The organism is Bacillus safensis FO-36b (assembly GCF_000691165.1).
GTDB classification, from domain to species: Bacteria; Bacillota; Bacilli; order Bacillales; family Bacillaceae; genus Bacillus; species Bacillus safensis.
In genome coordinates, this window is record NZ_ASJD01000006.1 from 1 (window position 1) to 57671 (window position 57671).

The window sequence follows — 57671 nt, forward strand, 5'->3', positions numbered from 1 at the left end:
CACCGGTGGCTCCGGTTGGACCAATTTCTCCCGTCGCTCCCGTGACGCCGGTGGCTCCGGTTGGACCAATTTCCCCCGTTGCTCCCGTGACGCCAGTAACTCCGGTTGGACCAATTTCCCCCGTTGCTCCAGTTGCACCCGTACCGGTAGCGCCTGTAACGCCAGTCGCGCCTGCGGCTGCTAATAACGTATAATCTGGTGATGTATCTGGTGTACCTGTTGGTGATGCTGTGTTCACAAGATATGTTCCGCCTTCATATGTCACCACTTGCCCCAATGGGTATCCTGGCGCTGCTGCAGCATCATACGGTACGACTCCCGTTAAACCCACGCCGGTGGCGCCTGTGGCTCCAGTTGGACCTGGATCTCCTGTGACACCTGTTGGCCCTGTACCTGTTTCCCCCGCTGCAGCTAATAATGTATAATCCGCCGACGTATCCGGCGTACCTAATGGCGGTGCTGAATTGACCACGTACGTACTGCCATCGTATGTCACCACTTGACCTACTGGGAAGGTTGGTGCTACTGCTGGATCAAATGCCAAGATGCCTGTTAAACCTACGCCCGTTGGACCGATTGGACCTGCTGGGCCTGCCGGACCCGCTGCACCAGCCGGACCGGCTGGGCCTCTTCTTCCCCTCCCGCCTGGCGGCCCCTGAATCACACAAACACAAGGATCTTTTCCGCAGCAAGGATTTTTCACTGGTTTCCTTGGCTTTTCTGATATCCCTTTCTTACAACTATCACATTCCCAGCCATCGTCCTTGTACGCATCATACCAGCTTCCTTTTTGGTAGTGGTCTGTCGAATGAGTTGGATATGTCTTACCACATTGCCTACATTTTTTCATGGAATCACCCCCATCCATCGTATTCATCATGACTGGGAATGGTGTATGTACACTTTTATTTTTTTAAAATAATCAAAAGACCTTGCACTTTCTTGCACAAGGTCTTTCTTTCATTAAAGTCTCATCGTCATTTTTAAATCTTTTCCTACCATACTATAATCCATATCTACCGGCCGGATGGCTTCTTTTAATGTTTTCGTACCTTCTCCTTCAAAGAAAGTAGGTGCATCTTTCCCTCCAATTAATAATGGTGCCATATAAATAATGACTTCGTTCACAAGGGACGCTTCTAAAAAGGATGCGCTCACACTGCCTCCCGCCTCTACAAGCACCGACATCACAGAGCGCCTTTTCAGCATACGTAACACCGCATGAAGATCTGTCCGATTTTCTCCGCTTGTGACAAATACTTGATGTCCTTTTTGCACCAGTTGATGGTATTTTTTTTGATCGTACTTGTTTGAGGTACAAATGATGGTTTCTGCCATATGATCATTTAAACATTTCGCATGAAGCGGAATCCTTAAGGTGGAATCTAAAATGACACGAATAGGCTGTGTCACGATTGAATCTTTCACAATAAGACCTGCATCATCTTGAATAATGGTTTCGACGCCTGTTATCACAGCATCTGCTTCTTGACGTAATTGCTGCACTTCATTCCTCGCTTCTGTCCCTGTAATCCATTTGCTTTCTTGATGAGCTGTTGCAATTTTCCCGTCTAATGAAATGGCTGTTTTTAATATGACATACGGAAGATCTGATTGTATCGAATGAAAAAAAGGAAGATTTAAGCTGTCCGCTTCCCGCTTACATACCCCTTCTTCTACTTCTATCCCTGCTTGTTTCAACATCGTGACCCCTTTACCTGCTACAAGTGGATTTGGGTCCCCAGTGGCAATGACCACACGTTTCACCCCGCTCTTTATAATGGCTTCTGAGCAAGGACCTGTTTTTCCATGATGCGAACAAGGTTCGAGCGTCACATATAGATGAGCTCCCTTCGCCTTTTCTCCTGCCATTTGCAGCGCAAGAATTTCAGCATGCGGTTCGCCCGCCTTCATGTGAGCACCAATTCCAACGATCTCACCTTTATTGACTACCACTGCTCCGACAAGCGGATTTGGCGAGGTTTGTCCTTTCATGGCCTTTGCGTTGGCAATCGCTAGCTTCATATAAAAAACATCGTCTTTCATGTAAATCTCCTTTCCTCTCTTTCAAGGGAAAGAACTCCTTCAGGGAATGAAGGAGTTCTATTCTCATGTGCTATATTTTTTCCATCCGTTTCTTTTCAGATCGATCATAGTAAGGCAAGGAATAAAAAAGTTTATAAGATGCTCGTTGTTTACAAAAACAGCATTTGCGACATTCATATTTATTAATGAGGAGCACATGCGGACAATTGAGTACAGACAGACCTTTTTTCATATGTTCCTTGCAAACACTTATCATGAGAATCCCCCGCTTACATTCTTTTTCTTAATGAGAGATTACTTCTTTCGGAAATTGTTCAAATAAGCGTAGTACTTCGGTATGCGTTCCATCTTCTCGAACATGATAAATCCCGCCGTCATATGAGCTTGCATATACATCATTGCCTAATTGTCTGATGGCACTAATCCCATTTTGGGCAATTCTAATTGGGCCGGTGTTGACATCCAGCTCTGGATTCCACACAACGATATAGCCCCAATAATCACCGCTTACAATATAGCCTGAGTCTGTGACTGTGACCGATTTAATCGAATACTGGTGTTCGTTATGCTGGCCTAAAATTCTTCCTGTATGCAAATCAAACAATCTCACATTCTTGTCGCGGCTGACAATGGCGATACGGTCTCGTTTACTATCAATAAAGACATCATTTAACAGCTCTGTCGCACCAATGTACTCCGCTTTTAAGGACAAACTCTTTTTATCTAAAAGACAAATGGTTCCTTCAACTGCTGCTGTGATGATAAGATCTCCTTCTACCTTTAATGCTTTAACTGCACAATCGTGTGCTTTGGAACGGCCGATTTCCTTTAAGTGTTCTGTCGAAATGACATGTACATAACCGCCGTAAGTTCCAATATAAAATTGACGATCCTCCTCGTGGAAATACACGCTGTTGACCGGACCTGTGTTAAGATCAAACGAAACCATTTGCTGTAATGACTCATGAACAATATGCACCTGACTTGCATGGTCTCCCCACGCATAATAGCTTCCATCCCGTGCAACAGCTACTCCATTTGTTAAAACGCCCGTCGATTTGGCAATTTCAATCCCATTTTTTCTGAATTTTCCATCATCGGATGCGGTAATAATATCACCTGCATCAGTCAGCGCAATATCATTGATAGATGGTGTCGCCATTTCGATCTCATCTGATACGACTTTGCCCTTTTCGATCGACCATTCACAATATGTTTTTCCAAAGCTGGCTCCTAGTATTGACTTCTCATCCTCTGTCCAGACAAGTGAGCGCTCCCACTGATATTTATGAGGTAGCAGTGTATCGACTAAATCACCTGTTTCATAATTCCACAGCTTAATTAAATGGTCGTAGCCTGCTGTCAGCAAGTAATTGCCGCTTGGAGAAAAATTCACGCGCTTGACGCCCTGTAAATGGGCTTTGATGATTTTCTTCTCCTGTAAAGTAGCCGCATCGTAAATAATAACGGTGCCATCATCTCTGCCAAGTGCGAATACTTCTTTTTGATTGCTGCCGCTGATCGTATCGAGCTCATAATCAAACGGGCCGATTTCCCCTACGATTTCTCCGGTTTCATACAGCCATACAAGGACATATCCATCATCACCTGTTGTATAAGCTTTATCACCATGTATCCATACAGCTAATACATCTTTGCTATGGCCATGGAATTCTCTTAAAATAGCGCCCGTTTCGATATCCCAGACTAAGCATCTTCTATCTCTGGACACGGATACAAGCAAAGTATCCTGCTTCGCAAAAGCGACGGCTTCTACATCATCTGCATGACCAAACAACGTGCGGATTCGGGTATTTGTGCCTGTATCATACAATTGAATCGTATAGTCTGACGATGCACTCGCTAAATACTTTCCGTTTTCAGAAAGAGATATAGAATTAATGATATGCTCGTGACTGCCAATAAACGTTCCTTCTCCCCTCGCCCGGTTCCACTGATAAATACAGCGGTCATAGCCGCCAGTGTAAACAATTTGGTCGTGCTGAGTTGATAAAACAGATGTAATTGGTCCTCTATGCATGGTTTTACACTCCCACCTTTATATGTTGTTTTTGACGAGTCACTAAACGAAAACCAGTAAATCGAAAAACGGGATCTGGGTGCTTCCCGTGTCTTCTTGCGACTCTGCATAAATCTCCGCCTCTTGCGAAGGAGCCGCCCTTTAAAATGTAGTAATCATTTCCGAGTGTTTCCGTTAAATCATCGACGACCTCGATGCCGCCTTCATATACGTGATATTTGGTATTGACCCATTCCTCGACGTTGCCCCCCATATCATAAAGACCAAATAAGGATCGGCCCTTTTCGTAATGACGGACAGGCGTCGTTTTTTCAATATTTGATTCGTGCGTATTGCAGTAAGAAGGATCAAACTCATCTCCCCACGGGTATTGATTTCTCGTGTTTCCCCGGGCAGCATACTCCCATTCTTCTTCAGTAGGAATCGAAACATCAATCCCAAGTTTCCCGCTCAGCCACTGACAGAACGAGAAGGCTTCCTCAATGTCCATGCCCCAAGCTGGATGATCTTTTCCCCCGCCAAGCTCTTCGTTCGTTAAACTCTCTGGGTATGTCTGGCCTGTTTCATCACAATAGCTTTGATACAATTCATTGCTGACGACCGTATCTGAGATAAAAAATTCGTTGATATACGGCTGATAGGATGGAAATTCTTTGTACAGCCACTTTTGAAATTTTTTCTCACGGCCGTAGGTTGGATTGAGCAGCTTGTCCTTCCAGAATTCTGCTGCCTTTTTCATATCTTCTTCATTACTTCCAATCGTTGCATAGCCGCTTGGGATTTGAATCCAATTGATATCAGGTTTCACGCTTTTCTCCCGCCTTCTTTCAATAAACTCGTCTATTGATTAATTAATTTCTTCTCATCGACCATATGCCCTGAGGCTGCTTTTGCCTTTAAATAGGCTTCATTGTAGAGAGAGGCTTCGACCGTATGATCAAACCGCAAAACAGGAAGACCGTAAGCTGCAATAGAATCGACTTTATCTGGATTGTTTGTTAGTAAATGCAATGGTTTCCCTTTGTTTAAATAGTGCAAAACAGCTGCTGCTTCCTCGTAATGCCGATCATCATCCCCGCAGCCGATCAGGCGGTTGGCTTCAAAAGTATCCAGCTGCATCTCCTGTAATTTATACGTCAACGCTTTTGCCATCAGCCCAATAGACCGACCTTCTTGATTGGCCATATACACAAGCATGCCTTTTCCGTAATCGGTGATTTTCTTCAGCGATAATGCAAGCTGTGGACCACAATCACATTTCAGTGACCCAAACACATCCCCTGTTTGGCAGACACTATGGATTCGCACAAGCGGCGGCCGTTCATTTTCAAAGTCGCCAAATAAGAGACAAGAGGAAAAGGTTTGCTGCGCGGTACTCATTTGGACAATAGATTCGATCGTTGGTTTTGTATCCCGTTCAACAGGCGCGAAGGCATACCACTTAAATGGCACTTCTTCATGTTGAATGGAAATTGGCAGATTCACAGGCCCCACGAGCAAATAGTGTTTTTCTTGAAAGGTAAAATGATGAATCATTGATTGTAATTCATCTACAAACTTGTTCATTTGTCTCCCCCCTATTCATCACTGCACCCAAATCGACTCCCATAGCGCAGTGATGGAGTGATGAATATGTGTACGCACTCCCTCAGCTTGTGTGCTCCCGCAGAAAGAAATGGATGTGCAGTGTCTCTCATCGCTTTAGACCTTGTCCTTTTCCAGTACAAAGGAGCAGAAATCTTGGTTCATATGCTTTATTTTCTGTCAGAGCAGCAAACGCCCTTGATTGATAGACGCTCTTTCTTCCCATGAACACCTCTGCTAGCTTTGAATCACTCACCTTTGTACTAGATTTTGACGGCAATGACATGATGCTGGCTTATTCCGGCCTTCGCTTGTAACGGTGATATGGATACAAGCTCAAGACCTGATGTACAAATTTTTTCGCCAAGCTGAGAATCTGAAAATGAAAAATGGAAACGGCCATCTTCTCCGATTAATCCTGTTTTCCACTGTTCTCCCCAGACAACAAGTGAAAAGACACCGCCTTCATGAAGTAAAGAAGAGACCTGTTTTAAATAACGTTCATGATCATCAGGATGTTGATGATGAAAGCAGCCATGATCTAAAATTAAATCAAACTGCATCCCGCGTCCCTGATCCATGGACCATGACATAAAATCTTGATGAACAAAATGGACAGGAACTGTTTCTCTTTTCTGTAACCCTTCCCACTCCTCATGCTCATACAGGTCGATACCGACATATCCGGAAAGCCCGCTTAAATGTTCTAGTGCACGGCCGTTGCCGCACCCGATATCCAGCACAGAAGCAAGTGCATTCTTTTCCCTTGAACGCCATGCCTTTAATGACATCACTGCTGCGTCTGTTAAGGATGGATCAGTAGACCACATATCTGTTCTTTGCTCATAATGCTCTTGGAATGCCATGCGCATCTTTTCTAAATACAATCCACTGTCTTCATGGTACAAAGCCTTTTTCATCATGAAACCTCCTTCAATTCACAATCTTCTTTTCGGGCAAAGGTGGTTTTCAAGCCAAAAACCTTATGATAAAATGAAAGATGGATTTTTTAGGAAAATCTGTTTTTCTGAAAAAGGAGAGAAGCACCCCACATGTTCACTCTTCTTTTTCAGCATTCATCCTCATATGCAGCCGTTCGAGGTCCGCATCGCCTCAGCTTGTTCTCTCTTTTTTTCATATGAGTTCACCTCCTTTACCGTTCGATCAACTCACATTTCTTATTGAAACCGCTTTCTCTTTTTTATAAGGACTTAACGTCTTTTTCAATCTCTTACACTATGCTTTTAGTAGAAAGATGAATCTACTGTTTAGAATGGCGATCATTTTTTCTTCAAGTAAACGACGATTTGTTCTGTTCTAGTAGACATTTTTGTATCTAAGAGGCGCTTACGCCTTTGTTCTTGCCACCTCCTTTCTAGATTATGCTTGGAATAAACCCGCCAGAAATTTAACAACTAATTCCATAATGACTGGATTAAGCCAAATATATTGTTTTTAGTTTATTTTGTCAACAAATTATTTCCTAAACATTAAAATGAATTTCTAATTGAAAATACAGGTATTTTTCGTGGTTTTTTGACCTTAAAACACTTATTTCTACACAAAAATACAACTTAAACCAATAGAACTAAGAAATTTATCTACTAAATTACACAAGTTTTTTATTTAATTTTAAATCAAAATAGAAAGATACAATGATTATTTCCCGAATGGTTTTTTGTGATATTTCGACTATTTTTTTTTTGATTCTCCATGATTTTCATTGGTATAACGGCATTTTCAATTAGAGAGTTTACTATTTATTCCATACTTCTTTATTTACTTATTATCGTAAAAAAGATATATGTCTCTCTTTCAGACATGGAAGCATGAAAAAAAGCCCCTTACAAAAGTAAGAGGCTTTTTCGGTTGGCGTTTACGCCCAGTTTTTCACTTTTTCATGATCTGTGACAAAGAGAAGGACTTTCCCTTCGTCTAAATGTTCTTCAAATGTCTCAGCTTCTTCTTTTGAGAAACCAATTTCATGAATTTTATTGCGGAGCTCATCACCCTTTTTACTAAAGATGTTTCCAACCGCATGTTTGAGTCCAACTTCTCTTGAGCCAATCGTATTGGCATCTGCATTATTTGCAATACGCTCTGTTCGATCATCGTCATGGGACAGAACATAAATGTCCTCTCTTGCAACACCGAGTGCCTTTAATTGCTCTACATCTTTTTGAAGTGTTTCATCATTTGAATACTCTCTTACAACAGGTTTCATTTTATATTCCTCCTTTAACGTCTTACGAATCTTTTACCCGTCACTTTTGACATTAAACCTTCCACGAGCACATCCAATTTTCTTGAAAGACGTACCATGTCTATCGACTTATTTTTGACAAAAATCCTGTAAAAATGACTAAATTTTCTGAATTATCATGTTCAATCCTGTTGATTTGTTGTACAATTCTTATACTGGAGGCTAGAAATGAGGGAGAGCTGATGTATTACTTTTCAGCGGAGCAGCAGTTTAATGCTTGGGTTGTCAGTGATTTGGTGAAACAGCTTTTTCAAAAGTGGAATCCTGAAGAAGCAAATACAAAGCCGCTTACATTGTTTGCCGAACAGCACTTTCACATCTCAATTGATTATCTCTTTTCCATCATTATTAACATTGGAGATATTGAGTCAATTGAACAAGATCCACAAGACATGTTGTCCTCATACTTGAATATCCTTTTTCCTTTTGTGACGCGCGATATGATGAAAGCCTCCATGCAAAATGCAAACGAATATTTGTTAAAAGAACGTGATGCGGATGTGTATCAGCTGTTTGGCTGTCTCCCGCCGCTCCTCTCTGTATCTTTTCAGAAAAAGTAGTCCCCTTCGATAAGATGGCGGCTGCTTTTTTGTATGTGTTTTGAAAAGACCGTATGTTTTGAACGAAAAGAAGCATCATGTTAATGTAAATCTAGGCTGTAAGTGAAAGGGAGGATTTGACATGAGTCAACAAAAGCAAATTCAATTAGCTAAACGTCCTAAAGGATTACCTACAAAAGATGTTTTTCATTTTGAAACAGTCGATATACCTGTGCCGCAAGATGGGGAGGTCTTGATTCAAACGAAATATGTTTCTGTAGATCCTTATATGAGAGGGCGAATGCAGGATACAAAATCCTATACACCTCCGTTCAAGCTAAATGAAGTGATTCAGGGCGGTGTTGTCGGAGAAGTCGTTGAGTCGAAATCGCCTCAATTTGAAAAGGGTGATTTTGTCCTTGGATTCCTTGGATGGCAAGAATACTCCACTGCCAAAGCTGAATCTCTGACTAAAATTGATCCGTCCATTGCGCCATTGTCCTATTATTTAGGGATTTTGGGCATGCCAGGGCAAACCGCTTACTTCGGCCTGCTTGCGATTGGCCAGCCAAAAGAAGGCGAGACGGTTGTCATCTCTGGAGCAGCAGGTGCTGTTGGTTCTGTTGTAGGACAAATCGCTAAGATCAAGGGCGCACACGTCGTGGGAATTGCCGGATCTGACGATAAACTCGCTTATTTAAAAGAATTGGGTTTTGATGAAACGATTAATTATAAAACAACAAATGATTTAGATGATGCCATTGCAAAAGCCTGCCCTAACGGCGTTGATGTGTATTTTGACAATGTAGGCGGCGAGATTTCAGATGCGGTGATGAATCATTTAAACCGTTTTGCACGCATTCCAGTGTGCGGCGCCATTTCTTCTTATAATATTAGCGCAAGCGAGGACATCGGACCGCGTGTGCAAACAAAACTCATCAAAACAAGCGCATTGATGCAAGGCTTCATCGTTGCCAACTATTCAGACCGTTTTGAAGAGGCAGCGAAGGATCTCGCACAATGGGTAAAAGAAGACAAACTCACATATAAAGAAACAATCATAGAAGGCTTTGACAACATTCCTGACGCATTCCTTGGACTATTCAAAGGAGAAAATGTCGGAAAACAGCTTGTCAAAATTTCATAACAAAAAAGGACCCTCCATGTGGAAGGGTCCTTTTCTTATGCCTGCTTGGGCGCAAGGTGCAGCTGGCCTTGCTTATACACAATTTCTTCAAGCGAAAGATTCAGCTTTTTCGCCATTTTTTTCAGCATTGATTGCTCTTGAGGTGTGACAAGGCTGATGACTGCGCCTTCTTTTCCTGCGCGCCCGGTTCTGCCTGAACGGTGGATGTAGCCCTCTTCATTTGGCATATCTGCATGAATCACATATGGCAGATCATCAATATCGATTCCTCTTGCTGCAATATCTGTTGCAAGGAGGAGCGGGAATTCACGCTGTTCAAATGATTTCAAGATCACAGCACGTTCAGCTTTTTTTGCTTCACTATGAAGGACACCAAGGTCGACATGATGGTACGCTAATTTCTCTGCATAAATGCTTAAGTTCGTAATGTCACGTACAAAAACGAGCGCCTGCATGTCCTCAAGCCGTGATAGCTTTTGCAGCAGTTTCACTTTGTCACGCTGATCACATAACAGATAATAGTGACCCACTTTCTGCGCTTCTTCCTCGCTTCTAGCAATTTTCAATACTTCTGGTTCAGATGTCATTTCTTTGATCAGCTGAACGGTTTCTTCTTTCAACGTTGCAGAAAAACAAAGGATTTGTCTTTCTTTTAATGTGGACTTAATGATTCCTTGGATCGTTTTCATATGCTCTGGCACAAGAAGCTGATCTGCTTCGTCTAATACAATCGTTTTGACTTCATGCATTTTCAGTTTCTTGATTTTGATTAATTCTTGTACTCGGCCCGGTGTCGCCACAACGATGTTCGGATGTTTCTTTAGTTTTTCTTGCTGCTTCTTGATGTTCGCTCCACCAATCAAGGAGACCGCTTTGATGTCTGATCCTTGTTTAAACTCTTGCACGACATCAAAGATTTGCATCACAAGCTCTCTTGAAGGTGCCAAGATTAAGACTTGCGGATGCTTAATATTGACATCAATTTTATTTAAAAGCGGCAGAACATACGCAAGTGTCTTCCCCGTTCCAGTTGGCGATTCTGCGATCACATCACGCTTCTCCGTAATCCACTCTGCTGTTTTTTCTTGTATAGCTGTTGGTTTTTCGAAGCCAGCCGCTTGAAAGTTTTCCTGAATAAATGGCTTTGCTTCTTTCAAAAATGCCCAATTTTCCGTCATGTCGATCTCCTTTATCCTCATTCAATCTATCCTTTAGTATCTCAAAATCAGCTTTGAAACGCAATTTTTCTTTTGATGCTTTTATCGAGCCGGACAGTTCGATATAATCATGAGAGGCACTAGCCGTTTTGAATCTATTTGAGGTGTAAAAAATGATATTATCTGTTAAAGATTTAAGTCATGGCTTTGGCGACAGAGCCATTTTCCACGAAGTGTCCTTCCGTTTATTAAAAGGCGAGCATGTCGGCTTAATCGGCGCCAACGGTGAAGGAAAGTCAACGTTTATGAATATTATTACTGGCAAGCTGGATCCAGATGCAGGAAAAGTCGAATGGGCGAAAAATGTCCGTGTCGGCTACCTTGATCAGCATACCGTGCTAGAAAAGGGCAGAACGATCCGTGAAGTCCTTCAGGATGCATTCCATTATTTATTCTCCATGGAAGCTGCGATGAATGACATTTATGGCAAAATGGGTGAAGCCGATCCTGATGAGCTGGAAAAGCTGTTAGAGGAAGTTGGCGTCATTCAGGACGCACTGACAAACAATGATTTCTATATCATTGATTCCAAGGTCGAGGAAATTGCAAGAGGTCTTGGATTAACGGATCTTGGACTGGACCGTGATGTGACGGAGCTCAGCGGCGGTCAGCGTACGAAGGTCCTGCTAGCGAAATTGCTGTTAGAGAAGCCAGAAATTCTCCTTCTCGATGAGCCGACCAACTATTTGGATGAGCAGCATATTGAGTGGCTGAAGCGTTATTTACAGGAATATGAAAATGCGTTTATCCTCATTTCACATGATATTCCGTTTTTAAACAGTGTTATTAACTTGATTTATCATGTTGAAAATCAAGAGCTCACGCGCTATGTTGGTGATTACGACCAATTTAAACAAGTGTACGAAGTCAAAAAGCAGCAGCTCGAAGCAGCCTATAAAAGACAGCAGCAGGAAGTGGCTGAACTAAAGGATTTTGTCGCAAGAAACAAAGCACGTGTCAGCACAAGAAATATGGCGATGTCCCGTCAAAAGAAATTGGATAAGATGGATATGATTGAACTGGCAGCAGAAAAGCCAAAACCAGAATTTCACTTTAAACCGGCACGTACGTCTGGGAAACTGATTTTTGAAACGAAAGATTTGGTCATTGGTTATGATGAACCGCTCTCTCGCCCATTGAATTTGAAAATGGAACGCGGGCAAAAAATTGCGCTGTACGGTGCTAACGGTATCGGAAAAACGACGCTGCTCCGAAGTCTTCTTGGGGAAATCACACCTATTTCTGGTGAGGTGGAACGTGGAGAATTCTTGCATATTGGCTACTTTGAGCAAGAAGTAAAAGAGCAAAACAGCAATACTTGTATTGAAGAAGTATGGAGCACCTTCCCTTCTTACACGCAATATGAAGTCAGAGCCGCTCTTGCAAAATGCGGATTAACGACAAAACATATTGAAAGCCGTGTGTCTGTATTAAGCGGAGGAGAAAAAGCAAAGGTTCGTCTTTGCAAGCTGATCAACGAAGAAACCAACTTACTTGTTCTCGATGAGCCGACAAACCATTTAGATGTCGATGCAAAAGAAGAACTAAAACGCGCCTTAAAAGAATATAAAGGCAGCGTCTTATTGATTTCTCACGAGCCTGAATTTTATCAAGATGTGGCAACTGAAACATGGAATTGCGAATCTTGGACGACAAAAGTATTATAACGACAAAAAAGCCTTATATCTTCAAAAGATATAAGGCTCAGATGATTGTGACAAAGGGCTAAAATGATCTTTATTTTAGCCCTTTGTCTTCTTTCAGCGTGATAGAAAACCTTTGCAGTCTAGGAAGGACGGCTACCTTTGCGGAGCGAATTTGACATTCGTGAGCATCGGCGCACAGGAACTGACACCGAATGCGAGGGTTTGTCTACACGCTGAACTTTTTTCTAATTAATGACCTGCTTGGATATTCACCAAATGCTTACGTCCAAGGAGCAGAATAATCATGCCTAGAAGAACAACACCAGCCCCGACATAGTAAGGTGTACTTGCTGTATAGGATTCAGCGAGAACTCCGGCAATCCAAGGAGCGATCGCGCCCCCAATAAACCGTACAGCACTGTAAGAGGATGAAGCAATTGAACGTTCAACCGGTGCTGACCCCATCACAGCTGTCGTGAGCACCGTATTGATCATACCGAGAATTCCCCCAGCAATGACAATTCCGCAGATCACGACCACAACATGAGACGTCCATATTCCAATGCCGAATAAAATCACAGCAAACGAAGCAAACAAAACCACCAGCGAGGTCAATGTCCCAAGTTTACGATGAATGACCGGCGCGGAGAAGACGGAGGTCACAGCCAAAAATAGCCCCCAACCAAAAAAGACATAACCAAGTCCATGCTCATCAAGATGGAGCACAAATGGTGAATACGCTAAAAGCACAAAGAAACCAAAATTATATAAGAAAGCGGCAGATGCCATCGTTAAAAGCCCTTTATATTTTAACGCCCCGACAGCCTCAAATAATTTCACTTTTTTCTCAGGCTTTTGCATAGGTGGAAGCATAAAGGTAATGGCTAAAAGAGCAATAAGCATTAACACGGCAACGCCAAAGAAAGGCCCGCGCCAAGAAATTGTTCCAAGCTCACCGCCAAGCAGCGGTCCAACCGATATCCCAAGACCTAGTGCTGCCTCGTATAAAATAATGGCCTTCGCACTTCCTCCAACAGACACACCGACAATGACAGAGAGTGCAGTTGAAATAAATAAAGCATTCCCGATGCCCCATCCGCCTCTAAAGCCAATTAATTCATTAATCGTTGAAGAAGTACCTCCTAAAGCAGAAAAAACAATAATAAAAATGAGTCCTACTAATAACGTCCATTTCGCACCAATCCGGCTAGAAATAAAACCGGTAAAAAACATCACAAAGCCGGTCACAAGTAAGTAGCTTGTAAATAAAAGAGACACCTGGCTTGGAGATGCATGTAATTGTGATGCAATGGCTGGCAGGATCGGGTCAACGAGTCCTATTCCCATAAACGAAATCACACATGCAAAGGCAACAGCCCAAACGGCTTTTGGCTGCCTAAGCAGACTTGTACGCTGTTTCAACACTTCTTCTTCCTTCATTCCATCAGAACCTTTCCTTCAAATGTTGACAAAATAAAATAAACACGCAGAGGTGTTTATTTTTGTAATTGCTCAATTGCATGAGCCGCTCTTTCTTTCATCGCTTCAAGATCCTTTTTAAAGGATTGAATGGTTTCAAGCTTTTTTGAAATCAATTGATGCTGCACAGTCAGCTGCGCCTCAATATCTAATAGCTTCTCTAATCGTTCCTTCGGATCAAGCGACAGCAAGTAGCCTTCTTTATTCAGCTCTAGCTGCTTTCCGATTTCCATAAACGATTGAAGCTCCTGTAAAGAAAAGCCGAGTACCTCTTTTGCCTGCATCACTTTCTCTAGCTCTTCCATGTCGTCCTCTGAGTAAAGTCTGACTCCGCCCTCTGTCCGCTTTGGTGCTGATAATAAACCAATCTCTTCATAGAAACGAATCGTCCGTTTTGTCAGTCCGCTTCTTTTCGCCACTTGATCAATTTTCATCCATTCCATCACCAGTGCCTCCTGCTCATCAATTCATGTTTTATTATACACCTTTATAACCTTAACGTAAACGTCAAAGTTTTAACCCTTGATTTCCTTCGTGTTTTATCGCAAAATAAATAGGAATAATTACGATTTAAAGGAGGTACTATATGCGCTCATTTCCATCTAAAGAAGAACGGCATCAGCTATTCGGATCTGTACCGCCAAGTCTTGGCACAAAGCCTTGGCAAAAAGAGGACATGACGGACATTCAAAAAACAGAGCAAAACTATTATTTTCATCTTGAACAAGTCGGGATCTGCCGCATGTCCTATCCGGTGCATATCGTATCTAAAACAGCACCACATCGCCAGACAACTACAGCTGAATTTACACTGAGTACTTCCCTGCCAGCTCATCAAAAAGGCATTCATATGAGCCGGCTCACTGAACAGCTGCACTCGTTTTATGAGAGCAGCAAGCCGCTTAATGTGAATGCCCTAAAAGAATGGACGGCAGCGCTCGCCCGGAAAATGGATCAGCCCTCTGCTTCCATTCAAGTTGCCTTTCCATGGTACATGGAAAAACAGAGCCCAGTCACCGGTCAGTCAGGCTTGATGCATGCGACTGTCCAATATGACGTCCATTTTCATGAAAAGGACGGATGGACCTGTCACGTTGGCTGCGATGCACAGGTCACGACATTATGTCCTTGTTCCAAAGAAATCAGTGAATATGGTGCACATAATCAGCGCGGATCTGTTTCCATTCAAGTAGGGTTATTTGAACAAGCATCGCATCCTGACGATATCAAGGCCGCTCTTTTACATATCATCGAGTCCAATGCGAGCGCACCGCTTTATCCCGTGCTCAAAAGACCTGATGAAAAGAAAGTGACGGAAGAGGCTTATGAAAATCCGCGCTTTGTAGAAGATATCACAAGATTAATTGCCATCGAATTATATGAGCAGCCATGGATTAAAAGCTTTCAAGTCGAGTGTCGTAATGAGGAATCCATTCATCAGCATGATGCGTATGCCAAATGCTCCTATCAAAAAAACCTGTAGAGCGATTCTACAGGTTTTTTATTTCCACATCTTTATTCATTCAATTCCTCAATCATAAGCGACAATTCTGTCCAGCGGTCCATTGCTTGTTCTAGTTCTTCCGCAACGGCTTTTTGTTCGTCCATCAGCTCTTGAATTTTTCCAAAATCACTTCCTGCTTCTACAATGCTGGTTTCGAGCTGCTGATGTTTTTCCTCTAATGCCTGTATCCGGTCTTCAATCCCGTCCCATTCAAGCTGATCTTTATAAGAAAGTTTTTTTCTCTTTTTAGGTGCGGCTTCTACTTGTTTCTCAGCAGGCTTTGTCTCTGTCCGCTTCTGCTCTTTTTCCTGTTCCATATAATCGCTGTAAGCACCTTGGAAGTGTGAAACGCGCCCATTTCCTTCAAAGACAAGCAGACGGTGAACCACTCGGTCTAAGAAATAACGATCATGGGACACGGTGATGACGACGCCGGGGAACTGCTCTAAATAATCTTCTAAAATACTGAGGGTCTCTGTATCAAGGTCGTTCGTCGGCTCATCTAAAAAGAGAACATTCGGCTCTTCCATTAAGACCTTCAATAAATACAATCTGCGGCGTTCTCCCCCTGACAGCTTACGAATATACGTCCGCTGCATCGATCTTGGAAAAAGGAACCTCTCCAGCATCTGCTCTGCTGTGACAATAACGCCATCAGACGTCTTGACGATCTCAGCTGTTTCCTTGATATACTCAATGATGGTCAGCTCATCATTCATTTCCTTGTGATCCTGCGTGTAATAGCCAATACGAACGGTTTGTCCAATGGTCAATTGTCCTGAGGTCGGTTCAATCTTACCCGCTAGACAGTTCAGTAGAGTGGTTTTGCCAACTCCATTCGGTCCGATGAATCCGATACGATCACCCGGCACGACTAAATCTGTAAACCGCTCCACAAGGGACTGGCCAGCAAATGAAATTGATAAGTCTTCTGCCTCTATCACTTGTTTCCCCAAGCGGTGCGAGCCGATGGCAAAATCAAGCTCTCCCTTCGCATCAGGTCCTTTTTGATCTTTCAGCTCTTCGACTCTGCCGATACGTGCTTTCTGCTTTGTCGTTCTTGCTTTTGCTCCTCGTCTCAGCCATGCAAGCTCTCGTCTAAGCAAGTTTTGACGCTTCGTTTCTTTCACCTGAGCCTCTGCTTCCCGCTCCGCTCTTTTTTCTAAAAAGACTTCATAATTTCCTTTATACGTATAAAGCTGCCCTTGATTTAACTCATAAATCCGATTGGCCACCCGGTTTAAGAAATAACGATCGTGCGTCACGAGAATGACAGCACCGCTATATTGGCTTAAGTATCCTTCAAGCCATTCAATGGTGGCATTATCAAGGTGGTTGGTTGGCTCATCTAAAATCAGCAAACCTGCAGGCTGAATTAAATTTTTAGCAATGGCGACACGTTTTTTCTGTCCGCCTGACAATGCATGTACAGAGCGGCTCACATCTTTCACGCCAAGCTTTGTCAAAATCGTTTTAGCTGAAAGGTTCGCATCCCAAGCATCTTCCTGATCCATTCGATTTTGCATGCGCATCAGCGCCTCTTGTTTTGCCTCATTTTGCGGGTCATGCTCTAAATCGGCGAGTGCCTGTTCATACGCCTTCATCGTTTGAATCATTGGTGCCGTTCCAGAAAAAATGTAGTCAAGAATCGTTTCATTTCCGGTCATTTCAGGATCTTGCTCAAGAAATTCGATATCAAGTGTCCCTGCTTTCGTGATGTCACCTTCCTCAAACGATTCAAGTCCCGCGATGACCTTTAGAAGTGTTGACTTCCCTGTACCATTTGGTCCAATCAATCCGATGCGTTCCTTCGGTTCTATATGAAACGAAATATGATCAAACAGCGTTTTCTCGCCATAGGTTTTATATAATCCTTCAACATTCAATAAACTCATTTTATCAGCCCTTACATAGATTCTTCCTTTATTTTAAATCAGCCAGTAGCAGAAAACTAGTTTTAAAAAACCCGCTGCTGAAAAGAATGTTTCCTTTTGATGCTCGATACACTATGAAGAGGTGATCTAAAGATGATAACCATTAGCTTATGTATGATTGTGAAAAATGAAGAGGAAGTGCTGGCGGAATGCCTTTCTTCTGTTCAAGACATTGTCGATGAGATAATCATCGTTGATACGGGATCAACAGATCAAACAAAAGAGATCGCTCATTCCTTTTCAGCAAAGGTGCTGGATTTTGAATGGGTGCAGCATTTTGCAAAAGCACGTAACTTTGCTTTCTCACATGCAGCGAAAGAGTATATTTTATGGCTCGATGCTGACGATGTTCTGCTTGAAGAAGACCGCCAAAAACTGCTTCAACTCAAGCAGACACTTGATCCCTCAGTGGATGCCGTTTCGATGTTTTATCATGTGGGCTTCGATGAAAGCGGTCAAGTCAATTTCAAATATAGAAGAAATCGCCTTGTGAAGCGTTCCTTAAACTTTCAGTGGTACGGGGCCGTTCATGAGTTTCTTCAAGTGTATGGAAACATCTTTCCAGCAGATATCGCCGTCACACATCAAAAACGCAAGAAAACAACTGCTGGTGAGCCTGGGCGCAACTTGCGAATTTATGAAGACATGCTGGCAAAAGGAGAGGACATGACGCCCCGTGATCTCTTTTATTTTGCCAATGAATTAAGAGACAATGGGCAGCATGTCAGAGCGATTCGTTTTTATCATGAATTTTTAAACACAAAACAGTGCTGGATTGAGGATGAAATTCGCACATGCCAATATTTAGCGGACTGCTATTATGCGGCAGGCTTTGAGGAAGCGGCCTTATCCTCCTTATTACGATCCTTCTTATATGATCAGCCCCGGCCAGAATTTTGCTGCCGGATCGGGGATCATCTAAAAATACAAAATAAACATCAGGCAGCCATCTTTTGGTATGAGCAGGCGCTGAAGGCTCCTGAAAACGAAACAGCCTTCACACTTACACAATATAAAACGTGGTATCCTCACCTTCAGCTTTGCTACTGTTATTATCAGCTCGGTGACCTGGAGCAAGCCAAAATACATCACCATGCCTCCTCCGCCCATCATCCGACTCATCCAAGTGTGCTGTACAATGAAAAAATATTTGCTGATCAGACATAGATCGTCTGACACCACATCCGCCTTCGATCTCACGGCGGATGTCTCTTTTTATACACTTATTCGGTTGTGACGTTTAACACTTTAGTGATTTAAAGCGTTTTTCAACCAATTGACTAAATTGTCATTTGCGCATATACTAACATTCGTCTTACGAAAAGATTTATCCATTAGGAGGTCAACATGAGTTCTTTATTTAGAAAAAAATCTCTCGACCAGCTCATGCTTGAAAGTCAAACAAAGCGGCTCAGCCGTTCGTTAAATACGTTTGATTTAATCTTGCTTGGCATTGGCTGTGTGGTCGGGACTGGAATCTTTGTCATTACGGGGGTTGCTGCGGCAAATGATGCGGGACCTGCGATTATTATATCTTTTATTTTGGCTGCGATTGCATGCGCCCTTGCTGCTTTTTGCTACGCTGAATTCTCCTCTTCCATTCCTGTGTCAGGAAGCGTTTATACGTATTCCTACGCAACACTTGGAGAATTTCTCGCCTTTTTAATGGGCTGGGATCTCATGCTTGAATATGTCATTGCGCTCTCTGCTGTAGCAAGTGGATGGTCGTCCTATTTTCAATCACTGCTCAGCGGATTTGGCCTGCACATACCGAAGGCTTTATCAGCTGCACCTGGAGCCGCTGACGGGGCCGTCTTTAACCTTCCAGGCGCACTCATTATTTTGCTCATCACCTTTATCGTCTCAAGAGGCGTCAAAGAAAGCACAAAGCTGAATAACATTATTGTGCTGATCAAAATTGCCATCGTCCTTCTCTTTATCATTTCAGGCTTTGCTTACGTCAAACCTGAAAACTGGACACCGTTTATGCCAATGGGATTTGAGGGCGTGATCGCAGGCGCAGCAACAGTCTTTTTTGCTTACCTCGGATTTGATGCAATCGCCAATGCATCGGAAGAGGTCAAAAATCCGCAAAAGGCAATGCCGATTGGGATTATGGGAGCGCTCGGTGTATGTACCATTTTATACATCGGGGTTTCCTTTGTCTTAACAGGCATGGTTCACTATACGAAACTGAATGTCAGTGATCCTGTCGCATTTGCTCTTCAAGTGGTCGGTCTGAATAGTGTGGCGGGTATCATATCAGCCGGTGCCATTATTGGGATTACAACGGTACTCATTGCCTTGGTCTATGCACAGGTTCGCTTAACCTTTGCGATGAGCCGCGATGGACTTATGCCAAAGGTTTTCTCAAAGGTTCATCCAAAATCACAAACACCTGTTGCCAACACTTGGCTGACAGGGGCAGTCGCAGCATGTATCGTAGGTTTTGTGAATTTATCGACGCTTGCGAATTTAGTCAGTATCGGAACACTTGCAGCCTTTACGGTGATTTCCATTGCGGTCATCATATTGCGAAAAAAACACCCGAATGTTAAAGCAGCGTTTAAAGTGCCATTCGTGCCTGTGCTTCCAATTATCAGCGCGATCATTTGTATCACACTTGCGACAACACTTTCTTGGGTCACATGGAGAGCCTTCCTCATCTGGATCGCCATCGGTGTTGTTGTCTATTTCACCTATGCAAGACGAAAAAGCCATCTCAATGAAACACATTAGAAAAGAGACACGGGGATTCCCGGTCTCTTTTTTTGCTTAAATCACGCTGTTTTTGACTGAATTTGAGTCCACCATATCTGGATCTAGCACGCTTGAAATCGGAATGACAAGCGGTGAACAATCTCCATTGTCCTCACCAAAACCTTGGTTCATTTTCATTGAGAGAAAATAATCAATCTGCTGATAAGGTCCTAGCGTCAGTGATGCACCCCGATCCATTGCATTGATTTTAAAAGCACCGACATTGACGACTGAGGGTGAGAATAACATCACACGTCACTTCCTTTGAATGGGTTTAGCTGCTGGTGAAAAAGAGGCAGGTGAGTCCACTTGATCTCGATCATCTACATGGCTTTTTGTACCGACAAAACCGCTGGCATCTCCAAAATTCTGTCCGTAACCCTGATTTTTTTTATCTGAGTTTTGCCACTCTGCTAACAAATTTTGTCCGACATTCACCGCCGACGCATTTTCAAAGGAATTAATTTTTAACATGAAAATATTAATATTGATATACGGAGTTGGTTGAACCACAGATAAACCTCCTTTTTATAGGTATATGCAAGCACCCATCAAGTATGTTAACGGGAGGTCTTCACATGGACTTCGAAAAAATGAAGCAGTGGATGGATATTGCCCAGCAAATGCATGGAGATGATTTTTGGAAAATGATCTTCGATGATGAGCAAAGATCCCCCTTTATGGCAAACGGTCCATCTCCATTTACATTCACACAGCAGGATCAGCGGGGTTCAGATGCGTCGTTTCCTCCAATCGACATGGTGGAAACCCATGCAGAAATTCAATATTTAATTTATTTGCCTGGCTACCGAAAGGAAGATGTTCAGGTGTTATCATATGGTGAATATTTGGTTGTGAAAGGACAGCGTTTTTCCTTTTTTAACGAACAGGACTTTCGCCAAAAGCAAGGGAAGTATGGTCCGTTTGAAAAGAAAATCCGCCTTCCAGAAATGATTCTTGGTCAAATGAATGCTGCCTTTAAAGACGGTGTACTTTACATCCGCCTGCAAAAGGATGAAGGAAAAGCGACGGCTATCATCATAGATGACGAATATTGATACTCACTGCGTCTATTTGATCACGATCATCAATTGTTTCAATTGGCAGGATCGTGATCACGCCATCAGCATTCTGTTCCCCAAAGCCATTGTTTCGTTTGATCGTACTGCAATGATTGCGAACAAACGTCGAGCCAAACGTCATAGATGATCCTGTGCCAATCGAATTCGTTTTCATATGGGCAATGTGAACCTGAGTAGGCAGCATATGCTTCTCCCCTTTCTTGTCATCTCTATAAGTATATACGGGGCAGCTTTTCCATAGACTAGAGTAAGGCGGAAGAAAAGGTTGTGGTCTACTTGAAACATTTCATTCAATCACTCTTTAAAAAAATTGAATCCAATCCATCCCCATCTGTCATTGAGCTAGAAAAAAGACTCGCCGCTCTTGAGCAAAAAATGTCTGCACCAGCTGCTCCTGTCTCAGAGGATACACACATCCATATCGAATCCCTGCGAGTGGACAAAATTGACTACCATTTAGAATTTGGGGAGCTTTCTATTGACCAGCTTCAAGGCAGGCTCAATATTGGGGCAACCTATTACACGCCAAAGGACACATGCATCAAAAAATCCACACAAACACCGAAGCCAAAAGAAACAAAAACACCGGTTGTCTCGATTCGATCAAAGCCTTCATCTTCTTAATGTGCTCGGCTTTTTAGTACAATCGGGGCAGTATCACAAACGATAAGACAAGTCCAAAATAAAAAGCTCCACTTCTCTACAAATCAAAGTAGTGAAATTGAGCTTTTTCCGTTACTTCATTTATTTATTTATTGAATTCATCAATCGGAAGAAATATTCAGATTGATGTGTCTTATTCAGGTTATACCAAGAATGTAAGGCATCTGGTGCAAATACTTCTATTTTTTTCAGCACTTCCATTGCAAATTCTAAAGGAGCTATTCCTGATGCAGTAACTAAATTCGCATCAGATACCGCAGGTGCCAACTCATAGAACTTCTCTCCTTTATAGTTAGGACAAACCATTTTAGTATATTCTAAGTTATTACTTGTATGCCTTCTAGTATTTAAGTATCCCATATTCGCGAGCCCGTCAGTTGCACCACAAATTGCAGCAACAATTGTGCCAAGCTCTAAGGCTTGACCAATTCTCCCCAAGATAGGTTGGTGAATTTTTTCACCCCAAGTCGTCCCTCCTGGTAAAATCAAAAGATCTTTGCTCTCAAGATTACATTCTTCAAGGGAAATATCTGGTTTTATGCTCAAACCTCCCATAGTAGTCTTTATTTCTTTATTAACTCCTACTGTAATTACTCTTAAAGGTGCTAAATCTTTTTTGAAATATCTACCTGAGTTTAGTTCAGCGATTAAATATCCATATTCCCAGTCAGACATCGTATCAAATACATATAGATAAACTTTTTTTGTTTGCATCCAATCACCTTCCATTCACAATTGATATAGCTATTATAAAATAACTTCCCTGACAGTTAACGTCAGGGAAGTTATCATACTTGGTAAAATTTTATCAAATCCGACAAAACTTCAATAACTCTTTTCTTAAGACTAATTGGCTCAACAACTTTAATAGATTTATTATAAGGTAAAAGTAAATAAGGTACATATGTATGCATCATATCTTTTGGAAGAAGAAAAACTGCTTGATCTGAAGTCCGTTCTTGTAAATAATGTCCTAAAAACCAATGTTGGCAAATATCAGCCAATACATTTTTATCCCCATGAATCACCAAAGAAATAATCTCTTCCTTATCTTCTAAAGTTGGTAGGAGACTGTTTATAAAAAAGTCACGTGCTGAAAAATTTTCTTTCTGGTCAAAATGATTTACTGTCAGCATTAGACTTTCAATTCGATCTACTCTAAAACTACGCATATCATTCCTAAGATGACAAAATCCAATCACATACCACTTATTATTCCAATAGATTATTCTGTATGGATCGACACACCTATGATGTAATTGCTTTTCTCCACTTTTATTGTAAAGAATTTTCACCGTGTATGCGTCTGCTATGGCCTTTTCCAACTTCTTTAAAGAAGGTTCCAAAGAGATTGAAGGGGTTCGACTTATTACTTCAAGACTAGTTATATGTTGGTTTACCTTTGTTTCTTGCTCTTGATTTGAGTGTTTACTAAGTTTTGAAATGGCCCTTTTTAGCGCTTCATCTCCATAATATCCGGCTTCTTCTGCAAAAACAGCAGCGTGAAATAGTGAAGTCATCTCCTCAAAATCAAAAAATAGAGGGGCCTCTATAAAATTGTTCAATAAACTATATCCACCGTTATGTCCTGGTTCTGAAATAATAGGTACGCCACTCGTTGAAAGTGTATCAATATAACGATACACAGTTCTTATATTCATCTCTAACTTTTCTGAAATTTGTTTTGCAGTTATTTTTTTATCCGAACGAAGCATCCATAAAATGGATAACAAATTGTCTACTTTAGGCATATAATTCCACCTTTATATGAGTTTTATTTCCGATGATATACTTGTGATTTTTGGTATAACTCATCAATTTCTTTCCGATATCTTTCTAATTGAAGCTTTACACAGATTTGTCATTTCACACATTTGATTTACAATTTTATTTTCCTCTTTATAAAGCTTTACTGCATCATGGTATCTCAAGCAGACCTTAAGCATTGGATAATATCACGTTCTAATTGGCTTACACCCGCCATAAATGTAAATTAAGAATTGGCTGTAAGGATTATCTTCTGATATCTAGCTACGTATCTTTTAAGAATTTTAAATTTGTCTTTTTACTGTGAGTAATACAGGGCTAGGTCTGTACCATAAATGATTTCACCTTTTTCTTCAATAGAGGACTTAGATATTATTAATAAAATTGGGTATCCTAAACGATAAATCACAGGTCGTTTTTCTTATCTATTTAGCTAGGTTTCTATGAGAAACTATACAAATCACGACCAATCACTGTAAAATATAGAGGATCTAATCAAAAATTGAGGTGTTTTCATTGTATACGGGTCAAAAAAAATCATTTTGGAAACAGAAAAAAGTCATCATCCCTCTTCTTAGCATCATCGTAGTTGCTGCTGCTTTCTTTTTCTTAAAAGATACTCTTTTCTCAAAAGAAAAAGAGGCTTTAAAAGCCGCTCAAAGCTTTACGAAACATATGGAGAAGAAAGACTTTACGAAGCTGGCAGATGAGGTGACAAGTGCATCTTTGAAAGCCAATGACTTTTCAAAAAAACAACTAGCCGAAAAATACGACAATATTTTCAACGGCATTGGTGCTTATGATCTGAACATATCAAAACTCAACGTTGAAAAACAGGACAAAGGAGATGGGTATCAATTCTCCTATGATGTAACGATGAAAACGTCTCTTGGCAAGCTGCATAAGCTGTCTTACAAGGGCATTCTCTCTGAAGAGGGCGACAAGTGGAAAGTGGACTGGAAACCAAATCTCATCTTCCCGCAAATGGAGAAAGGAGATACCATCAAGGTCAAATCAGACCCTGCTGTCCGCGGAAACATTGTCGATCGAAAAGGACGTACGCTGGCAGAAACAACTGGTGGAAACGCACTTGGCATCATCCCGGGCAAGCTCGGAACAGGAGAAGAAAAAGAACGCAATATCAAAAAAATCAGCAAAGCTTTTGATATAGAGGAAGAACTAATCAACAATCAGCTGAAACAAGCATGGGTCACAGACGACACGTTTGTCCCGCTCAAATCGATGTTAAAACAAAAGCCAATTCCAAAGGACGTCAATGGCGTTACCTATCAATCAAAGGAAATGCGCTACTATCCATATAACAAAGCCGCCGCTCATCTCACCGGATATGTAGGAAAAGCAAATGCGGATGATATCAAAAGGAATCCAGCATTAAAAGCGGATCAAATCATCGGCAAAACCGGCCTTGAATTCACATTTGACAAAAACTTACGCGGACAAGATGGCGGAAGCATTCTCATCGTCCATGATGAAACAGGCATTGAAGAAACATTGCAAAAATCAGCTCGAAAAGATGGAAAAACAGTGAAGCTGACGATTGATGCTTCTTTACAGAAAAAAGCCTATGATCAGCTGAAAGGTGAAAAAGGGGCCGTCACGATCATGAATCCATCATCAGGTGATCTATTAGCACTTGTCAGCACCCCTTCCTACGATGTCAATCTCATGACAAACGGGATTACACCTAAGCAATATCAGGCATACAGTGAAAATCCAGACCTTCCATTCCAAGCTCGATATGCGAGCCGGTATGCACCAGGGTCCACATTCAAAACCATTACAGCCGCCATTGGGCTGGAAACAGGTGTCACAAAGCCTGACAAAGTGCGCACCATTCACGGACTGAAATGGCAAAAGGATCAATCTTGGGGAAATTATCGCATCACCCGGGTTCACGATAAAGAAAAAGTAAATATGGTCGATGCCCTTGTGTACTCAGACAATATTTATTTTGGACAGGAAGCACTCGAAATAGGCAAAGCCACCTACGATAAAAAAGTGAAAACATTTGGATTCGGCGAAGACTTACACATGCCATTTACAATGAAGCCTGCACAAGTATCGAACGATGGCATTCAATCGGATATCTTACTGGCTGACTCGGCGTATGGGCAAGGCGAATTACTCATGTCACCGATTGAACAAGTACATGCCTATTCTCCATTTGCTACAGGAGGCAAGCTTGTCTATCCTCGAGTGATTCAAGATGAAAAAACAGCTTCACCAAAACAAATCATCAAAGAAGGCTCGGCAAACACAGTGAAAGATGCATTGACTAAGGTCGTGACCAGTCCAAACGGAACAGCCCACTCCTTACAAATCGAAGGAGCGGATATTGCCGCTAAAACGGGAACGGCAGAGTTAAAAAGCAAACAAGGTGCAACAGACGGCACCGAAAATGGATTTTTACTTGCGTTTAATCCTAAAAAAGAAGATTACGTCCTCGTCGGCATGATCGAAGGGGTAAAAAACCGCGGCGGCAGTGGGCTTGTCGTTCAAAAAATGAAGCCTGTGATTGCTTCTTTTTACAAATAACTCTTTAGAGACACAAGCTCAATCAAATGCTTGTGTCTCTTTTTTTCTAAATCATGACAATTTGCTATTGTTTTATAGTTCACCTTATGAATAAAATGAGAAGAATGCAAAAATCAGAAAACAGATAAATGAAGGGAGGAAGTCTCATTGGCCATTGCTGCTCGTACAAAGGATAAACCTCAACATTCTGTTACCGGCTCAACGGTTTATCCCATCTTATTGATTATTGGTATTTGTCATATGCTGAACGACACATTACAAGCTGTTATTCCTGCGATGTTCCCTATTTTGGAACGCTCAATGGGGCTGACCTTTACACAATTAGGGCTGATTGCCTTTACATTAAATATGGTCTCCTCCGTGATGCAGCCTGCTATTGGGTGGTACACAGATAAACGGCCGATGCCTTATGCACTTCCGATTGCTTTATTTTCAAGTGCTGTCGGTATATTCGGACTCGCGTTTGCTCCGTCCTTTGCCACCATTCTGCTTTGCGTTGTCTTTATCGGACTCGGCTCTGCGATCTTCCATCCAGAGGGCTCCCGTGTTGCCAACATGGCAGCTGGTCCAAGACGAGGTCTTGCCCAGTCCATCTATCAAGTAGGCGGGAATACAGGTCAAGCCTTTGCTCCGCTTATCGCTGCATTAATGCTCGTCCCGCTCGGTCAGACAGGCGTGGCTTGGTTTACGATTGTTGGAATGTTGGCGGTTGGTTTCCTTCTTTATATTTCAAGATGGTACGCAGGAAGGCTTCAAACCATTCGGGCCCAAGCGAAAAAAACACCTACAAAAGCGGCTAGATCTGATATTCATCGTAAATCAGCACTCATTGCACTTGGCATTATCGTCTTTCTCATCTTCGCCCGCTCTTGGTATGGAAATGCCATTTCGAATTTCTATGCATTTTATGCGATTGAACAATACGGTTTGACGATTAAAGAATCACAGACTTATATCTTCTTATTTCTCATTCTAGGTGCAATTGGGACATTTTTAGGCGGTCCGCTTGCAGACCGCTTTGGCAAGAAAAACGTGATTTTAGTTTCCTTATTGGCATCCTTCCCGCTTGCCCTGCTGCTGCCATTTGCCGGACCCGTTTTTGCTTATGTTTTACTCGGGCTGATTGGGCTCATTTTGACATCAAGCTTCTCTGTTACCGTGGTTTATGCCCAAGAACTATTTCCCGGGAAAATTGGCACAATGTCTGGTTTAACTGTTGGGCTTGCGTTTGGTATGGGTGCAATCGGATCGGTTGCCCTCGGCTCATTCATTGATGCCTTCGGCTTAACGCCTACCATGATCGGTGTTGCCTTTTTACCGATATTAGGCATCCTAGCCTTCTTACTTCCTAGCGACCAAACCATCTCCAAATGGAATGAATCATAAAAAGAAAACCGCTCAATCAATGAGCGGTTTTTTTCAATTGTTGACAAAGGGATAAAATGATGTGTATTTTAGCACTTTGTCTTCTTTTCAGCGTGAGAGAAAACCTTTGCAGTCTAGGAAGGGCGAGCACTGGAGCGCAGACCTGACAAAGAATGAGAGGGGTTGTCTACACGCTGAAACCGCTCAATAAATGAGCGGTTTTTCATCTCTCATAAAAATGCGTGTCAGGCACATGCTTCTTCGCAATAAATCCTTGCTTAAATTCTGGAAATACCTTTTGCACCTGTTTAATCTTTTGATGAACCAAGTCGGCATACGGAATATACAAATGATCCACAAGCTTCTGTTCTTTCATATAGTAATACCAATTAAGGTTAAAGGTATTCTCATCAATGATCGTAAAGGCAGAAAAATGATAGAACAAGAGTGGACATTCGTCGAGATACATATCTCCTTTTACAACTGAAAGCTTGTAGTTTTCAATGTTCCAAATCGCCGCATTGGCTCCTTTAGATGCAACGATATGAACCCCTTCAAAATCATCAACCCATCTTTCCACATACCGCTGATCTCCGTACGTCTTTTTTTCTGTATCCATTTCTACTGTACAATGGGCAAGACAATTTTCTTTCCATTGCGTGACTGCCTGTATGGCAACATCTGTGTTACGACAGCCTACAAACCCTGTATTAAAGCGGCCAGACAACTCATAAAAATGATAGAACCGCTTGGAATTCATATGATCCGTCAAAAATAAATGAGCGCTTGGATTCTCTGCAAAAATCGCCTCCGGATCATGATAAAAATACAAATCCGTATCCAGATGGGCAAGATAATCCGCATCTGAGGACTCAAGAATGTTGAGCAGAAAAGCAGGCTTTAACGTCCAGCAATACTCATGAAACGTTCGATCTTCTTTTGCCTTTCGCAGCGTATCATCTTCAATGTCCTCAAGCTGTTCATATTGAACATGCGGGTGAGGGAACTCCTTTAATACATTATAAGCCAAAGGGTCTGCACATAAAACGGACAGCTTAAAGGCATGAGCGTTTTGTTCAAGCGAATGAATCAGCGCCAAAAGCTTAAAAACATGGGTATTCGACACAATGGTTGTAAAGTGATAAGACGCCATTTACAACACATCCACTTGGAACAAATCAACGCGCAACAGCTCTTTCGTCAGCCCTTGAATGGCTTCTACAAGCACCATGCAGCCATACTCCTCACGTGCAAGCTGCGCCGCTTCTGCCAGCTTTTTCAAAGGAACATGCTTGGCTGTCAGCATATCTTTTTTATCCCGCTTGATGCCTACATTCCGCTCTGTGATCAAATGAAGCAGCTCTAAAAAATAGGATAACAGGTCATCAAATGCTGGATTCTCACGCAGCTGCCGAACTTCTTTCACAATATCATTTGTCACAGTGTGAGAAAACGGACCAGAGAAAGCCAAATGGACATCAATGGAATCAATATTGTTATACTTCTCACACATATACAAAATGTTGTATTTGATGTCATCAAATGACGTTAAATTACTTGGATGCTCTTGATGCACACTCATGATATCCTCTCGCAATTCAAAGGAGAGACCAAGCTGATTCAGTCGAATTCCTAAATCATAATCCTCAAATCCATACCGAACGATATTTTCATCAAACATCCCTAGTGCCATGACATGCTTACGTTTAACAGAGGAGTTATTTGTAATAAAAAAGCGCCATGGCAGCTCATAAGAACCTAAATCATAGTGGTACGTTTCCAAAATGTCTTTCAGGATATCAATAAACTCAGACTGCAAATCGAAGCTTTTCTCTAGAAATGCACCATTTTCGACTTCTTCCAATGATAAAAGAGGCGTTTTGTCCTCCATTTTCCGTTTATACAGTCCTTGCTTTTTCAACCGCTTCATATGATCCTTATCAAAAGCTGTGTAAAAATAGCGATAAATCCGCTTCCAGCACACACCGCAAATTACAAGACTCTCCCTGTCAGCATGGGCCTCTGCATGCTTTTGAATAAATCTCGGTTCTGCCAGCATATCACTGTCATGAAAAATGAGCAGATCCCCCTCCGCCTCGCGAATGGCATGATTACGCCCCTTTGCAATTCCTTGATTGACAGGAATACGCACCTTTTTAAATGGGAAGTTCACCTCAATATTCTCGAGCATTTCCATCGTGCCATCCGTTGAGCCATTATCAGCAACAATGACTTCAAATGGAATATCTGTTTCCTGAAGCGTTAAAGAAAAAAGGCTTCCCTCTAAACGCTCTTTGGCATTATAGCTTGGAATAATGACGCTTACCTTTGGCTTTTCATTCATGCGTCATCCTCCTCCCGTTTGGCATAGCCGTTAAACAGCGGGTCGACCTGCTCCACAGATTCAATCACGTGGCGAAGCACTTGCCGATAGGCTTCTTGAAAAAACGGCAGGTCATTTCGTCCCTTTTCATGAATTTGCTGCATCTCATCCTTACTCACAATCCGAAAGCCGCTGTAATGATAGCAAATGAGCGGGTGCCCATCCTCCAGAAGAATACGTCCATTCTCCTCCCGATAAGAATGCTGCCCATAGTTCCAATGACCAATATTCACGCCTTTTGTCTCAATATCTTCTACTTTGTCAAACAGCCTCGGCATATGATCTAGATATCCTTGATCGCCAAACTTGCCTTCTCCCGGTGCATTTTTACATTCTTTTAAGCATTCTTCTTTCCACCAGCTGAGGCATTTTCGTCCGGCTTCATCTCCTTTAAAATGCAGAAAGCCTGAGTTATAGCGTCCTAAAAGCTTCTGAAGCATCTTCACTTCCTCTGCATCAAAGCTTGGAATGACAATATCCCCTCTCGAAATTAAAACAGAAGCATTCGGCTGATGTTGAAAAATCACCTGAGGGCTCTCATAAAAGAACAAATCCGCATCAAGATAGGTCACGCTCTCTGCCTGCTCCTGTTCAAATAACCACTCAATCCAAATCGGCTTTAAGGTCCAGCAATATTCCGATGCATCCCGTTCCTCTTTTTTCTCCAGCAGCTCTGGTGTTTCGAGCTCCCGTACATGAACAAGATCCACATGCGGAAAATTCATTTGATGAAGCAAATCAAATGCAGCATCATCCATACATAACGTCTTGATGACAGCATCATCTTCTACTTGCTTCAACGATAAGAAAAACGCAATGGCTTGATAAAGTCTTCCACTTGAAAGAACCGTACAATATATGCTGTTCATCTATTTACACCTCTATTTTTGAAAGAATTCGCGGTACCATTCAATCGTCTTCTCTAAGCCTTCATCAATGGAGTAATCAGGCTTCCAATCAAGCAGCTTTCTCGCTTTCTCTGCTGACAAATATTGATGCTTAATTTCATGTGTTCCTTGATTCAAAATACGAGGCTTCAGTTCACTTCCCATTGCCTTTAAAATCTTATCCACAAGCTCTAGCACTGTCAGTTGAATCTCGTTACTAAAGTTAAAGGCTTCTCCCGCCAGCCCTTTTTCCCCCATCTTCTCAGCTAGCAGCAAATAAGCCTTCACTGCATCTTCAATGTAGAAGTAATCACGAATAAATGTCCCGTCACTTCTAATTTCCGGCGCCTTTCCTTCTAACACAAGCTGAATGGTTTGCGGAATGATTCTGTTGAAATTCAAATCCCCGCCTCCATATAAATTACCGCAGCGTGTAATACAAACTGGAAGACCGTATGTGTTGTAGTACGTATGAGAAATGAGATCTGCACAGCTCTTCGAGACATCATACGGATGTTTCCCGTTTAACGGCATGTCTTCATCGTATGGCAGCTGCTCTTGATCACCGTATGCTTTGTCACTTGATGCCACGATCACTCGTTTAATCAGCGGCTGTCTTCTGCAAGCCTCAAGCACATTCCATGTCCCTAAGATATTTGCTTCAAATGTAGAAACAGGATGTCTGTTCGCGACCCCAACAATGGCTTGGGCAGCCAAATGGAAGACGGTGTCAATTTCATATTCTCCTAACGCACGTTCAATCGTCTGCATATCCTCTAATGCGCCTTGCACCACATTCATTTTTTCAAATTGACTGCCTTGATATAAATTCGACCTAGGCACCTGATCACGCACAAGTCCAGTCACGTTTGCCCCTTGATCAATCAATTCCTTGACGAGATAGCTCCCTAACAGCCCTGTACATCCAGTTACAAATACGTTCTTTCCATTCCAAAATCCGCTCATGCTGTCACCAAACCTTCCATGGTTGTTTTCCATCTGTCCACATGTCGTTGATTTCCTTCAGGTTTTTATACGTATCAATTGCTGTCCAAAATCCGTGATGCTCATAAACGGCAAGCTCTCCATCATCCGCCAGGTTTTGAAGAGGCTCTGCTTCAAACACGCATTGATCATCGTCTGTCAAATAATCAAATACCTTTGAAGACAACACAAAAAATCCTCCATTGATCATCCCGATACTGTCTGTCTTCTCAGAGAAGGATTGTGCCATCCCGTTATACACCTTCAGTGTCCCGTACTGGGACTTCTTTTCAATGCCTGTGACAGTCGCAGCTGCTCCAAGATCCTGATGACGTTTCAGCAAATGAAACATATTGATATTAGCCAGTCCATCACCATACGTCATCATAAAGGTCTCATCACCAATGTAATCCTGTGCCTGCTTTAAACGTCCGCCTGTCATCGTATTTTCACCTGTATCTAAAAAGGTGATTTTCCAGTTTTCCGATTTACCTAAAAGCTTCATTTCTCCTGTCGCCATATCGAGCTGCATGCTGTGATGCTGCCAGTCGTAGTTCAGAAAGTACTCTTTGATCTTCTCTCCTTTATATCCAAGCAATAGGATAAATTCGTCTACACCGTAATACTGATAGATTTTCATAATATGCCATAGAATAGGCCGGTCTCCGATCATAGCAAGTGGTTTAGGAAGCGCTTGTGTGACCTCACTCATTCTCGTTCCCTTTCCTCCGCAGAGAATGACTGCTTTCATCTTCTCCCCTCATCTCTCTATGAAGATTTTTGATTAAAACCCTATCTTTATGCGGAAAATCAGTACATGTACCCTCATACTTTGTCCGACATCAGGTTTTGAATCTACTCTATTCATATGTCGAAATGAGAGAGTGTGCCACCTAGCATTTAACTATTTTTACAAATAAAAAAAAGAGCGAGATTCATATTCTCGCTCTTCCAAAGTTTAAATTGTATATTTTCAGGGTAGATGGTATGATAAACATGTGCATAATCAGCACAAACAGCCTCTTTCTACAAAGAGACTACTAGATTGAATGAATTCAAGTGGCAGCTTGCTTCATTCTCAATATGAATCACGGAGGTGAATTTCCATGGCACAAAACGTTCTTTGTGAAGTGAACTCTTGCCGTTTTTGGGCTGATAACAGCTGTACCGCTTCTACCATTAAAATTGGTAAAAACACGATGACCGAAGTGACTCGTAATACTGAAACTGATTGCGAAACATTTGAAACAAAATAATCTATTTTTCTCTGAGATGAAGGAACTGGCAGGTTCCTTCTTTTCTTTTATCATTCTATCAAGAATGATAATTATTATCAAGTGTTTTTCAATAAACATTTCTCGGGAAATAATGACACGATATTTCTCCATTCGTTGACGATTTTCACTCCTTTTTCTATACTCAACATATCCGAAGAAGAAAAAGTGGTGACCAATCAATGGATTTTACGATACGTTTTCTCTCATTCTTTGTCGTGGAAATCGAAGGCAAAGATGAACAAGCAAATAAACGGTTTAAACATTATCAAACACTAGATCAAGAAGAATTTGAACAAAGTGAGCTGAAGGACTTTTTAGACGGTGAGCTTAAAAAAATCGTCAAACGAAAAGTGGACAGACATCCTAAATCTGAACAAGTACCGACCAAAATTGGCCGATTTATTGTAGAACCCGGTCATGAGCTCGATTCAAATCCCAACTACAACCTATTTCATCAAACGAGATTTGCAGATACAAAAGAATTGTTTAATGAATGCAGTGAACAGTTTGTTCGCACATATTTAGATACAAGTGCTGTCAGAGGCGGCGTTTTTTTAGTTGCTTCTGCTGTTCCAAAAAAGTATTTCGATGATTCCTTTGTCTTTATTATGAAATGCGATTTCGAACAGAAAGTGGCTTCTATCGCTGATACATCTACCTTGATTAGAAAAGTCGAAATGGCCATTACGACAAAAAACATGAAATCAATTCAATACCCGTTTATGCCAGAAGAGGGCATGACTGAGGAAGCTGAAGTGAAAATTCATCAATCTTCACACGCTCGTTATTTTGAGGACTTTTTGAAATTCGTCGAATACGGTGAATCCATGCCTGAAATCATGAAATCACAGGTCATGAATATGGTACAGGAACAGGTTTTTGAAACATTACAGGATGAAAGTGAAGAATTAAAGCAGTTTGAAGAGGATCTTGAAATATGGGAAGCGAGTGAAAAGCGAGAAATTAGAGAAACACTCGATACAGAACAGGTCACACAAGCGGCCTCCCATATTGTTGAACAAACCCCTGATATCACAATGAAAATGCGTCTAGGCGAAACGGAAATCAAAGGTCTTCTAGCAGACTTCGGCCAATCAATCCATATTGCAAAGCTCAACAATCGATATGTCGTGCTCGTTGAAGCAGATCAAATCGTCTTTGAAAAGGGAAGCACACCTGTTGAGTTTCATAAACCAAATGGGTTAAAAGAGGTGGTCAGCCAGCTGACGCAAAAAGCCTATGATTCAGATCTAGAATAAAAAAACTTGACTGCCTCTTGCCCACATGCTGACAAGCAATAAGCTTATGATGAGCATCAGCCAAAAGACGCTGCTTGATCCAAAAAACTGAATCATCGTATACCCGCACAAGGGTCCTAAAGCCGCTCCCATATCTTGAACAAAGGAATAGCTTGCGAGGAAGCGGTTTTTATCTGTTTGAGCAGACGCTTTTTGAAAAGCAAGCGTGTCCGTTAATGTTGTTAAGATTGTTGAAAGCAGCTGGATCAAAAGCAGCATCACAAGAAACCAGCCGCTTACCTTCAGCATGACCGCCAGAAAACTGAGACCTCCAAATGAAAGAAACATCCAGCAAAGCGTTCGTTCCTTCATCACAAGCCCATCAAACCATCTGCCCGTTTTCGGTGCTACAAATGGTTCCCACCCCCATCTGAGCGCTTGAATGATTCCACTTAAAGCCGAAGCTCCGATAACAAAGCCGAACAGAGCAAATTCACCATGACCGATCCTTGCTTCAATGACATGACTGAGTGTTGATGCGAATAACCCTTGGATCACAAGTGCGATCAGCATACCTGTCATTAATACTTTTACAACATCCCGTGCAAACCACCTCTGTTTGATGACTTGATACACCTGCCCCTCTTCTCCCTTTTCAATCTCATCCAAAGAGACATAAAAAATGACCCCTAGTAATGTGAGTAAACCAAAAACTAACGTCATGGACTGGAAGCCGATCAGGCTGGCGAATATTCCGCCAAATAACATGCCGAATAAACTGCCAAGCCGGTAAAGTCCATTATAAATGCCCGTATAATGCCCTTGAGAGCTTTCCTCCATCTCAGCAATTAATCTCATTCCACTCATACGCAATAACGTCCATGCCAGCCCCCAAGCGCAGCGGCAGATCAGCAACAGCCAAAAACCACTCACACCATATAGCATCGTGGTCACTGAAGCAATCAAAATAGCGATCAATACACCAGTCTTCATTGGGACAAACCGATAGAGCCACCAAACGACAGGCGTTAGCGGGATGCGGATGAATCGGTTAATGGACAGCAGCAGCCCGACCTCCCAAATAGACGATAAACCAATCTCTTTCCAATAAATCGGAAGAACAATATAAAGCATTGAATCCCCAATCAGTGCAAATGCTGTGATAAGCGATATTGACACCACTTGCTTTCGACGATGATCCATTTCCCTTCCCCCTTCGCTATCTTTACAATAAGGGATGCCTTATAATAAATCTAATGAATGTTTTTGATTAAACCATCAAAATAATTGATAGGTGGTGCAAAGTTGAATTTACATGCCCTTCGGATTTTTGCAAAGGTCGCAGAGACAAAAAGCGTTACACAAACAGCAGACGTACTGTCATTGACACAGCCTGCTGTGACGGCTCAGCTTAGAAGCATTGAAAGTGAGATCGGTTTCCGTCTTTTTAAACGAAATGGCAGAGGCATTACACTTACGGAAATGGGGAAAATTCTATATCCTTATGCCCGGCAAGTGTTCGAGGCTGAAAAGGAAGTAGAATATCAGATCACACTTTTACAAAACGGAAAAAAGGGGCGGCTCCGCATCGCTTCTACCTATGTACCACTTAACTTTTTACTGCCAGATTGGCTTGCTGCCTTTAAAACATCTTCACCACAGACAGAAATTGAATTAAAAAGCGGAAACTCCGCTCAAGTTTTAGAGAGCCTGCTTCAATATGAATCAGATGTGGCCATCGCTGTGATCGAGGATCTGCACCATGAGGAGATTCTCACCTCTCATTTAACGAATTTAAGCTATGATTTTATTGTGCCGGCAGACCATCCGTTGAACGGAAAAACTGTCCCGCTAGAGCGCCTGAGTCAGGAGCCTTTTTTGATGCGTGAAGAAGGCAGTTCCACAAGAGATAAGCTCTTTTCATTATTTACCTCTAAAGGGATCAAAAAACCAACCGTTGATTTACAATTCAGCGGTGTTCATGAAGCGATTCAAATGATCAAAGCTGGATATGGCATCACACTTGTTCCCCGTGATGCGGTTCATGGCAGTCTCAAGCGGCAAGAAATTGGGCGCGTGTACATTGAAGGCATTGAGATCGTCAGACCGGTTGTTGTGTGCAAACGGGCGAATGATCTTGAAGAAAATAGAACCGTGGATGCCTTCCTGCAAATGAAAGGTATCGGTCCATTTACTACGCCTGCTGCCAATTAAAAAAGTGCCTGCTTCTGAAACAGGCACTTTTTTTCTATTCGGCTGGCTGCACGATGTCAAACGGTACAGCTTTTGAGGCTTTCACTAATTGTTCTGGGGTGATGAGGATTTCATTTCCCCATTCGCCTGCTCCAACACCTAATATCTCCTCTTCTAATAACGAAGCCTCAATAATGGTGCGGAATCCTTCTGGCTGCCAGCAAAACGGCGGAATCGAGCCAATTCGATAGCCCGTCACTTCAAGAACCTTCTCCGGTGAAGCCATTTTAATATTACGGGAGCCGGCGGCTTTCTTTAGTTTCCCTGACTTAATATGCTGGTCAGCGCCAACCATCACAAGCAGCTGCTCTCCTTCTCCTGTTTCAAAAATCAATGTTTTAATCATTTGTCTTTCACGAAAACCAAGAGCTGCCGCTACATTTGCTGCTCCCTTCTCTGTTTCGGCAGAAAATGTTTTGATCTCATATGGGATCTCGTGTTTGTCCAAAAAGTCATGAGCCGGTAATTTTTTCAATCGATTGAACCCCTTTCCTTACAATGTCCTTCATTTAGCTTATCACAATCTTCTCATCCTTAAGATGTATTTTTCAATGGAAAGCCTATGGACCCTTCATCACCATGCTATACTAAACTTGTTTTTGAAAAGGAGCCGGTTTGATATGGGAAACAAGTTTTGGTGTTATACAAGCAGTAAAAGCCTTCTCATGCTGAGTGATATTTTATTTGTGATGACAATCACGTTTGTCATTTATCAAGATACACAATCTGTTGCCTATGCGGCTGTATTTCCGCTGATTAGAACAATATGCCAGCTATTGGCTGGGCTCTTCTCTCCTGTTTTAACCGATTACTTTCAAGCTGGCCGGCTATTGAAATGGGTCCCGCTTTTACGTCTTGGGATGCTCATCGTGTTTACAGCCCAATTTCATTTGTTTCAGCAGCATATGGTCTGGTTGTTTAGTGCGCTTATTTTGATTTCCCTCACAGGCGGGTTCATCAGTCCTTTAATGCAGGCCATCATGCCGATGCTTGTGAAAGCAAATCAGCTTGTGAAAGCAAACAGTACAGCCTCCATTTTTCATCAAATGATTCAAATCGCAGGCTATTCGTTCACTGGAATGCTCGTCCTATGGATCGGGCCATTTTATTTAATGTGGATCACTTGTGTCATGATTGTGTTGTCTTATCTATTATTCATCCCTGTCTTTCCTCTTCTCAAGCAAGAAGAGACGGTTCGAAAGGCAAATAAGATGAACAGCTTCAAAGATGGCTGGACGATCATTTGGAGAAATAAAACGGTGCGCACCCTGACCTTTATGGATGTTTGTGAAAATATTGCGGGTGCTGTGTGGATCGGGGCAATTACGCTTGCCTTTGTCACACAAGATTTAAAGCAAGGTGAGGAATGGTGGGGATTTATCAATGCCGCTTATTATACAGGTGCCATCATAGGCGGGCTCTTAGCTGCATGGATGAGTCAGTTTATCCAAAAACAGCTTCTCCTCTTTATGGCAGCTGGTTCATTCATTTATGCAGTGCTGACCATTGTCTATTCACTGAACAGCCTCCCGTGGCTTGCTTTGGTGCTTTGTATTTTGATGGGGCCTGCTTATCAAATCCGAGATGTTTCGCAGCAAACCATTCTTCAAACGGAAACGCCAGTACGTGATTTATCAAAGGTGTATTCGGCTCACTACGTCCTTTCTTCAGTATCGGTCGGTTTGTCTATTTTCTTTGTTGGATTGATTGCAGATGTATACGGGGCGAGGTCTGTGTATTTGCTAGGCGGTCTGTTTGTGCTCGTCTGTTCCGGCATTGCCATCCTTGCTTTTATGAAGCAGAAAAAAGAGAGCAGCTGATGTATGCAGCGGCTCTTTTACTTTTCTTTTAACATCGCAAACATGTCACGGGCCATGGCTTCTAAAATATACACAACTGGCGTCTGTGTGGTGATATTGGCTCTGTGGACCCGTTCATCTGTGACGTAGTAGGCAATATTTAAATCTGAAATGCGCGAAATCGTGCAGTGCTGGTTATTCGTAATACTAATGATTGTGCTGCCTTCTCTTTTTAACTTCGAAATATGATCAATCGTAATACTATTCTCCCCTGATACAGACAGCACAATGGTGACACTATTGTCTAAATACTGCATATTCATCGGGAAAAACGGATCGTTGATGTAAAATGAAAATTTCTCAAGACTTGAAAAGTACCTCGCCCCATACTGCGCCAAAATGCCAGAACTGCCAGTCCCAATAAACAGCACATTTTTTGCCTCAGCAATGAGCTTCGCTGCCTCCTTAATTTTCCCTTCAAAGTCTCCCTTCAATGTTCGTTCAATAAATTCATATAGAAAGTGCTGTGTGCTTTTTAAAGAAGGTGTCTGCTCTGATTCTAAATACATTTTGAGCTTCACTTTAAACTCTGAAAAGCCATCACAATTTACTTTTCGGCAAAAGCGAAGGACAGACGAGGTGGAAATATGTGCAGCATCTGCAAGGTCTCGAATTCTCATGTACACGACCTTTTCACTGTTTTCCATGATATATCGGTATAAAGCGCTTTCTAGTTCATTAAAGCTGGAAATGACCTCACTTGAAAACATCTGACTTCCCCTTTCTCCAACAACATGTCACAATGTGTTTCTTTTATGTAACAAATCTCTAAATAGGGCACCCTTGCCTAAAGACGCTGAAGTCATTTACGCACGCGATGCTCTCACGATAAGCTATTGATGTACACAATAAAAAAGACTTTTCTCTATTATAACATTGCGCGTTACATTATTCGGAGGTGCAGAGCATGGCAAAAGGATTAAAGGTTGTCACAATTGGCGGAGGATCAAGCTATACACCAGAGCTTGTAGAAGGATTTATTAAACGATACGATGAATTTCCGATTAGCGAACTTTGGCTCGTTGATATTGAAGCGGGAAAAGAAAAGCTTGAGATCGTCGGAAATCTTGCAAAACGCATGGTCAAAAAAGCAGGGCTCCCAATCGAGGTTCATTTAACATTAGATCGCAGGAAAGCACTTGTAGATGCTGATTTTGTCACAACACAATTCCGTGTCGGACTTCTTGAAGCACGTATGAAGGATGAACGCATTCCTTTAAAATATGATGTCATTGGTCAAGAAACAAATGGTCCAGGAGGTCTATTCAAAGGACTTCGCACCATTCCTGTCATTCTTGATATTGTCAAAGATATTGAAGAGCTTTGCCCGAATGCATGGCTTGTGAATTTCACAAATCCAGCTGGTATGGTTACTGAAGCCGTTCTTCGTTATTCAAACCATCGTAAAGTCGTTGGTTTATGTAACGTGCCGATCGGCATTCGCATGGGAATCGCCAAAGGGCTTGGTGTCGACGCAAGCAGAGTCGAAGTCAGCTTTGCAGGATTAAACCATATGGTCTTTGGACTCAATGTATTCTTAGATGGCAAAAGCATCATGGATCAAGTCATCGAAGACATGGCTGATCCAAACTCCAGCATGTCGATGAACAACATTCAAGCGATTCCGTGGGATGCTGATTTCTTAAAAGGGCTTGGCGTCATTCCTTGTCCGTATCACCGCTACTACTACAAAACAAGTGATATGCTGGCTGAGGAAAAGAAAGCAGCAGCAAATGAAGGAACTCGTGCTGAGGTCGTTCGCGCATTAGAAAATGATTTGTTCGAGCTTTACAAAGACCCTGATCTCGACATCAAGCCGCCACAGCTTGAAAAACGAGGCGGTGCCTACTACAGTGATGCGGCTTGTAACTTAATTGCATCCATTTATAACGACAAGCATGACATTCAGCCTGTAAACACCATTAATAATGGGGCTATTAGTGACATTCCAAATGATTCTGCGGTTGAACTCAACTGTGTTATCACAAAAGACGGTCCTAAACCAATTGCTGTTGGTGAAATGCCGGTCGCTGTCAAAGGACTCATTTCTCAAATTAAATCCTTTGAACGTGTAGCTGCTGAAGCAGCCGTGACAGGCGATTACAACACAGCTCTTGTCGCAATGACCATCAACCCGCTTGTCCCATCAGATGCCATTGCAAAAAGCATCCTAGATGAAATGCTAGAAGCACACAAAGAATATTTGCCGCAGTTCTTCAATAAAGTAGAAGCATAAAAAGAAGCCGCACTTGTCGAAAGTGCGGTTTTTTTATTTGGCTGCAAACAGGCGGTCCATCTTAGGGCGATCATAGTCTAATAGCCAGTGCTGTAAGCCTTCATAGACTGGTCTTAAACGCTCTGGATCTGCCGCAATGAGATCACAGCCTCGATCATCATATAAGTGAAATATCATTTTTTTCGAGAGATTCATTAGGTAAATTTCATAACCATGCTTCCCCTTCAAGATTTGATTCGGTGCATAGAAGTCTTCCTGGCAGATCGCATGGAGAAGCGGACGCAATCGAATGTCTTGCAGCTGGCATTTGAGTGTAAATCTCTCTATTGTCAGTGAATCTTCTATTTCTGGACGTACATAGGTCAAAAGCTCATGACGCAATCGGTAACGCATTTTCCGATTGACATATTTTTGATAAACCAAGAGCTGACGCTTCGTTAATTCATGTTCATGTTCTGTATACACATCCGTTACAAGCAGCATCTCGTCTTCTGGATCAAAAGCATATTTCACAATCTCTAAAGCACGATCCCCCGCTTTTTCTAATACAATCGATTCTTTTCCTAATGACCAATCTGCCAATTCAAACCGAAGCCCGATAGGCCACTCATAAAAAAGCGGCGGCGTGAGGATAAGATGAGGAAAATGACTTTTTAGAAACATATTTGTTTGATCACTCATTTGCTTTCCTTTCACTCGTTTTATTTTTCATTTTACCGTTGAAACATATAGGGAAACAATTGGAAATGAACTGTCATTTCTTATATGATAGAAAGAGATGGAGGTGTGGCCAATTGAAAACATCAAAATGGTTTTTACAAGTGTTCCTTACAGCACTGATCACCATGTGGATACAGGCTGGACTTGATCAAGCGAACATCATACAGATCACCAATGTATGGGTCGATGTCAGCAGCTGGATCCTGATCTTCTTTGTCATCTACGCACTTTTTGAATGGACAGCTCACGTCTTAGCAAAACGGAAAATCGCTCTCCGCTGAACATCTCTTTTCATAGAGATGTTTTTTCTTGAAATTCTTCTTGCACAAGGTCATGAATGACTCCCATTCCTGCCTGGCTTCCAGCTGCTGCTGCGAGAACTAACTGAGCAGGACCGCCTAAATTATCACCACATGCAAAGACTCCACTGACGGTTGTACGTCCAAGAATATCTGTTTCAATACCCGCATTCTTCGTCATTTGACAGCCAAGCTTTTCGGCAAATGGGGCTGACTGCTTGAATTCACTTGCGACAAAACCGCCTTCCCTATTCACTATCTCCCCATTCGCAAGCTGTAGAGAGCGCAGCTGCCCATTGTCATGATCAATCGACACAATTGGCACATCAATGACTTGAATAGAATGTGCCGTCAGAAGCGTCTTGTCCTCTTCAGCCAACACGTGCCCATTCGTAAACACGATCAAATCCTTTGTCCAATTGGAAAGAAGTTTAGCCATGTGCAAGGCTCGCTGATTCTCTGCAATGAGGGCAAGTGCTTTCTCCTTTAATTCCCATCCATCACAGAAAGGACAACTAAACAATGTTTTTCCGTACACATCATGAATCCCTTCGATCTCTGGCAGTATATCCTGCAATCCAGTTGCCAAAATGATTTTTTTCGCTTCGAATGCATCCCCCTCGTGTGTTAGTAACGTAAAGCTTTCCTCTTTCTTTTGTATATCAACAATTTGACTTCGTTTGATTTCGATATGAGGATATTTTTGAAGATCTGCCTCTCCGGCTTGTCTAATCTCAAATGGTGTCATTCCATCGTTTGTAATAAATCCATGTGATTCCTGCGTCACTCGATTTCTTGGCAGCTCATTATCAAATACAATGACCTGCTTTCTGCCTCTTCCTACAACAAGTGCTGCACTTAATCCGGCTGGCCCGCCTCCGATAATGGCACAATCTAATAACATATCAATCTCTCCTTTTTATCAAAGACTTTAAAGACTCTTAATATCTATAATCAGTTCAAAAAAATCACACGTTGAAAAATGGATTTTTTTCTGTTTGCTCAAGTTGGTTCGCAATATCAATTAACCGTTTTTGACTTAATGTCTCCTGCATTTTCGTTTCAACATCCTGCATAACTTGTTCAATCAAACAGCCATCATGAGGCATGAAGGAGTCATGCTCTAAAGAGCAGCGAAATAAATTCGTTTGCCCTTCTACAGCCTGAATGACATCTAAAAACGAAATGTCTTCCTTTCGTTTGATAAGGGTGTATCCTCCCTTTGCACCAGGTGTTGATTCAATCAGTCCCGCCTTCACAAGCTTTGTTAAAATTTTGGATAGATAGGTTGGTGAAAGGTCTTGCATCTTAGCAAGAGGCTCAACGCCAATCGCTTTACCCTTTGGCGCAAGAGTTAAAAACACCATCGTATGCAGCGCATAGTTGGTTGCTTTAGAATATTTCATGAGGAAACTCCTTTCTATCTATTATAGACCTTTTATATCTGTAATTGATCATAGATGATTCAAGAGAAAAAAGCAAGAGTTGTGAATCTGCTCCACTTTTCATTCCACATTTCACATTTCCTTCCGATAATAGAAGTAAGCACGAAATAAAGTTTTGATTGAGAACGAGAAGGAGTGAAGAAAAATGTCAGATCAGCAGCACAATGCAGTACACGAAGAAGAAGAGGAATTTAACGTATACGACATGCTTCCGCCGGCAGGTACAATCATCGGAGAAGCAACAGAAGAAGAAATGGAAGCCGCAGCAGCACTTGAAGTGAGACACGTCGCGTTCATGCGCCTTCAAGATATGTTCATTCAATTTGATGGCTCGTCTTACAAAGACTTATTAAAAGACTTCCAAGAATTCGAATTGGATTCCACAAAATTCTGGAGAGCCATTGCTAGACGACTTCAAATCCCATACGAATGGCCAATCCGAATCGACCACGCTAACGGCCCTATTTATATTGGTGAAACAGAGGATAGCCGTGAGGTTGAGGAGAGCGCAGAGTAAGGAATGGTGGCCCCCTTTTGGTAAGGGGGCTTTTTGTCTCCATTACAATACATCGGTTAAAAAAACAAATAAGCAATATGAGCGCTGTCACGCCCATATTGCTTATTCTCGTGTTATGTTAACTCTGGCCAAAATGCTTGATTTGCCACAATTAAGTCGTCTAAAATATCTTTTGCTACTTTAGCACTTGGCACCGTTTTCGATAATGTGATGGCCTGCCATAGTTTTTGATAGGACCCTTCTTCAAATGCTTCTACTACTAATTTTTCTACGCCCACTTGCTGCTCCATGAGACTTTTTTGGAATCTAGGAATCTCTCCAACTACTAATTTTTCTGGACCGCTGCTGCCAACGATACAAGGAATTTCGACCATGGCTGTTGGATCAAAGTTCCTAATGGCGCCATTGTTCTCTACAATCATCAGCATCCGTTCTTTTTTATTAAAAGCAATAGCTCTTGCTAAATCAACAATATAAGAAGCGTGCTCATCAATGGTCAGCTTTGTTTCCTTTGCAGTTCCTTTATCAATGATGGCCTGACATTCACTAAAAACAAAAGCTTCCCGCCCCTCCATCACTTCATTGGCACGCGTGAACTCAATATTTGAATGTGCCACTTCTTCATCTGGAAATAGATAGTATTTCAAATACGTATTCGGTACCGTTTTTGGATCAAGTGCTTGAATATCTTTGGCCTTTTTTAATGTGCTGTTCCAGCTCTTCTGCTGTTCTAATTCAGATGTTCCATCTGTTGCATAACCATGCTGGGTTACATGCTTAATTACCTCAGGCATTAAGCTATTTCCAGCTTTATCTCGAATATCTGTCCACCAGCCAAAATGATTTAAACCATAGTAATCGACTTCTAGTTCTTTCCGCGAAGATAAGCCTAAATTTTTTGCAATTAATTCTTCGATACCAATTGGCATATCACATATGTTTAAAATCTTGGCATTCGGCCTTAGCTTACGTGTTGCCTCTGCTACTATCGCTGCAGGGTTCGAATAGTTTAACATCCAAGCTTCAGGTGAGTATTTTTCCATATAATCGACAAGTTCTAATACACCTGGAATGGACCGCATCCCGTAAGCTATTCCGCCTGGACCGCATGTTTCCTGTCCGACGACTCCATGCTTCAATGGAATTTTCTCATCTAATTCACGCATTGCATATTTGCCGACACGAATATGTGCCATCACAAAATCGACTTGAGTAAAGGCTTCTTCTGGGTCCGTGCTTGCCAGTAATCGTACTTCTGGTGCTCGTTCTTTTAACATAATCTCACATGCATCTGCAATCGTCTTTTGTCTAGCTTCATCATTATCATAGAGTTTAATTGTATGAATTGGGAACTCCTCTAGATAGTCTAACAGCATCAAAATGATCCCCGGTGTAAATGTACTTCCGCCTCCAGCGATAGTAATATTAAATTTTTTCATGATATCCAGCTCCTTTTTCAATCTAATGAAAGTTTTGTCTCAAAGGACTCTCTTACTTGCGGTACACTTAAGCCAACAATGATCTGAATGCTTTGACCACTCTTAGCCATTCCGTGCGCCCATTTATTTTTTGTAAAGTATTCTCTATCTTCCACCAAGCCAGGGTCTATCACTGTAATACGCAGACGTGTGGCACAGTTTGTCACATCTTTAATGTTTTCTTTACCGCCAAGGCCTTCTAAGAAATAAACGGCTTTCTCTTCATACTCAGACGCATAAACGGGCGCTTCCTTTCGGTCATGACCTTTTTTATGAGCATTCTCATAATCTTGTTTTGTATATAGCCTCGTCTCCTCCTCGTGTTTTCGTCCTGGTAATGGAATATCAAATTTCACAATCATCCATCTAAAGATGACAAAATACACTGCTGTAAAGAGAAGTCCAATCACCGCTTGGATCAGATAAGTCCCTCCATGATTTGAAGAGAGCGGAATCCAGTTCAATGCAGCTATTTCAATAAGCCCGGAACCCATCATTCCAACAACACCAAACATATTCATAATTGTCACCATGGTCGCACCAAGAAGTGCATGTATCACAAATAAATAAGGCGCGAGAAATAGGAATGTAAATTCAAGCGGTTCTGTAATTCCGGCAAATATGGCTGTTAATGTGGCCGGTAATACCAATGCCAAAACCTTTTTTCTGTTTTCTTTCGGTGTAGAAAAATACATGGCTAAAGCTATCCCTAAACAGCCGAACATCTTAATATTCCCATGCAATAAAAATCCGTATGGATAAAGATCCTTCAAATCGGAAGTGGAGGACGCAAATTCATTTAAGTGAGCAATCCAATATGGTTTTAACCCCCCATTTACAGCCGCTGGACCAAACTCAAAAGGTGTATAAATAAAATGGTGAAGTCCTGTTGGAATTAACACCCTTTCCAAGAAATGAAACAGCCAGACACCAATATAACCAGACTGTGCCATAAACCCTTGAAGAGATTGAATCCCCTGCTGAACATAGGGCCATACAAAAGCAACGATAAAAGCAATAGGAATCATCACAAAGAATCCGATGATGACAACAAATACAAGCCCCTGGAAAATACCAAGCATTTCAGGCAGCTTTTGATCATAAAAACGATTATGGATCCAAATGACGATTCCAGATATCATCACCGCACCAATGATACTTGTATCCAGCGTAGGTATACCCGCAATTTCTTTTACACCCGCTACGTTCTCGGCACCTTGCGATAAATCAACGCCAAAAGTAGACGGCCAAAGTGTCAAAATAGCATGAATATAATTGTTAAATACAAGATAAATCATCAAAGCTGCGAGCGTCGCACGTGCTTGCGCTTTTTTTGCAAGTGAGATGGGCAATCCAATCACAAAGGCCAGCTCCATATGATTGAAAATCGTCCATCCTCCGCTTTCAATCAGTGACCAAACCTTGTACCACATCGTACCTTCTGCAGCCATTTCCCCCATAATCGCTGGATTCTTACATAAAGTCGCGAGACCGACAACAATACCAAAAAACGCGAATAAAAGTACAGGAACTACCATAGCACTGCCAAACCGCTTGATTGCATTCATAAGCATAACCCCTTTGCTTGATCCATAACACCACTGTAAAGGTAGCGCTTACAAAAACCAATAGGTTTGACGTATTTAGAAATCAAGTTGTAACATTAGATTATATTTTCGCAGGAAGAAAATATTTTCATGTTGGAGGGCACATCGCATGATACTGGACAAGCTGGTAAATGAATACTTCGAAGATTTAAATAAGAATGACCTGCACATTATTAAAACGATCCATGATCATCTTGAAGAAATGAAGACAATGAAAATTCAGGACCTTGCTCGTTATGCTCATACTTCCATCTCATCCATCCATCGGCTTGCTAAGAAAATAGGGTTCGACGGCTACAGTGACTTAAAGTCTTATGTGAAATTAAATGCTTTCACTGAAGAGACAACACAAGATTTAATGAAGCTGCTCGATCAAGACATACGCCAGACAAGAAAGTATATGGAGCAGCTGGACTTTCATCAATTAAATCAACTGATTGATCGTGCACCGTATATTTATATTTATGGGACAGGAACAGCACAGCTCGATTTGGCCAATGATGTACAGCGGCAGCTATGGTCACTGCATAAGAAATCTCAAGTATTACGAAGCAAGCGGGACTTAACAGATGGAATCATTGAATTTGGTGAGGATGACCTTTTATTTATTATTTCCTTATCAGGTGAATCGAAGAATTTAGATGAAATCATTCAATTGGTGAAAACAAGACATATCAAATTTATCAGCATGACCACTTTAAGGAATAATCTCCTTGCACAAAATGCCATGTTTAACATCTATGTAAGCAGCACCCCGTTTCCCTTATATAACAAAGTGGACAACTCCAGCTTTCTGCCATTTTATATTGTGGCAGATATTATCGTCAGGAAATTTAGTGAGTGGAAAGTGAACCAATTGAATAATAGGACTTAAACATAACAGGTACAGTTTTGGAGAGAGAATCCATATTGCTTCGCAAAAAAAGAGAGACTCTTTTGTCTCTCTCAAAAAATACTGTATAACAACGGTTTTAATGAAATATATCTACTTGCGGCTGCCTTTTCCTATTCAGCAGTATAATGTCCAGCAAGCAGTTCATCAAACGAATCCGCTAATTTGAAATCCGTCTCATCTTCTAGATCAAAGTAGTGAATCGGCGGATGCTCCTTTGTTTCTCTATAATCCAATGCAATCCACGTATGACCATCCCCACAAATGAGCACAAGTCCCTCAGGCAATTCCCATTCTTCTATTAAATAATCACTATCCATAATACCTTCATCTTTGGCAATTCCTCTTAAATGATCAAATGACACATGATCCTCTGCCCATCCATTCGGCTGATCCGTTGGAAAAGCATTATGCAATGTATACCCGCCATTTTGTTCGAGAATCAGTTGCTTATATGTATCCGGCAAGATGACGCCTAGCTTCTTTTCCGCTTTTGCAATGCCTTTCTCATTGATTTTCTTAAATGTTTCTTCGCTTTCTCTATCCCAAAATGGTTTCAAATAAAATACCTCCAATTGTTATTTCTATCTCATTTTACCATTTATAATAACTAGTTTAATAGTCCTATTTATAAAAAAAGAGAAGGGTTCCCCCTCCTCCTCTTGTTGGTCATGATTGTTCTTGATTTCTCGCTTCAAATTCATCCAGCATTGCACGCACTTCATCTGTTGATGATGTGTTCATTAATTGATTTCTCAAGAAACTCGCTCCTCTGAATCCTTTTACATAAATCTTAAAGAAGCGGTGCAGTGCCTTGAATGGACGCAAGCCTAGTGATGAGTATTGATCATGGAGATCAAGATGTAATCTTAAAAGACCGAGCAGTTCATCACTTGTATGCTCCTTCGGCTCTTTTTCAAAAGCAAATGGGTTATGGAAAATCCCACGCCCAATCATCACGCCGTCTACTCCATACTGCTCAGCGAGCTTTAAGCCTGTTTGACGATCAGGAATATCACCATTGATTGTCAAAAGAGTATCAGGTGCTACTTCATCACGAAGTTTTTTAATTTCAGGAATGAGCTCCCAATGCGCATCCACCTGGCTCATTTCCTTTCTTGTGCGAAGGTGGATCGATAAATTCACAATGTCTTGCTCCAAAATGTGTCTAAGCCATCCGCGCCATTCATCGACTTCAGTAAAACCAAGTCTTGTTTTGACGCTGACAGGTAATCCCCCAGCTTTTGCCGCTTGAATCAGCTCTGCGGCAACGTCTGGGCGAAGAATCAAGCCGCTGCCCTTCCCGTTTTGCGTAACATTTGGGACAGGACAGCCCATATTAATATCAAGTCCCTGAAATCCTAACTCCGCCATTCCAATGCTCATCTGTCTGAAGTTCTCAGGCTTGTCTCCCCAAATATGAGCAACAATCGGCTGCTCATCCTCTGTAAACGTTAAACGCCCCTTCACACTTTGAATACCATCAGGGTGGCAATAGCTCTCACTGTTCGTAAACTCTGTAAAAAACACATCCGGTCTCGCCGCCTCACTTACGACATGACGAAACACAACATCTGTCACTTCTTCCATTGGTGCTAATATAAAAAATGGCCGCGGTAAATCACGCCAGAAATTTTTACTCATCTTTCATCCAATTCCTCTCATGACATAGCGCCTTATAGGGCATGTCCTTCTATAAAGTCTTTCAGCAATTTTTATCATTATATACTTTAATATGAACCGGGCAAAATTGCAAAAAAGGACATTTCACAACCAAATGCGGGAAGCAAAAATAAAAATATCCCGATATCGATGTTTTTCACGAAATCGGGAAATCTAAATACATTATTGACTTTTTACTCATTCCGAATGTAAATTCTATCAGTTTGGGATTTTTGTTATAAAGAGGTTATAATCGTTTTTGGGATATAATAGTCCCTCAATTTTCGATATGGTTTTTTTACCCATATCGAAATTTTTCACCACTTTTCTTTTGATGAATCCAATTTCTTGTGGTGTATTATTTTCTAATATCAATATAAAAATTCCTTGAAGTTTAAAAAACTCTGTGCCGAATGCTTTTGTAGAAAAAACACGAATTTTATTTTGTTGCTTTTCTCTGTAACTAACTATCTCTTTTTTGCATAGCTTAAAAAGTCGATTGAAATGGGTTTCAAAAATAACTTGTAGGACTGAATTTCTAAGACCATCAAAGAATTCTACAGAGTACATGATATCTTTGTCTTTTCCTTTCATCGCTAATTTTTGAATAAGTGCTCTGTTATTTTTTGAAAAAGGGTAATTCTCTTTTGATTTCATGAATTCTTGAACATTTCTCTGTTGATTTTCTATAATAGCTTTATGCTGATGAAGATAAGGTATCATTTTGGTACTGTGCAACCGGTAAAAAACATTCATCCAAGCTCTATATAAATCAAAAGAAATAAAATTTCCAGAAATACTCTTCGAAGGTAGTCTTGAAAACATTTGAAGAAATGAATTTTCCAAATCTCTTCCGAGTTGAGTGCTCTCCTCAATTAATAAAGACACCTCTTTACAATCATGTAATTCAGTAAAACTTTCTTGAAAATAACTCTCTTGTGTTGAACATAAAGATTCAATTTTTTTATAGGCAAGTCCAAAACTATAATAGTGTTGAAATGAACAAGTCTTAATCGCATCTTGATACAGTGACCATGCTTCCGGTGATAATTTACTCTTTATGTCGTTATATCTTAGTAAGAGAGTCTGTCCAAAAGAGGATTTAGATAATTTGTTTCCAAAATGATAAGAGTCTAATAACGTGTTTATATCATTCACCTTCTTCCAAACTTCTTAACCTATAAACAATAAACTCTCCTAAAAGTATATTTGCAACCAAAACATCCCCTGGATTTATTTCCAATTTATCCTTTTTTCCATGTACCAAATCATTACGATATTCTCTGACCTTCCAAAGATTACTGAAATCTTTATCAGTTATTGGAATAGATAGTTGACTGATCAAGGTTTGAACTTTAATTTTTAAAGGAGGCTCTTTAAGCATACCTAAACTCTTTTCTTTTATTTTTTTTGAATATTCTTCTGTAAAAGTATCACTTTGTTCTTTTAATAATTGCTTTAACAATTTTTTGAATTCCCTAATAATTTCATCAGGCAAAAAAGGATCGGTTTCAATTTTATCAACCAAAAACTCCATAGATATGTTTGTATAAATAACCTTATCTTCCATATCTTCTGCTTTCCAACTTCTATTTAACCACTTTAAGGCATTAAATAACTGCTTATCTAATATTGATTGTTCCTCGGTTTGTTTTTTGTACAATATTTCTTCATACCAATCCAATTCGTTAAAAACCTTTACAAATTTAGAATCGACGTCTAAAGAATTATTTTCCCAGGTGTCTTTAGAATCACCCAAAATGTTTTCTATCCCTATTAAACTCTCCGCATAATAGAGTGAAGAGCATTTAGGATTTTGATATAATCTTAATCTATTCCATTCATTTATCTCATTACCTAAGTTGTATAAATTAAACACTCTTTCATTTTTGGACAGTAAAATTATCATATCAATTGCATCTTGAATTTTCTGTCTACCCAATAAAAAGGCATCATATGCATTATCTGATTCGACTATTGTTTGGGCAAAAGTATCAAACTTATCGAGTGCATTATGATTGTATTTCTCTTCAAATCCCTTATACATATCTAAAGCTTGATTCTTAGTTAAGAATGTTACATCTCCCAAACCAAATTCAAGAGTATTTAATAATAGGTTTTCTATTGGCAGCAACACAAGATAAGGACCAGATTTTACTCCAAAACCCTCTATTTTAATTTTTTCCTTTAATATTCCTGAACTCCTCAATATTGCTTGTAATGGTGAATGCGGGTCTGAACCTTGAAAAGAAAGAACATCCATCTTCTTCTTACTTAATTCATGTATAAATGAGCTTAGAAAAATTGTTATTCCATTTGTATTTTTTTTCAATTCATATATTGTTCCTGTATACTCTATAGAAATATCATTTATCCAATACCTGATAACCCAATCAGCAGAAAGATGTATTTTTTTCAACTCCTGAATAACATTCTGGTTACTTTCAAAATCAAATTTCCCAAAAATCAAACCACTACTACTTGATATAAGTAAGGCTTTATGTGGACTAAATAATTTACCTTTACTTAATACCTCACAGCTTCCACTTATTATATTTCGCTGTGTTGATGTCAGAATAGATAAATTTTTATAAGTATAAATACCTTTTTTTATTTTATTTTTTTCAATATATTCTATAATTTCATCAACTGGCTCAATAACTATATTCAGAGTATTATATTCACTATTTAAGAAAATGCTAAGATTTTTAAGAACGCTACCTAAATTTCTAATCTCTACAGGAATAATAGAATCTCTGATGAAATCAAAACCACATATCATATATTTTTCTTTGTTTTTCTGCTTAAGCACCAAATAATTCAAAAGAATACTTCCTTTAGAAAATAGCATTGATAAAATCAACTCATTATTTTCAAATCCATTGTATGGGAAACTATACTTATTTAAAAAGAGTGTTTTGTCAAGTGGGTTTATCATTTACTACCTTCTCCTTTAATATCAACTAACGTCAAAACTTCTCCCTCTTCAACTCTCGAGATCACTAAATTTATTCGTATCATCTATTATATACTTTCTCATAACTAAGTGAATCTATATCAGAATGTTCAATAAATTTCTGCTACTTTTGGAATTCTAAAATTATGTCCAGTTTTCCATTTAGTACTTTCACAAAAAAGGCGATTGAGTAATTTTTATCAATAACCAGGATAGTAATATTATTCATTCGTGAGAAGAAAAACTTATTGAAAGAATTGAAATAAAAAAAGTTAGTCCGAGAATCCATTACTGTTTTTCTCGGACTTTTATATACTCTTCTATTTTTTTACAAGCAACGCACAGCACTCCACATGACTCGTATGCGGAAACATATCCACAGGCTGCACTTCCTCCGTCACATACCCTCCATCTTCAAGAATACGCAAATCACGAGCTAGCGTCCCAGGATTACAGGAAACATAAACAACTCGGTTTGGTTTCATCTTTAAAATGGTGTCAAGCAGTGCTTCGTCACAGCCTTTTCTTGGCGGATCGACGACGAGGGTGTCTGCTTTGATGCCTTCTTTGTACCAGTTTGGGATGACGGTTTCTGCTTCGCCGACTGCGAATTCAACATTATTGATTCCGTTTAAGGCAGCGTTTCTTTTTGCATCTTCAATTGCTTCTGGAACAATTTCAACCCCATATACTCTGCCTGCTTTTTGTGCGAGAAATAAGGAAATCGTACCGATTCCGCAGTAGGCATCGATGACGGTTTCTTCGCCTTGCAGCTCTGCATATTCAAGCGCTTTGTCGTAAAGCACCTTTGTTTGAGCTGGGTTCACTTGATAAAATGAGCGGGCCGAAATGGCAAATTTGATGTCGCCAATCGTGTCATAAATGTATTCTTCCCCCCATAAAACGGTTGTTTCGTCTCCGAAAATGACATTTGTTTTCTTTGAATTCACGTTTTGTACAATTGACCGAACATGTGGGAAGCGTGCTATAATCTGCTCAATCACCTGCTGCTTTTGCGGAAAATCAGCCGTTCTAGTCACAAACACAACCATCATTTCACCTGTTGCAATACCGTAGCGAACCATCACATGACGCAGCCAGCCTTTGTGCCGCTCTTCGTTATATGCTTTGATGCCAAACGCATTGCATATATCTTTTACTGCCTGTACCACTTCGTCGTTTTCTGACTGCTGAATCAAACATTTTTCCATATCAATGATTTCATGGGTACGCTGCTGATAAAATCCTGCAACAAGTCCGCCTTCGCGTTCACCAATTGGAACTTGTGCTTTGTTTCTGTAATTCCAAGGATCTTCCATGCCGAGTACAGGATGAACTTTTACACGGCTCATATCAAGCTTGCCGATCCGCTCTAAAACGTCCTTTACTTGTTTCTGTTTAAATAGCAGCTGGCCTTCATAACTCATATGCTGAATTTGACAGCCGCCGCACTGCTTGTAAATGGGACATGGCGCATCTTGCCTGTGCTGACTTTCCTTTGTCAGCTCCATGAGTCGTCCAAAAGCAAATCCTTTTTTGACTCGTGTAACTTTGATTTGCCCTTGTTCGTCAGGAAGGGCATTCGGTACAAAGACAGGGAATCCTTCAATTTTTGCTACACCTGCACCTTCATGCGTTAAGTCTTCGAAGGTTACATTGTAGTATTCATTCTTTTCAACAGGCGGTTTCATTTTCACCAATTTTATCACCTCATTTGCAAAGAAAAACTTGGCCGCCATAAGGAACCAAGTTCAGTCTTCACCCTATTTTTTCAGCTGTTGCTTTTGGCACAATAAATTCAATATGGCGATACAGGTTTTCAAATTCACCTGGCAGCATGCCGCCGTATTCACCATCTAAATTTAATTGCATTTTATCTTTTACATCTACCTTCACGCGATTCGCTTTTGCGTAGATGACATTGTTATCATGAATATGCTCGCCTCTGAGTGCAAGGCTGACCACTCGAATGGCTTCTGCTAGATTGACCTTCTTTAGAATGATCAGGTCAAACATCCCATCATCTAAAATGGAATCTGGCGCTAGTTTTTCAAAGCCGCCTACTGAGTTTGTGAGTGAAACAAGAAACAGCATGATTTCTCCATGAAACAATTTGCCGTCATATTCAATTTCGACTTCTGTCGGGCGGATAGAAGGAAGCATCTCCATGCCTTTTAAATAATAAGCAAGCTGTCCAAGCATGGTCTTCAGTTTACTAGGCACCTCATAGGTGAGCTCTGTTAACCGGCCGCCGCCAGCAATATTAATAAAATAATGGCCATTGACTTTACCGATATCAAGCGGCTTCGCTACACCCTCAATAATGGCATCTGTCGCTTTCAAAACACCTTCTCGTGGAATTCCAAGTGCTCTTGCGAAGTCATTTGTTGTTCCAACTGGAATAATTCCTAGTTTTGGTCTTTTTTCAAGCGGTGCTAGTCCGTTGACGACTTCATTGATCGTGCCGTCTCCACCTGCTGCTACAATTAAATCAAAATCTCTCTGTGCGGCTTTTTCTGCTGCTTGCGTGGCATCTCCTGCACATGTCGTCGCATGACAAGAAGTTTCATAGCCAGCTTGTTCAAATTTTTGCAAAACCTGCGGTAAATTCTTCTTGAAGAGTTCACGCCCAGATGTCGGATTGTATATAATTCGAGCACGTTTCATTCATCATCATCCTATATTCATTATGCAATCTATTTTCACCACTAACAACCTTTAATTATACTATGAGATTTGAAAATGGCAACAAAACAACCACCTAATATGTGAAATCTCCTACCACATTTCCCGCAGCAAGAAAGCATTCTGATAAGATAAAAGAAAACGCTGTAAAGGATGATATGCGATGAAAAAGCCTGTCTATTTTAATCATGACGGCGGTGTTGATGACCTCGTCTCTTTATTTCTTCTCCTTCAAATGGAACATCTGAAAGTCATCGGAGTGTCTGTGATTCCTGCTGATTGTTATTTAGAGCCTGCTCTCAGTGCATCTCAAAAAATCATTGATCGATTCAGCCCTTATGAAATGGAAGTCGCTGCTTCAACTTCTAGAGGCGTCAATCCATTTCCGAAGGAGTGGCGGATGCATGCTTTTTATGTAGATGCTCTGCCAATTTTAAATGAAAAAGGCACTGTTGATACAAAAGTGTCCAAGCTGCCAGCACACCTTCATCTGATTGAAACGGTTAAGAAGGCAAAAGAACCTGTCACCCTGCTCTTTACTGGTCCGCTCACAGATCTTGCACGCGCTTTAGAAGAAGATCCTTCGATCTCTAATAAAATTGAGAAATTGGTGTGGATGGGCGGCACGTTCCTTGAAAAAGGCAATGTTGAAGAACCCGAGCATGACGGGACAGCAGAATGGAATGCCTTTTGGGACCCTTATGCTGTGAGCACTGTCTTTCAGGAACCGTTCCCTATTGAAATGGTCGCACTTGAAAGTACAAATCAAGTCCCGCTTACACTTGATGTACGTCAGCGCTGGGCTTCTCTTCGTTCTCATATTGGAATAGATTTTATCGGACAGTGCTACGCCTTTTGTCCGCCGCTCATTCATCATGAAACGAACTCGACTTACTACTTATGGGACGTGCTAACAACGATTACTCTTGCTTCTACATCATTTACCCGTTCAAAAGAAGTGAACGCAATCGTTTATACCGAAACGCCTAGACAAGGTCGCACTGAAGAGCATCCAGATGGAAAATCAATTCAAGTGATTGACCATGTCGATCGTGATGCCTTTTTCCACGCATTTGAAGAGCTTATGAGAAAAGCCGTTTGTCAGATTTCAACATAAAAAAAGCCCCGCTCATTGGCGGGGCTTCCTCTTACTCTTCTTCTGCGTACTTTTTCTTACGTCTAAACTTGCTTAACATTTCATACACGATTGGGACGATGACCAATGTGAGAAGTGTAGAACTTGTTAAACCGCCAATTACGGTTACGCCAAGTCCTTTTGATACGATCTGGCTTCCGCCTTCAAATCCTAATGCGAGTGGCAGCAGTGCACCGATCGTCGCAAGTGCCGTCATTAAGATTGGGCGTAATCTTGTTGTTCCAGCTTCAAGTAATGCTTCTCTTGTTGTGAGACCTTCTTTTTCTTTATGAATCACGCGGTCAATCAAGACAATGGCATTTGTTACAACGATACCGATCAGCATGAGCAATCCAATCATGGCATTTAAGCTGATGGTTTCTTTTGCTATAAACAATCCAAGCAGTGCGCCAATAATCGTAAATGGCAGTGAGAAGAGAATCGCAAATGGTGCAAGTCCTCCGCCAAATGTGATGACGAGAACGAGATACACAATGGCAATCGCTGCAAGCATTGCAAGGCCAAGCTGTGTAAAGGATTCCTCAATATCCGCACTTACGCCGCCTGTGTCAATCGTTACGCCAGATTTTAGATCAAGCTTGTCGACTTTCTTCTGAACATCCTGCGTTACACTTGAGACGTCGTCTGTTGTCATGTCACCAGACACTTCTGCGTAGATTTTCCCATCACGTTTTGTCACCGTATTTGCTGTCGTACCATCTTTTACTTTGACGACATCACCAATACGGACTTCTTGCCCTGTTGGTGTGGTGATCTTTTTATTTTCTAAATCTTTTTTGCTCTTATATTCATCTTTTTCCGTTTGAAGCTTCACATCAAGTTCTTTGCCGTCCTCTGTGACTTTCGTCAGTGTTGTTTCACTATTTTGAGGTGCAATCGCTTGAGCGATTTGTGAAGCAGTTAGACCTAGTTTCGCTAGTTTTTCTTGATCTGCATTAAACGTATATTCGTCGTATTTCTCAGATAAGCTTGTGCTGACATTTTTCAGGTTTTTCTCATCTTTTAAGATGTTCTCAACATCTTTTACTGTGCCTTCAATATCACTTGCTTTATCCCCGTACACATAGTACGTCACCGTATTGCTTGCACCAGCAGATGAGAAGTCTTGTGATTTCCATTCCCCTTTAGATGCTTTATCTTGCAGAGCTTTGACCACGCGGTCTTTTTCTTTATCAAAGTTTGGCGTGTCATCATCATATTGTACGAAGAATAATGCACCGTTAGAGTTACCGCCAACACTTGCTGTCATGGCATTTGAAGAGCCTAGTGAATACTGAACTGTATTGACATGATCACGTTTCATCAAATAATCTTCAGCTTTTTTCGTTTCATCAATTGCTTGCTCTCTCGTTTGTCCAGGCTCTGGCGTGTATGTCACCATGGCCGTTTTCTCTGCTTCCTGTGGTAAGAAGCTGACACCGACAAGTGGTGCTAAGAATAAGCTTCCGACAAGCATAAGAATGGCAATTCCTGATGTGATCCATTTATGGTTGAGTGTCCAATTAAGTACACGTCTATAACCGCCAGCAAGCTTGCTTGGTTTA

At 41.2% G+C, this 57671-nt stretch carries 53 protein-coding genes and 3 pseudogenes (1 of these 56 running past the window's edge); 19 read left to right on the forward strand and 37 right to left on the reverse strand.

Features of this window, described 5'->3' with window-relative positions:
* From BA81_RS19935 to BA81_RS13210, 7 genes and pseudogenes are all read right to left on the reverse strand, one after another.
* Positions 1-850 (reverse strand): annotated as a pseudogene (locus BA81_RS19935) (exosporium glycoprotein BclB-related protein); the annotation flags it as partial.
* A 113-nt stretch (positions 851-963) separates the two neighbouring features.
* Positions 964-2046, reverse strand: coding sequence for a bifunctional diaminohydroxyphosphoribosylaminopyrimidine deaminase/5-amino-6-(5-phosphoribosylamino)uracil reductase RibD (gene ribD, locus BA81_RS13185; protein WP_034282725.1), 1083 nt, complete (start codon positions 2044-2046; stop codon positions 964-966).
* A 283-nt stretch (positions 2047-2329) separates the two neighbouring features.
* Positions 2330-4087 carry a WD40 repeat domain-containing protein gene (locus BA81_RS13190; RefSeq protein ID WP_034282726.1) on the reverse strand — a complete coding sequence of 586 codons (1758 nt, stop codon included), beginning with the start codon at positions 4085-4087 and terminating at the stop codon, positions 2330-2332.
* A gap of 4 nt (positions 4088-4091) precedes the next feature.
* The gene (locus BA81_RS13195; RefSeq protein WP_034282727.1) at positions 4092-4895 is read right to left on the reverse strand and encodes a formylglycine-generating enzyme family protein; all 804 of its coding nucleotides are present in this window, start codon (positions 4893-4895) and stop codon (positions 4092-4094) included.
* A 32-nt stretch (positions 4896-4927) separates the two neighbouring features.
* Positions 4928-5653, reverse strand: coding sequence for a GTP cyclohydrolase II (locus BA81_RS13200; protein ID WP_034282729.1), 726 nt, complete (start codon positions 5651-5653; stop codon positions 4928-4930).
* A 281-nt stretch (positions 5654-5934) separates the two neighbouring features.
* Positions 5935-6591, reverse strand: coding sequence for a class I SAM-dependent methyltransferase (locus BA81_RS13205; RefSeq protein ID WP_034282731.1), 657 nt, complete (start codon positions 6589-6591; stop codon positions 5935-5937).
* A gap of 956 nt (positions 6592-7547) precedes the next feature.
* Positions 7548-7895 carry a YflT domain-containing protein gene (locus BA81_RS13210; protein WP_034282732.1) on the reverse strand — a complete coding sequence of 116 codons (348 nt, stop codon included), beginning with the start codon at positions 7893-7895 and terminating at the stop codon, positions 7548-7550.
* Positions 7896-8116: 221 nt separating this feature from the next.
* Between BA81_RS13210 and BA81_RS13215 the strand changes: the two genes are divergently transcribed.
* On the forward strand, positions 8117-8494 hold the full coding sequence (locus BA81_RS13215; protein ID WP_024426642.1) for a YfmB family protein: 378 nt from the start codon (positions 8117-8119) through the stop codon (positions 8492-8494).
* Between the two features lie 121 nt (positions 8495-8615).
* Positions 8616-9620 (forward strand): NADP-dependent oxidoreductase, encoded by a 1005-nt coding sequence (locus tag BA81_RS13220; protein ID WP_034282733.1) that lies wholly within the window; start codon positions 8616-8618, stop codon positions 9618-9620.
* 35 nt (positions 9621-9655) lie between these two features.
* On the opposite strand, the gene BA81_RS13225 is transcribed toward BA81_RS13220, so the two are convergent.
* Positions 9656-10798, reverse strand: a complete 1143-nt coding sequence (locus BA81_RS13225) for a DEAD/DEAH box helicase (protein ID WP_024426644.1) — start codon at positions 10796-10798, stop codon at positions 9656-9658.
* A 152-nt stretch (positions 10799-10950) separates the two neighbouring features.
* On the opposite strand from BA81_RS13225, the gene BA81_RS13230 reads away from it, so the two are divergent.
* The gene (locus BA81_RS13230) at positions 10951-12504 is read left to right on the forward strand and encodes an ABC-F family ATP-binding cassette domain-containing protein (protein WP_034282735.1); all 1554 of its coding nucleotides are present in this window, start codon (positions 10951-10953) and stop codon (positions 12502-12504) included.
* Positions 12505-12732: 228 nt separating this feature from the next.
* On the opposite strand, the gene BA81_RS13235 is transcribed toward BA81_RS13230, so the two are convergent.
* Entirely contained in the window at positions 12733-13923 is a 1191-nt protein-coding gene (locus tag BA81_RS13235; RefSeq protein ID WP_034282738.1) for an MFS transporter, read from the reverse strand.
* Positions 13924-13979: 56 nt separating this feature from the next.
* Positions 13980-14405 carry a MerR family transcriptional regulator gene (locus tag BA81_RS13240; RefSeq protein WP_024424586.1) on the reverse strand — a complete coding sequence of 142 codons (426 nt, stop codon included), beginning with the start codon at positions 14403-14405 and terminating at the stop codon, positions 13980-13982.
* A gap of 143 nt (positions 14406-14548) precedes the next feature.
* Here BA81_RS13240 and folE2 point away from each other — a divergent pair, with 143 nt between their 5' ends.
* Positions 14549-15445, forward strand: a complete 897-nt coding sequence (folE2, locus tag BA81_RS13245; RefSeq protein WP_034282740.1) for a GTP cyclohydrolase FolE2 — start codon at positions 14549-14551, stop codon at positions 15443-15445.
* 32 nt (positions 15446-15477) lie between these two features.
* On the opposite strand, the gene BA81_RS13250 is transcribed toward folE2, so the two are convergent.
* On the reverse strand, positions 15478-17361 hold the full coding sequence (locus BA81_RS13250) for an ABC-F family ATP-binding cassette domain-containing protein (RefSeq protein WP_034282742.1): 1884 nt from the start codon (positions 17359-17361) through the stop codon (positions 15478-15480).
* Positions 17362-17493: 132 nt separating this feature from the next.
* Here BA81_RS13250 and BA81_RS13255 point away from each other — a divergent pair, with 132 nt between their 5' ends.
* Complete coding sequence (locus tag BA81_RS13255) at positions 17494-18567, forward strand: tetratricopeptide repeat-containing glycosyltransferase family 2 protein (RefSeq protein WP_024426649.1); 1074 nt, start codon at positions 17494-17496, stop codon at positions 18565-18567.
* A gap of 180 nt (positions 18568-18747) precedes the next feature.
* A complete protein-coding gene (gene bcaP / locus BA81_RS13260; protein ID WP_024426650.1) occupies positions 18748-20139 on the forward strand; it encodes a branched-chain amino acid transporter BcaP in 1392 nt (463 codons plus the stop codon).
* Between the two features lie 36 nt (positions 20140-20175).
* On the opposite strand, the gene BA81_RS13265 is transcribed toward bcaP, so the two are convergent.
* Both BA81_RS13265 and BA81_RS13270 read right to left on the reverse strand, forming a co-directional pair.
* Positions 20176-20409 (reverse strand): hypothetical protein, encoded by a 234-nt coding sequence (locus tag BA81_RS13265; RefSeq protein ID WP_034282744.1) that lies wholly within the window; start codon positions 20407-20409, stop codon positions 20176-20178.
* 6 nt (positions 20410-20415) lie between these two features.
* On the reverse strand, positions 20416-20673 hold the full coding sequence (locus BA81_RS13270; RefSeq protein ID WP_003213975.1) for a hypothetical protein: 258 nt from the start codon (positions 20671-20673) through the stop codon (positions 20416-20418).
* 65 nt (positions 20674-20738) lie between these two features.
* Here BA81_RS13270 and BA81_RS13275 point away from each other — a divergent pair, with 65 nt between their 5' ends.
* Positions 20739-21218: an Hsp20/alpha crystallin family protein gene (locus tag BA81_RS13275; protein WP_024424582.1), complete on the forward strand. Its 480-nt coding sequence runs from the start codon at positions 20739-20741 to the stop codon at positions 21216-21218.
* On the opposite strand, the gene BA81_RS13280 is transcribed toward BA81_RS13275, so the two are convergent.
* Entirely contained in the window at positions 21199-21426 is a 228-nt protein-coding gene (locus tag BA81_RS13280) for a hypothetical protein (RefSeq protein ID WP_034282746.1), read from the reverse strand. The two genes, BA81_RS13275 and BA81_RS13280, sit on opposite strands and share 20 nt — an antisense overlap.
* A 92-nt stretch (positions 21427-21518) precedes the next feature.
* Between BA81_RS13280 and BA81_RS13285 the strand changes: the two genes are divergently transcribed.
* Positions 21519-21866: a hypothetical protein gene (locus tag BA81_RS13285; protein ID WP_046314051.1), complete on the forward strand. Its 348-nt coding sequence runs from the start codon at positions 21519-21521 to the stop codon at positions 21864-21866.
* 120 nt (positions 21867-21986) lie between these two features.
* Here the strand turns inward: BA81_RS13285 and BA81_RS13290 are convergent, their stop codons facing one another.
* The 3 genes and pseudogenes from BA81_RS13290 to BA81_RS19940 all read right to left on the reverse strand — a co-directional run.
* A complete protein-coding gene (locus BA81_RS13290; protein WP_034282747.1) occupies positions 21987-22619 on the reverse strand; it encodes a type 1 glutamine amidotransferase family protein in 633 nt (210 codons plus the stop codon).
* 74 nt (positions 22620-22693) lie between these two features.
* A complete protein-coding gene (locus tag BA81_RS13295) occupies positions 22694-23656 on the reverse strand; it encodes a helix-turn-helix transcriptional regulator (protein WP_034282749.1) in 963 nt (320 codons plus the stop codon).
* 63 nt (positions 23657-23719) lie between these two features.
* Positions 23720-23932 (reverse strand): annotated as a pseudogene (locus BA81_RS19940) (recombinase family protein); the annotation flags it as partial.
* Between the two features lie 256 nt (positions 23933-24188).
* Here BA81_RS19940 and pbp4 point away from each other — a divergent pair.
* A complete protein-coding gene (gene pbp4 / locus BA81_RS13300; RefSeq protein WP_034282752.1) occupies positions 24189-26228 on the forward strand; it encodes a penicillin-binding protein PBP4(5) in 2040 nt (679 codons plus the stop codon).
* Positions 26229-26375: 147 nt separating this feature from the next.
* A complete protein-coding gene (locus tag BA81_RS13305) occupies positions 26376-27614 on the forward strand; it encodes an MFS transporter (protein WP_034282755.1) in 1239 nt (412 codons plus the stop codon).
* Between the two features lie 202 nt (positions 27615-27816).
* Here BA81_RS13305 and BA81_RS13310 read toward each other — a convergent pair whose 3' ends face one another.
* From BA81_RS13310 to rfbF, 5 genes are read right to left on the reverse strand one after another with little or no spacing between them, the layout of a single operon-like run.
* Positions 27817-28746, reverse strand: coding sequence for a putative nucleotide-diphospho-sugar transferase (locus BA81_RS13310; RefSeq protein WP_034282757.1), 930 nt, complete (start codon positions 28744-28746; stop codon positions 27817-27819).
* Complete coding sequence (locus BA81_RS13315) at positions 28747-29937, reverse strand: glycosyltransferase family 2 protein (RefSeq protein WP_034282759.1); 1191 nt, start codon at positions 29935-29937, stop codon at positions 28747-28749.
* Complete coding sequence (locus BA81_RS13320; RefSeq protein WP_024426658.1) at positions 29934-30845, reverse strand: putative nucleotide-diphospho-sugar transferase; 912 nt, start codon at positions 30843-30845, stop codon at positions 29934-29936. The genes BA81_RS13315 and BA81_RS13320 overlap by 4 nt, the downstream gene beginning before the upstream one ends.
* Positions 30846-30857: 12 nt before the next feature.
* Positions 30858-31829 (reverse strand): GDP-mannose 4,6-dehydratase, encoded by a 972-nt coding sequence (locus BA81_RS13325; RefSeq protein WP_034282761.1) that lies wholly within the window; start codon positions 31827-31829, stop codon positions 30858-30860.
* Between the two features lie 4 nt (positions 31830-31833).
* On the reverse strand, positions 31834-32598 hold the full coding sequence (rfbF, locus tag BA81_RS13330) for a glucose-1-phosphate cytidylyltransferase (protein WP_034282763.1): 765 nt from the start codon (positions 32596-32598) through the stop codon (positions 31834-31836).
* Between the two features lie 355 nt (positions 32599-32953).
* Between rfbF and BA81_RS19360 the strand changes: the two genes are divergently transcribed.
* Together BA81_RS19360 and BA81_RS13340 are read left to right on the forward strand one after the other, a co-directional pair.
* Positions 32954-33103, forward strand: a complete 150-nt coding sequence (locus BA81_RS19360) for a DUF1540 domain-containing protein (protein WP_080701222.1) — start codon at positions 32954-32956, stop codon at positions 33101-33103.
* A gap of 200 nt (positions 33104-33303) precedes the next feature.
* Entirely contained in the window at positions 33304-34383 is a 1080-nt protein-coding gene (locus BA81_RS13340) for a DUF3900 domain-containing protein (protein ID WP_034282768.1), read from the forward strand.
* Here the strand turns inward: BA81_RS13340 and BA81_RS13345 are convergent.
* Entirely contained in the window at positions 34375-35565 is a 1191-nt protein-coding gene (locus BA81_RS13345; RefSeq protein WP_034282770.1) for an MFS transporter, read from the reverse strand. The two genes, BA81_RS13340 and BA81_RS13345, sit on opposite strands and share 9 nt — an antisense overlap.
* A gap of 102 nt (positions 35566-35667) precedes the next feature.
* Between BA81_RS13345 and BA81_RS13350 the strand changes: the two genes are divergently transcribed.
* Positions 35668-36576, forward strand: coding sequence for a LysR family transcriptional regulator (locus BA81_RS13350; RefSeq protein WP_024424569.1), 909 nt, complete (start codon positions 35668-35670; stop codon positions 36574-36576).
* Positions 36577-36610: 34 nt separating this feature from the next.
* Here the strand turns inward: BA81_RS13350 and BA81_RS13355 are convergent, their stop codons facing one another.
* Positions 36611-37090, reverse strand: coding sequence for an aminoacyl-tRNA deacylase (locus BA81_RS13355; protein WP_034282772.1), 480 nt, complete (start codon positions 37088-37090; stop codon positions 36611-36613).
* Between the two features lie 145 nt (positions 37091-37235).
* Here BA81_RS13355 and BA81_RS13360 point away from each other — a divergent pair, with 145 nt between their 5' ends.
* Positions 37236-38435 carry an MFS transporter gene (locus BA81_RS13360; protein WP_034282775.1) on the forward strand — a complete coding sequence of 400 codons (1200 nt, stop codon included), beginning with the start codon at positions 37236-37238 and terminating at the stop codon, positions 38433-38435.
* A 17-nt stretch (positions 38436-38452) separates the two neighbouring features.
* On the opposite strand, the gene BA81_RS13365 is transcribed toward BA81_RS13360, so the two are convergent.
* Positions 38453-39184 carry a MurR/RpiR family transcriptional regulator gene (locus BA81_RS13365; RefSeq protein ID WP_034282778.1) on the reverse strand — a complete coding sequence of 244 codons (732 nt, stop codon included), beginning with the start codon at positions 39182-39184 and terminating at the stop codon, positions 38453-38455.
* 197 nt (positions 39185-39381) lie between these two features.
* On the opposite strand from BA81_RS13365, the gene BA81_RS13370 reads away from it, so the two are divergent.
* A complete protein-coding gene (locus BA81_RS13370; protein WP_024424565.1) occupies positions 39382-40710 on the forward strand; it encodes a 6-phospho-beta-glucosidase in 1329 nt (442 codons plus the stop codon).
* 33 nt (positions 40711-40743) lie between these two features.
* On the opposite strand, the gene BA81_RS13375 is transcribed toward BA81_RS13370, so the two are convergent.
* Positions 40744-41391, reverse strand: a complete 648-nt coding sequence (locus tag BA81_RS13375) for a DUF3885 domain-containing protein (protein ID WP_034282780.1) — start codon at positions 41389-41391, stop codon at positions 40744-40746.
* A gap of 113 nt (positions 41392-41504) precedes the next feature.
* Between BA81_RS13375 and BA81_RS13380 the strand changes: the two genes are divergently transcribed.
* A complete protein-coding gene (locus BA81_RS13380) occupies positions 41505-41711 on the forward strand; it encodes a hypothetical protein (RefSeq protein WP_034282782.1) in 207 nt (68 codons plus the stop codon).
* 10 nt (positions 41712-41721) lie between these two features.
* Here BA81_RS13380 and BA81_RS13385 read toward each other — a convergent pair whose 3' ends face one another.
* Positions 41722-42633: an NAD(P)/FAD-dependent oxidoreductase gene (locus BA81_RS13385; RefSeq protein ID WP_034282784.1), complete on the reverse strand. Its 912-nt coding sequence runs from the start codon at positions 42631-42633 to the stop codon at positions 41722-41724.
* Positions 42634-42697: 64 nt separating this feature from the next.
* The gene (locus tag BA81_RS13390; protein ID WP_034282786.1) at positions 42698-43135 is read right to left on the reverse strand and encodes an Rrf2 family transcriptional regulator; all 438 of its coding nucleotides are present in this window, start codon (positions 43133-43135) and stop codon (positions 42698-42700) included.
* A gap of 184 nt (positions 43136-43319) precedes the next feature.
* Here BA81_RS13390 and BA81_RS13395 point away from each other — a divergent pair, with 184 nt between their 5' ends.
* Entirely contained in the window at positions 43320-43691 is a 372-nt protein-coding gene (locus BA81_RS13395) for a hypothetical protein (protein ID WP_034282789.1), read from the forward strand.
* A gap of 113 nt (positions 43692-43804) precedes the next feature.
* Here BA81_RS13395 and BA81_RS13400 read toward each other — a convergent pair whose 3' ends face one another.
* On the reverse strand, positions 43805-45130 hold the full coding sequence (locus BA81_RS13400; protein WP_034282791.1) for a 6-phospho-alpha-glucosidase: 1326 nt from the start codon (positions 45128-45130) through the stop codon (positions 43805-43807).
* A gap of 17 nt (positions 45131-45147) precedes the next feature.
* Complete coding sequence (locus BA81_RS13405; protein WP_034282794.1) at positions 45148-46737, reverse strand: alpha-glucoside-specific PTS transporter subunit IIBC; 1590 nt, start codon at positions 46735-46737, stop codon at positions 45148-45150.
* Between the two features lie 148 nt (positions 46738-46885).
* Between BA81_RS13405 and BA81_RS13410 the strand changes: the two genes are divergently transcribed.
* Positions 46886-47650 carry a MurR/RpiR family transcriptional regulator gene (locus tag BA81_RS13410; RefSeq protein WP_034282796.1) on the forward strand — a complete coding sequence of 255 codons (765 nt, stop codon included), beginning with the start codon at positions 46886-46888 and terminating at the stop codon, positions 47648-47650.
* Positions 47651-47784: 134 nt separating this feature from the next.
* On the opposite strand, the pseudogene BA81_RS13415 reads toward BA81_RS13410, so the two are convergent.
* The 6 genes and pseudogenes from BA81_RS13415 to BA81_RS13440 form a co-directional block, all read right to left on the reverse strand.
* Positions 47785-48228, reverse strand: a pseudogene (locus tag BA81_RS13415) (SMI1/KNR4 family protein); the annotation flags it as partial.
* A 109-nt stretch (positions 48229-48337) separates the two neighbouring features.
* Positions 48338-49312, reverse strand: a complete 975-nt coding sequence (locus tag BA81_RS13420) for a tRNA dihydrouridine synthase (RefSeq protein ID WP_017366774.1) — start codon at positions 49310-49312, stop codon at positions 48338-48340.
* Positions 49313-49549: 237 nt separating this feature from the next.
* A complete protein-coding gene (locus BA81_RS13425; RefSeq protein WP_034282798.1) occupies positions 49550-50488 on the reverse strand; it encodes a hypothetical protein in 939 nt (312 codons plus the stop codon).
* Positions 50481-52268, reverse strand: coding sequence for a hypothetical protein (locus BA81_RS13430; RefSeq protein ID WP_034282800.1), 1788 nt, complete (start codon positions 52266-52268; stop codon positions 50481-50483). The genes BA81_RS13425 and BA81_RS13430 overlap by 8 nt, the downstream gene beginning before the upstream one ends.
* 338 nt (positions 52269-52606) lie before the next feature.
* Entirely contained in the window at positions 52607-53983 is a 1377-nt protein-coding gene (gene rlmD / locus BA81_RS13435) for a 23S rRNA (uracil(1939)-C(5))-methyltransferase RlmD (protein ID WP_034283032.1), read from the reverse strand.
* A gap of 61 nt (positions 53984-54044) precedes the next feature.
* Positions 54045-54953, reverse strand: coding sequence for a diacylglycerol kinase (locus BA81_RS13440; RefSeq protein ID WP_024424554.1), 909 nt, complete (start codon positions 54951-54953; stop codon positions 54045-54047).
* 181 nt (positions 54954-55134) lie between these two features.
* Between BA81_RS13440 and BA81_RS13445 the strand changes: the two genes are divergently transcribed.
* On the forward strand, positions 55135-56088 hold the full coding sequence (locus BA81_RS13445; protein ID WP_034282802.1) for a nucleoside hydrolase: 954 nt from the start codon (positions 55135-55137) through the stop codon (positions 56086-56088).
* A gap of 31 nt (positions 56089-56119) precedes the next feature.
* On the opposite strand, the gene BA81_RS13450 is transcribed toward BA81_RS13445, so the two are convergent.
* Positions 56120-57671, reverse strand: the final stretch of a protein-coding gene (locus tag BA81_RS13450; protein ID WP_034282804.1) for an efflux RND transporter permease subunit. The gene runs 1649 nt beyond the window's last position; only the last 1552 of its 3201 coding nucleotides appear in the window; its start codon lies beyond the right edge, outside the window — the gene reads right to left on this strand; the stop codon is at positions 56120-56122.

Bases quoted from the DNA above. Each gene is read 5' to 3' on its own strand.
- ribD (WP_034282725.1), bottom strand. From the start codon at position 2,046: ATGAAAGACGATGTTTTTTATATGAAGCTAGCGATTGCCAACGCAAAG.
- BA81_RS13190 (WP_034282726.1), bottom strand. From the start codon at position 4,087: ATGCATAGAGGACCAATTACATCTGTTTTATCAACTCAGCACGACCAA.
- BA81_RS13200 (WP_034282729.1), bottom strand. From the start codon at position 5,653: ATGAACAAGTTTGTAGATGAATTACAATCAATGATTCATCATTTTACC.
- BA81_RS13205 (WP_034282731.1), bottom strand. From the start codon at position 6,591: ATGAAAAAGGCTTTGTACCATGAAGACAGTGGATTGTATTTAGAAAAG.
- BA81_RS13210 (WP_034282732.1), bottom strand. From the start codon at position 7,895: ATGAAACCTGTTGTAAGAGAGTATTCAAATGATGAAACACTTCAAAAA.
- BA81_RS13215 (WP_024426642.1), top strand. From the start codon at position 8,117: ATGTATTACTTTTCAGCGGAGCAGCAGTTTAATGCTTGGGTTGTCAGT.
- BA81_RS13220 (WP_034282733.1), top strand. From the start codon at position 8,616: ATGAGTCAACAAAAGCAAATTCAATTAGCTAAACGTCCTAAAGGATTA.
- BA81_RS13225 (WP_024426644.1), bottom strand. From the start codon at position 10,798: ATGACGGAAAATTGGGCATTTTTGAAAGAAGCAAAGCCATTTATTCAG.
- BA81_RS13230 (WP_034282735.1), top strand. From the start codon at position 10,951: ATGATATTATCTGTTAAAGATTTAAGTCATGGCTTTGGCGACAGAGCC.
- BA81_RS13235 (WP_034282738.1), bottom strand. From the start codon at position 13,923: ATGAAGGAAGAAGAAGTGTTGAAACAGCGTACAAGTCTGCTTAGGCAG.
- BA81_RS13240 (WP_024424586.1), bottom strand. From the start codon at position 14,405: ATGGAATGGATGAAAATTGATCAAGTGGCGAAAAGAAGCGGACTGACA.
- folE2 (WP_034282740.1), top strand. From the start codon at position 14,549: ATGCGCTCATTTCCATCTAAAGAAGAACGGCATCAGCTATTCGGATCT.
- BA81_RS13250 (WP_034282742.1), bottom strand. From the start codon at position 17,361: ATGAGTTTATTGAATGTTGAAGGATTATATAAAACCTATGGCGAGAAA.
- BA81_RS13255 (WP_024426649.1), top strand. From the start codon at position 17,494: ATGATAACCATTAGCTTATGTATGATTGTGAAAAATGAAGAGGAAGTG.
- bcaP (WP_024426650.1), top strand. From the start codon at position 18,748: ATGAGTTCTTTATTTAGAAAAAAATCTCTCGACCAGCTCATGCTTGAA.
- BA81_RS13265 (WP_034282744.1), bottom strand. From the start codon at position 20,409: ATGTTATTCTCACCCTCAGTCGTCAATGTCGGTGCTTTTAAAATCAAT.
- BA81_RS13275 (WP_024424582.1), top strand. From the start codon at position 20,739: ATGGACTTCGAAAAAATGAAGCAGTGGATGGATATTGCCCAGCAAATG.
- BA81_RS13280 (WP_034282746.1), bottom strand. From the start codon at position 21,426: ATGCTGCCTACTCAGGTTCACATTGCCCATATGAAAACGAATTCGATT.
- BA81_RS13290 (WP_034282747.1), bottom strand. From the start codon at position 22,619: ATGCAAACAAAAAAAGTTTATCTATATGTATTTGATACGATGTCTGAC.
- BA81_RS13295 (WP_034282749.1), bottom strand. From the start codon at position 23,656: ATGCCTAAAGTAGACAATTTGTTATCCATTTTATGGATGCTTCGTTCG.
- BA81_RS13310 (WP_034282757.1), bottom strand. From the start codon at position 28,746: ATGGCGTCTTATCACTTTACAACCATTGTGTCGAATACCCATGTTTTT.
- BA81_RS13315 (WP_034282759.1), bottom strand. From the start codon at position 29,937: ATGAATGAAAAGCCAAAGGTAAGCGTCATTATTCCAAGCTATAATGCC.
- BA81_RS13320 (WP_024426658.1), bottom strand. From the start codon at position 30,845: ATGAACAGCATATATTGTACGGTTCTTTCAAGTGGAAGACTTTATCAA.
- BA81_RS13325 (WP_034282761.1), bottom strand. From the start codon at position 31,829: ATGAGCGGATTTTGGAATGGAAAGAACGTATTTGTAACTGGATGTACA.
- rfbF (WP_034282763.1), bottom strand. From the start codon at position 32,598: ATGAAAGCAGTCATTCTCTGCGGAGGAAAGGGAACGAGAATGAGTGAG.
- BA81_RS19360 (WP_080701222.1), top strand. From the start codon at position 32,954: ATGGCACAAAACGTTCTTTGTGAAGTGAACTCTTGCCGTTTTTGGGCT.
- BA81_RS13340 (WP_034282768.1), top strand. From the start codon at position 33,304: ATGGATTTTACGATACGTTTTCTCTCATTCTTTGTCGTGGAAATCGAA.
- BA81_RS13345 (WP_034282770.1), bottom strand. From the start codon at position 35,565: ATGGATCATCGTCGAAAGCAAGTGGTGTCAATATCGCTTATCACAGCA.
- BA81_RS13360 (WP_034282775.1), top strand. From the start codon at position 37,236: ATGGGAAACAAGTTTTGGTGTTATACAAGCAGTAAAAGCCTTCTCATG.
- BA81_RS13365 (WP_034282778.1), bottom strand. From the start codon at position 39,184: ATGTTTTCAAGTGAGGTCATTTCCAGCTTTAATGAACTAGAAAGCGCT.
- BA81_RS13370 (WP_024424565.1), top strand. From the start codon at position 39,382: ATGGCAAAAGGATTAAAGGTTGTCACAATTGGCGGAGGATCAAGCTAT.
- BA81_RS13375 (WP_034282780.1), bottom strand. From the start codon at position 41,391: ATGAGTGATCAAACAAATATGTTTCTAAAAAGTCATTTTCCTCATCTT.
- BA81_RS13385 (WP_034282784.1), bottom strand. From the start codon at position 42,633: ATGTTATTAGATTGTGCCATTATCGGAGGCGGGCCAGCCGGATTAAGT.
- BA81_RS13390 (WP_034282786.1), bottom strand. From the start codon at position 43,135: ATGAAATATTCTAAAGCAACCAACTATGCGCTGCATACGATGGTGTTT.
- BA81_RS13395 (WP_034282789.1), top strand. From the start codon at position 43,320: ATGTCAGATCAGCAGCACAATGCAGTACACGAAGAAGAAGAGGAATTT.
- BA81_RS13400 (WP_034282791.1), bottom strand. From the start codon at position 45,130: ATGAAAAAATTTAATATTACTATCGCTGGAGGCGGAAGTACATTTACA.
- BA81_RS13405 (WP_034282794.1), bottom strand. From the start codon at position 46,737: ATGAATGCAATCAAGCGGTTTGGCAGTGCTATGGTAGTTCCTGTACTT.
- BA81_RS13410 (WP_034282796.1), top strand. From the start codon at position 46,886: ATGATACTGGACAAGCTGGTAAATGAATACTTCGAAGATTTAAATAAG.
- BA81_RS13420 (WP_017366774.1), bottom strand. From the start codon at position 49,312: ATGAGTAAAAATTTCTGGCGTGATTTACCGCGGCCATTTTTTATATTA.
- BA81_RS13430 (WP_034282800.1), bottom strand. From the start codon at position 52,268: ATGATAAACCCACTTGACAAAACACTCTTTTTAAATAAGTATAGTTTC.
- BA81_RS13440 (WP_024424554.1), bottom strand. From the start codon at position 54,953: ATGAAACGTGCTCGAATTATATACAATCCGACATCTGGGCGTGAACTC.
- BA81_RS13445 (WP_034282802.1), top strand. From the start codon at position 55,135: ATGAAAAAGCCTGTCTATTTTAATCATGACGGCGGTGTTGATGACCTC.